This is a genomic window from Paraburkholderia sp. J63 (assembly GCF_905220245.1).
Lineage (GTDB): Bacteria > Pseudomonadota > Gammaproteobacteria > Burkholderiales > Burkholderiaceae > Paraburkholderia.
This window is the reverse complement of sequence record NZ_CAJMZF010000010.1, coordinates 1-56,465: the sequence shown is the minus strand read 5'-3', so window position 1 is coordinate 56,465 and position 56,465 is coordinate 1. Positions and strand designations below refer to the sequence as shown.

Below are 56,465 nucleotides of genomic sequence, written 5' to 3'. Positions count from 1 at the left end.
TGCGACGCTGCCGCGCGATCTCCTCGCGCGCCTGCAAGCCCTGATCGCCGAACCGGCCACGGTGCATCACGACGCCGCCGCCGAGCCCGCCATCGAGTCCGCCATCGAGTCCGCAACCGCACCCGCCGTCGGCGAAGCCACCCGCTCCACCGCGCCCGACGCATTGCCCAACGAGTTCTCGCTGGGCCTGCTCACGGCGCTGCACAACCTGACCTGCCAGATCAGCTCGACGGGCCTCTCGCCGACGGTACGCAGCCGCCTTTCCAGCGAGGACGCGCGCGTGGCCGTCGAGAAGCTGTCGTTCTTCCGCCTCACGCGCGCGATGCTCGCCGTGGAGAACGCGCGCGACGCAGGCGAGCCCGCGCGCCTCCTGCACGAAGTGACCTGGCTGCGCCTCCTGCTCGATGACTGCCGCAAGGCCACCGACGACGTCTTCGCGCATCTCTACCGTCACGGCGTGCGCGTGGACACCGTATTCCAGGTCGAGCGCATGCGCATGCGCATCGTGCGCGCCGAGCGCCTGCTCGACGCGTGGATGGCCGCCGACGATCCCTCGACGCAGGCGCGCCTCGTCGCCGATCTCATCAAGGCGAACCAGAAGAGCCAGAGCGTGACGCACCTCATGCGCAGCAATTTCGCGCTGCTCTCGCGCAAGGTGGTGGAGCTTTCCGCCGACACGGGCGAGCACTACATCGCCCGCGACCGCGCCGAATACCTCACGATGCTGCGCATGGCGGCGGGCGGCGGCCTCGTCACGGCGGTGACCGTCTACGTGAAATTCGGCATCACGGGCGCGCACCTGCCCTCGATGATCGAAGGGCTTTTCGCGGGCATCAACTACGCGCTGAGCTTCCTCGTCATGCACTTCTGCCACTTCTCGCTCGCGACCAAGCAGCCCGCGATGACGGCCCCCACGCTCGCGCGCGAGCTCGACGGCGCCAACGAGCCTGCGGGGCGCGCGCGCTTCGTGTCGTCGGTGGTGGCGCTGATCCGCACCCAGGCCGCCGCCGTGCTCGGCAACGTGCTGCTCGTGTTTCCGGCCTGTCTCGCGATCCAGCTCGTCTGCGGCTGGCTCTTCCATGCGAACCTGATCACGCCGGCCAAAGCGCATGCCACGCTCCAGTCGTTCTCGCTCATCGGCCCGACGCCGTTCTATGCCGCGCTGACGGGCGTGCTGCTGTGGGCGTCGAGCCTGTTCGCGGGCTGGGCCGACAACTGGTTCGTACTCCATCGCGTCGAGGACGCGCTCGCGTGGAACCGGCGCCTGCGCCTGACGCTGGGCGCCTCGGGCGCCGCGCGTCTGGCGCACTTCTGCCGCACCAACGTGGCGGGCGTGTGGGGCAACCTCGTGCTCGGCATGATGCTCGGCCTCGTGCCGGCGATCGTCTCGGCCGTCGCGTTCCACTTCGAGGTGCGGCACGTGACGCTCTCATCGGGCTCGATCGGCGTGGCGCTCGGCGTGCTCGGCCCCGATACGCTCAAGACCCGCGAGCTCTGGTGGGCCGTGGCCGGCGTGGCGAGCATGGCCGTGCTCAACGTGACAGTGAGTTTCGCGTTCGCGCTGCAGATGGCGCTGCGCTCGCGCGACCTCGGGCGCCAGGACGTGCGCCCGCTCATGCGCGCGTTCTGGCGGCGCGTGACCCGGCATCCGGTCGATCTCGTGTGGCCGATCCGGCGCAGTCGGACCGGCGATCAGGAAGGGTGAAAGTCAGGCCGCCCACCTGGCTATCTATCGCCGATCCGGCGAACGAAGTTGCGTGAAGACAACGATTGAGCGGCGGTTTTTATCGGCCGTTTGGCCAGCGATGCGGGGTTTGCTGACGCTGGCTGGGTGGCACTGCAAGCCTTGATGCGACGCTGAGGAACGCTCGCGCTCCGCGGTTCGACGGAGCGTTCCTCAACCCCTTCTGCATCGCGGCATGCCATCGCAGGCAGTTGCAGCGTGTAGTCACATAGGCTACAGTCCGCATGATCAAAACCTTTCGGCACAAAGTTGAAGACGGGGACGCAATCCTCCTCGATTATCAGGACTACCACTAAATGACACGCATGAGCAGCAGAGTGTACAACCCGGCACACCCCGGCGAAGTATTGCGCGAATGGATTCCGCAGGACATGACTGTGACGGAGGCAGCGAATGCGCTCCAGATCAACCGCGTGACGCTGTCGAATCTGCTCAACGGCAAGGCCAGTGTGACGGCCAATATCGCGCTGCGCCTGTCTGCGTGGCTTGGGACGTCGGCTGACCAATGGCTCGGCATGCAGAATCAATGGGATCTGTGGCAAGCCAGCCGCCAGCCCAGGCCGAAGATCAAGCCGCTCGCACGGCCGGCGGCTTGAGGGCGGCGGCGGATATCCGTCGCCCCACCACACGGGCCTGCCCCACAACCCGCGTACAATGACGCCTTCCCCCGCAGCGTCATCACTTTCCTCATGTCTTTCGATTTCTTTGCTCCCTGCCCACGCGGCCTCGAAGCCCCGCTCGCCGCCGAACTGGCCGATATCGCGGAGCGGCGCCTGCCGCCCGGCGCGCTCGAGGCCGGCGCCGAAGTGCCCGGCGGCGTGCATTTTCGCGGCAACTGGGCCGGCGGCATGGCCGCAAACCTGCATTCGCGCATCGCGAGCCGCGTGCTCCTGAAGATCGCCCAGCGGCCCTATCGCGGCGAGCAGGACATCTATGCGCTCGCGCGCGAGCAGCAGTGGGAAAAGTGGTTCTCGCCGAACGAGACGATCCGCATCGACATCACCGCGATCAAATCGCCGCTGCGCAGCCTCGAATTCGCCACGCTGCGCGTGAAGGACGCGATCTGCGACCGCATGCGCGACAAGGCCGGCGCGCGTCCGAGTGTCGATACCGCGTATCCCGACGTGCGCGTGTTCGCCTTCCTCACCGCGAACGACTGCACGCTCTATCTCGATACCTCGGGCGAGCCGCTCTTCAAGCGCGGCTGGCGTCTGGACAAGGGCGCCGCGCCGCTGCGCGAGAATCTCGCCGCCGGCATTCTGCGCCTCACGGGCTGGACGCCCGAGATGCCGCTCTACGATCCGATGTGCGGCAGCGGCACGTTTCTCGCCGAAGCCACGCAGGTCGCGCTCGACATCGCGCCGGGCCTCACGCGCAGCTTCGGCTTCGAGCGGCTGAAGCAGGCCGACAGCGCCGCCTGGCGCCATCTGAAGAGCGAGGCGAACACCACGCGCAACACGGCCATGAGCCGCGCAAAGGAACTGCGCATCTTCGGCAGCGACATTTCCGATGTCATGCTCGAAAAGGCGCGCGCCAATTTCGCGCGCGCGGGTCTTGGCAACGTGCCGCTCAAGCAGCTCGACGCGCGCAACATGACGCCGCCCGCCGAGGGCAACGGCATCCTCGTGGCGAATCCGCCGTATGGCGAGCGTATCGAAGTGCGCGGACGCAATGCGCGCGGCGAGGCGCGCGCGCCCCGCGAGATGCGCGAGGACTACGAGGCGCAGGAAGCCTTCCGCCGCGTCCACACCGACGCGCCGGACGCCGAGTTCTTCCAGGCGCTCGGCGACGCGCTCAAGCAGCGTTTCACCGGCTGGCGCGCATTCTTCCTCACCTCGGATCGCAAGCTGCCGGGCCAGTTGCGCCTGCGCGAAGCGGCCAAGACGCCGCTCTTCAATGGCGCGCTCGAATGCCGCCTGTTCCGCTTCGACCTGATCGCGGGCAGCGTGCGCCAGCGTCCGGCGGGCGCCAACCCCGATGCCGCGGCCGGCAAGGGCGCGAGCGACGCCGACAATAACGACTGAAACGGCTGATCGCCATCGAGCCCATGCGCCGCAGCGCGCGTGGGCCGCGCGTGGTGGTGCGCGCCCTGGCTTCGGGCACGCATCCTGGCTTCAGACGCGCGCAGGCCCGACAACCGCGCCTCCCGGCTCGACGGGCAGCGGATACCCTTCGTACTCCGGAAAGAGCCTCGGCAGCAGGAACACCGGCAGCGAATGGCGCGAAAAGCAGCGCGAAGTCGAAGCCGGATGGATCAGATGCAGGCAGCTCGCCTGCGTATCCTCGGCGGCCAGCACTTTCCGCCCCGCCTCCACCACGCGGCGGATAAAGCTCTCGTCTTCGCACAGGTCGACGTCGTCGAAGCGCGCGATCTCGAACAGCGCCTTGCGGTACACGTAGGCAAAGCCGTAGAAAAGAATGAAATCGGCGCCTATCTGCATCTTCTCGTGGAAGGTCACCGTGCCCACTTCCTTGCCCTTGAGCACGTAGTGCAGGCCGACGCGCGCGTTCAGGTCCATATAGCCCAGAAACTGCGTGTGCGGCGCGTACATCCAGAACGTCGAGAGCTTCATGAGTTGCGCATCGCTCTCGCGCAGCAGCCGCACCATGCCCGAGAGATAGTGCGCGGCGTAATGATCGTCGTCGTCGAAATGGGCGATCAGTTCGCCGCGCGACTCGCCCACGAGGAAATTGCGCTTCGCGCCAATCGACATGCGCGTCTTCGACCAGTAATAGCGCACGCGCGGGTCGGTTTCGGCGAGCTGGCGCATGAAGGCGCTGGGCTGCGGGCTGTCGTCGAGCACGAGCCACTCCCAGTCGACTTGCTGACGCGCCACGCAGCGCGCGATCGCCGGCAGGAAGGCCTCGCGGTTGGCCGTGGGCGTGATGATGGAGATGTTTGGAGACATGAAGCGAAGGGCTGGCGCTCGGGTGACGGGTCGAAAGGATAAACCCGCCGATTACAGCAGATTTGCGCGCGCCTCTCTCTCGAAAACGACCGAAAGATCCTGACGCAGGCCAACACTCCATCGCCCAGCCCCCGCGCGGCGAGCGTCCTGCCAAGGCTACTGACAGCACGCTGTCAGCAGCACCCCCGCACACTGTCTCTACGCCAACCCGCGCGGCGCGAAACGCGCAACGGACGGCGCCACGGCATCCCGCCAGCAACCGCCATTTCACTGCATCCGCCATCGATCCTTTGGCATCCGAGGAGCGCATCATGTCGACCGAAGTTTCCCGTGTCATTTCGTGGTTCGAAATCCCCGCGCACGATCTGGACCGTGCCGCGACCTTTTACGAAACCGCTTTCGATACGTCGCTGCAGCGCGAAGTCGTCGGCGGGGTGCCGATGGCGCTGTTCGCCCACACGGACGGCGAAACCGGCGGCTGCATCGTGTTCAATCCGCATGACGCCAAGCCGGACCCCAAAGGCGTGCTCGTGTATCTGAACGCGCAGCCGTCGGTCACGGCCGTGCTCGACCGTGTGGAAAAAGCCGGCGGCAAGAAACAGGGCCCGGCGCTCGAGCTGCCCAGCAATTTCGGCTATATCGGCTTCTTCATCGATACCGAAGGCAACCGCGTCGGCCTGCACGCGGCCAAGCTGGGCTGAAGCGCAGCGGTGCGCGCCGGCGTGCGCGGCGCGCGAGCAGCGCTATCATCTGCGCTACCGCGCCAGCCTGGGCTCAGCCCTCGGCGCGGTCCACGCCGCAGTCCGCACCCAGTCCACCGTTCTGGCCCGCCCAACCATGACCCGCCGAGCCGATCGCCTTTTCCGCATCGCCGAACTGCTGCGCGGCCGCCGCCTCACCACGGCGCAGCAGCTCGCGCAGTGGCTCGAAGTGTCGCCGCGCACCGTCTATCGCGACGTGCGCGACCTGCAACTTTCGGGCGTGCCGATCGAAGGCGAAGCGGGCATCGGCTACCGGCTCGCGCGCACGGCAAGCCTGCCGCCGCTCACCTTCACCGCCGACGAACTCACCGCGCTCGCCGTGGGCGCGCGCATGGCCGAGTCCTGGGGCGGCGCCGTGCTCGCGGGCGGGGCGCGCGGCGCGCTCGCGAAGATCGCCGCAGCGATGCCCGCCGAGAAGCGCGCCGTGCTCGAACGCATCGCCGTGTTCGCGCCTTCTTATCACGTCGATCCGGCCTATTCGGAGAAAGTGGACGCGCTGCATCGCGCCGTCGACTCGCGGCTCGTGGTGCGCTTCGCGTATTGCGATCGCATCGGCGCGCATACGCAGCGGCGCATCTGGCCGCTCGGGCTCGTGTACTGGGGCGCGCAGTGGACGGTCGGCGCGTGGTGCGAAATGCGTGGGGATTTCCGCAACTTCAACATCGCGCGGATGAACGGCGTGGAAGTGCTCGAGCCGTTTCCCGACGTGAGCGGGCGGCGTCTCGCCGATTATCTGCGGCGCGTGGAAGCGCCATCGAAGTAGCGCCGCGTACGGGCGCAATACGGGCGAAAAAAAGCGCGCATCGCTGCGCGCTTTCTCGTGGCCCGGAAGCTTCGGCGATGAGGGGCTTATTCCACCGCCTTCACCATCTCCTCGATCACCTTCTTCGCATCGCCGAACACCATCATGGTTTTGTCCATGTAGAAGAGTTCGTTGTCGAGCCCCGCGTAACCGGCCGCCATCGAGCGCTTGTTCACGATGATCGTGCGCGCCTTGTAGGCCTCGATGATCGGCATGCCCGCGATCGGCGACTTCGGGTCGTTCTTCGCGGCCGGATTCACCACGTCGTTCGCGCCGAGCACCAGCACCACGTCGGTCTGCCCGAACTCGTTGTTGATGTCCTCCATCTCGAACACCATGTCGTAGGGCACTTCGGCCTCGGCGAGCAGCACGTTCATGTGGCCCGGCATGCGGCCCGCCACCGGGTGAATCGCGTAGCGTACGTCCACGCCCTTTTCCACGAGCTTGTCCGTGAGTTCCTTGAGCGCATGCTGCGCGCGCGCCACGGCGAGACCATAGCCCGGCACGATCACCACGCTCTCCGCATTGCCGAGCATGAACGCGGCGTCGTCGGCCGAGCCCGACTTCACCGGGCGCTGCTCCTGCGCGCCGCCTGCCGACGCCCCGCCGGCTTCCGCGCCGAAACCGCCCAGCAGCACGTTGAAGAACGAGCGGTTCATCGCGTGGCACATGATGTACGAGAGGATCGCGCCCGACGAGCCCACCAGCGAGCCCGCGATGATCAGCATCGCGTTGTTCAGCGAGAAGCCGATGCCGGCCGCCGCCCAGCCCGAGTACGAGTTCAGCATCGAGACGACGACGGGCATGTCCGCCCCGCCGATCGGGATGATGATGAGCACACCGAGCGCGAACGCGATCGCCGTCATGATGATGAACGGCAGCCACGACTGCGTGAGAAAGAACAGGATGCCGAAGCCGATCATGCCGAGCGCGAGCATCAGGTTGATCAGATGCTGGCCCGCATAGACCACCGGCGCGCCCTGGAACAGGCGGAACTTGTACTTGCCCGAGAGCTTGCCGAAGGCGATCACGGAACCGCTAAACGTGATCGCGCCCACGAACGTGCCGATGAACAGCTCGATGCGGTTGCCGTACGGCAGGAAGCCCGGATACGGCGCATCCTCGGCCACGAGCCCGAATGCGGCCGGTTCCGACACCACCGCATACGCGATGCACACCGCCGCAAGACCGATCAGCGAGTGCATGGCCGCGACGAGCTCGGGCATCTTGGTCATCTCGACGCGCGCGGCCACGAACGCACCGAGCCCGCCGCCGACCACGAGCGCCCCGAACAGCAGCCCGAGACCGAGCCCGAGATTCGAGCCGAATTGTGCGGATTGCTTCGCAATCAGCGCAACGGTGGTGAGAATGGCGATGGCCATGCCCACCATGCCGAACATATTGCCGGCGCGCGCGCTGCGCGGGTTCGACAAGCCCTTGAGCGCCTGGATGAAGCAGACCGACGCCACCAGGTAGAGCAGCGTAACGACGTTCATGCTCATTTATGCGCCCTCCTTACTACCGGACGCGGCCAGCTTCTTCGGTTCCTTCTTGCGGAACATCTCCAGCATGCGCCTCGTCACGAGGAACCCGCCGAACACGTTGACGGCCGCGAGCAGCACGGCAAACGTGCCGAAGAACTTGCCCGCGCCGCCCACCGTGAGACCGGTGGCGAGCATCGCGCCGACGATCACGATCGCCGAAATCGCATTGGTCACGGCCATGAGCGGCGTATGCAGCGCCGGCGTGACGTTCCACACCACGTGATAGCCCACGTACACGGCCAGCACGAAGATGATCAGGTTGATGACGGTATGGTTGATCAGTTCCATTGCCGGGTCTCCTCTCAGGTCTTGCGCGTGACGGCGCCGTCGCGGGCCAGCAGCGTGGCCGCGACGATGTCGTCCGCGAGATCGATGTTCAGTGCGCCTTCCTTCGTCACGATCAGCTTCAGGAAGTCGAGCAGGTTGCGCGCGTAGAGCGACGAGGCATCGGCGGCCACCATCGACGCGAGGTTCGTGTAGCCGCAGATCTGCACGCCGTGGTGCGTGACCACCTTGTCCGCCTCGGTGAGCGGACAGTTGCCGCCGCGTCTTCCGCTCGCCGGATCGGCGATCGGACCGCGTCCCGCGGCTAAGTCGATCACCACGGAGCCCGGCTTCATCGCCTGCACGGTTTCCGAGGGCAGCAGCGTGGGCGCGTCGCGGCCCGGGATCAGCGCGGTGGAGATCACGATGTCGGCCTGCCTCGCGCGCTCGTGCACCAGCGCCGACTGGCGCGCGAGCCACGAGGGCGGCATGGGCCGCGCGTAGCCGCCCACGCCCTGCGCGGCTTCGCGCTCCTCATCGGTTTCGTAGGGCACGTCGAGAAACTTCGCGCCCAGCGACTCGATCTGCTCCTTCACGGCCGGACGCACGTCCGAGGCCTCGATCACGGCACCCAGGCGCTTCGCTGTCGCGATGGCCTGCAGGCCCGCCACGCCCGCGCCCAGGATCAGCACGCGCGCGGCTTTCACTGTGCCGGCGGCGGTCATGAGCATCGGCATGAAGCGCGGATAGAGGTTGGACGCCACGAGCACCGCCTTGTAGCCGGCGATGTTGGCCTGCGAAGACAGCACGTCGAGGCTCTGCGCGCGCGTGGTCCGCGGCGCGGCTTCGAGCGCGAAGGCGGTCAACCCCGCTTCCGCGAGCTTCTGCGCATTCTCCGCATTAAAGGGATCGAGCATGCCGACCAGCACTGCGCCGCGTTTCATGAACGCGAGTTCGCTGACCGAGGGCGACTGGACCTTGAGCACGAGCTCGGCGCCGAACGCGGCCGCCGCATCGGCGATCTGCGCGCCCGCCGCCGTATAGGCTTCGTCGGGAAAGCTCGCGCCGGTGCCGGCGCCCGCCTGGATCGTGACCGTGTGGCCCTGCGCGACGTACTTCTTCACTGTCTCCGGCGTCGCGGCTACACGGGTTTCATTCGCCCGGGTTTCCGTGGGCACTCCGATATGCATCGTTGTTTCCTCCTCGACCTGCTTTTCTTTCTAATCTGGCTCTAATCGAGCGGAGTGAGGCCGACGAGGCTCGCCGGCTTTCATTTCTGGTGCAACGGCAAACGACGCACCACTTTAACCGAAACCAGCGGCGCGGTTGAAGCCGGATTCGCCCGTTTTTGTGCACTGCACACAACACCTTGAAACGTCCGACCGGACGGTCGGCGATGCCCTGCGCGGCGCCGTCGTTGCGTTCCGCATAACATCTGAATCGCGCTGCCGGGCCTGCGATCCGGCCCCCGGCAGCGTCAGGCGCGTGCCGGTAAAATAGCGGCCCATGAATGATGAAACCTGGACACCCCACGTCACGGTGGCGGCGATCGTCGAGCGCGACGGGCGTTTTCTGCTCGTCGAGGAGCACACGCCGGCTGGCTTGCGCCTGAACCAGCCCGCCGGGCATCTGGAAGCGGGCGAGACGCTCCATGAGGCCATCGTGCGCGAGACGCTGGAAGAAACCGCGTATGCGTTCTCCCCCGAAGCGCTGGTCGGCATGTACATGACGCATTTCGGCAAGCCCGGGGAAAGCGGCACGACGTATCTGCGCTTCACTTATTGCGGCAGCGTCGCGAGCGAGCCGGAACCGCGCGCGCTCGATCCCGACATCGTCCGCACGCTGTGGATGAGCGCCGACGAATTGCGCGCCGCGAGCGAGCGTCATCGCACGCCGCTCGTCATGCAGTGCGTCGACGATTACCTCGCGGGCAAACGCGTGCCGCTCGACTTCGTGCGCACGCACGCGGTCGGCCCCAAAGGCGGCGTGCAAAGGCAGGACCCAGGGCAGAACCTGAAGCAGGACCCAAAGGTTGAAAGCAGCAACAAGGCAGCAGACAAATGAGCAAACGTAAGGTCGTGGTGGGCATGTCGGGCGGCGTCGATTCGTCGGTTACCGCATGGCTGCTCAAGGAGCAGGGGTTCGACGTCGTCGGTCTCTTCATGAAGAACTGGGAAGACGACGACGACGGCGAGTACTGCTCGACGCGCCAGGACTGGATCGACGTGGTGTCGGTCGCGGACCTGATCGGCATCGACGTCGAGGCGGTCAACTTCGCCGCCGAGTACAAGGACCGCGTGTTCGCGGAGTTCCTGCGCGAATATTCGGCGGGCCGCACGCCGAACCCCGACGTGCTCTGCAACGCCGAAATCAAGTTCAAGGCCTTCCTCGACCACGCGATGTCGCTGGGCGCGGAAACGATCGCCACGGGCCACTACGCGCGCGTGCGCGAAAGTAATGGACGTTTCGAACTGCTGAAGGCCCTCGATCACACGAAAGATCAGTCGTACTTCCTGCATCGCCTGAACCAGGCGCAGCTTTCGAAGACGATGTTCCCGCTCGGCGAAATTCCGAAGACCAAAGTGCGCGAGATCGCCGAGCAGATCGGCTTGCCGAACGCGAAGAAGAAAGATTCGACCGGCATCTGTTTCATCGGCGAGCGGCCGTTCCGCGACTTCCTGAACCGCTATCTGCCGACCAGGCCCGGCCCGATGATGACGCCCGAAGGCAAGGTCGTGGGCGAGCATATCGGCCTCGCGTTCTACACGTTCGGGCAACGCAAGGGCATAGGACTTGGCGGCAGCAAGGACGGCAGCGGCGACCCGTGGTTCGTCGCGGGCAAGGATATGGGCACGAATACGCTCTACGTCGTGCAGGGCCACGATCATCCGTGGCTGCTCGCGCACGAATTGCGCGCGGGCAACGTGAGCTGGGTCGCGGGCGAGCCGCCCGCCGACGGTCACGCGTGCGGCGCGAAAACGCGCTATCGCCAGGCCGACGCGCCCTGCTCGTTCAAGGCCGCAGGCGCCGGGGGCGATATCGATGCGGGCCAGTTCGCGCTGCATTTCCCCACGGCGCAATGGGCCGTGACGCCGGGCCAGTCGGCGGTGCTCTACGACGGCGACGTGTGCCTCGGCGGCGGCATCATCGAAACCGTGACGACGCTCGAACCGCACGTACCCGCGGTCCTGCCGCCCGTCGCGCCGAAGAAAAAGCGCGCGCCGCGCAAGAAGTCCGCGCAATTCGCCGCGTCGGCGGCCACCGAAGGCCAGGCGTAAGCTCGCACGCGCGGCGCGTCCTGCGCCGCTCATCGTTTGTCCTGCCGGTGCGCGCGTGCCCAGGCATGCGAGCCTCGGCTGCCCAATCCTCATCTCTCATACCGCGCCGCCTCCCCTGGCTTTCTCGCCGCCGGGCCCGCCTGCTCCCCCTCCAGTTTCTTGCCGATTTGCCGGCCAGTTTCACAAACTTGCGGCATCATTCGGGCACGCTGGCGCCTTACCCGGGCGCGGCCGGCGCGTGCGGCCCTGCCCTGGCGGCCCCGACCGGGCGCCCACACCGAGCCGCGCGCAGCGAATCAAGCAATCGAGGAGTTCCCCATGTTTTCCCGACGTTACCTCGCCATGTGGTGCGCAGTGCTGCTGCTCGCAGCCTGCGTGATCGCCGCGGCGTTCCATCATCTGTCGTGGCTGTGCGCCATCGTGCCCGCGCTCATCGTCGCGCTCGGCATCTGGGACATGACCCAGCAGCGCCACGCGATCCTGCGCAACTATCCGCTCTGGGGCCATCTGCGCTTCCTGTTCGAATTCGTGCGCCCCGAGATCCGCCAGTATTTCGTCGAAGACGACACCGACGAAAAGCCCTTCTCGCTCGTGCAGCGCAGCGTGGTTTATCAGCGCTCGAAGAACGTCGTCGACAGCCGCCCGTACGGCACCGAGCTCGACGTGAAGGCGGTCGGCCACGAATGGATCAGCCATTCGCTCGCGCCGACGAAGCTCGCGGGCAGCGACTTCCGCGTGCTGGTGGGTGCGGATCGCGAGCAGCCCTATTCGATGTCGATCTTCAATGTCTCGGCGATGAGCTTCGGCGCGCTGTCCGCGAACGCGATCCGCGCGCTCAACCTGGGCGCGAAGAAAGGCGGCTTCGCGCACGACACCGGCGAAGGCTCGCTCTCGAAGTATCACCGCGAAAACGGCGGCGACATCATCTGGGAAATCGCCTCGGGCTACTTCGGCTGCCGCAACGACGACGGCACGTTCAGCGCCGACAAGTTCCAGCGCCTCGCCGCCGAGCCGCAAGTGAAGATGATCGAGGTGAAGCTCTCGCAGGGCGCGAAGCCGGGCCACGGCGGCATGCTGCTCGCGGCGAAGGTCACGCCGGAAATCGCCGAGACGCGCGGCATTCCGATGGGCCAGGACTGCGTCTCGCCCGCGCGCCACTCGGAGTTCTCCACGCCGCGCGGCCTGCTCGAATTCGTCGATCGGCTGCGCAAGCTCTCGGGCGGCAAGCCTACCGGCTTCAAGCTCTGTATCGGCCATCCGTGGGAATTCTTCGGCATCGCCAAGGCCATGCTCGAAACCGGCATCCTGCCCGACTTCATCGTCGTGGACGGCGCCGAAGGCGGCACGGGCGCGGCGCCCATCGAGTTCACCGATCACATCGGCACGCCGCTCCAGGAAGGCCTGCTGCTCGTGCACAACACGCTCGTGGGCACGGGCCTGCGCGACAAGATCAAGATCGGCGCGAGCGGCAAGATCATCACCGCGTTCGATATCGCCAAGACGCTCGCGATCGGCGCCGATTGGGTCAACTCGGCGCGCGGCTTCATGTTCGCGGTGGGCTGCATCCAGGCACAGAAGTGCCATTCGGACCGCTGCCCGACGGGCGTCGCCACCCAGGACCCGGTGCGCCAGCGCGCGCTGAACGTGCCCGACAAGGGCGAGCGCGTCTACAACTTCCATCGCAACACGCTGCATGCGCTGCAGGAGCTGATCCAGGCCGCCGGGCTCGACAGTCCCGCCGATCTGCGCGCGCATCACATCGTGCGCCGCGTCTCGTCGTATGAAGTGAAGCTGATGTCGGAGCTGCTCAAGTACCTGAAGCCTGGCGATCTGCTCGAAGCGCGCTATCGCTATCAGCTCTATGAGAAGTGGTGGCCGGTCGCGCGCAGCGATTCGTTCGCGCCCGATGCGCAGAAGATCGTCTGATGGTTTGATGGCGATGCGCGCGATGCTTTTGTGTCGCGCGCCGCTTGCCGCCGCTGAGCCTGAAACCGGGCCGACGCCTGGCGGCGGCGCAAAAAAAGCGCGCAAATCGTTGCGCGCTTTTTTACGTGCTCATGCGGGCGATAGTGCCGCCCGCGGCCGTGGTCGTTAATTACGCCTGCGGAACCGTATCCGCGAACGACGGCCGCTGCACGAGCTTCTCGAAGTGCCTCGCGAGATTGGGATGCGGCTCGCGCCAGTCGAGCTCCGGCATGCGGAAGTCGAGATAGCCGAGCGCGCAGCCCACCGCGATGTCGGCGAGCGTGTAGCGGTTGCCCGCGCACCACGCATTGCCCGCGAGGCCCTTGGCCATCGCGTTCAGCCCTTCGCGAATCTTGCGCTCCTGACGCGCGACCCACGCCTCGCAGCGCTGCTCGGGCTCGCGCTGCGTGCCTTCCACGCGGATCAGCACGGCGGCGTCGAGCATGCCGTCGGCGAGCGCCTCCCAGCACCGCACCTCCACGCGCTCGCGCCCGCCCTGCGGAATCAGCTTGCCGACCGGCGAGAGCATGTCCACGTATTCGCAGATCACGCGCGAGTCGAACACGGCTTCGCCGTCCTCCATCACGAGACACGGCACCTTGCCGAGCGGGTTGAAATCGTGGATTGCCGTCTCGGCGCCCCACACGTTTTCAAGCACCAGCTTGTAGTCGATTTTCTTTTCGGCGAGCATGATCCGCGCCTTGCGGACATACGGGCTGCCGAGCGAACCGATAAGTTTCATCGCACCTGCCTTTTCTGGAATCCGGCGGAAGTATACGTTGGAATGAGCAAATTCTGACGGGTCGCCCGCCCTGGTAGCCGATTTGTCCGATCCGCGATGTCGGCTCGATGCAACAGCCGCGCCGCCCCGATGGCCCCGATGGACCTGAAACCGGGTTGCGCCAGCCACGCGCGACGCCTTGCGCGAGCAGGGTTGCGCCGCGCACACGGAAGTTGCGCGGCCGATGCGGGTTCTACACAGGCGCTACAATCGCACGATGGACACGACCCTCACGGAAAGCGCCTCGGCCGCCTCGCGCGCCGCAGCCGATGCGCCGCGCGGCCCCGACGGCGGCGCCGCGCTGTACCGCGCGCGCCGCGAACGCGTGCTGGCCGCCTTGCGCGCGAAAGGCGGCGGCGTGGCGCTGGTGCCCACCGCGCCCGAGGCGCTGCGCAACCGCGACGCCGAATATCCGTATCGGCACGACAGCTACTTCTACTATCTCACCGGCTTCACCGAGCCCGAGGCGCTGCTCGTGCTCGACGCGAGCGCGGGCGAGAACCAGCCCGCCGCGATCCTGTTCTGCCGCGCGAAGAACGTCGAACGCGAAACGTGGGAAGGCTTCCGTTTCGGGCCCGACAGCTCGCGCGAGGCATTCGGCTTCGACGCCGCGTTTCCCGTCGACGAGATCGACAGCCAGCTGCCGCGCCTCATCACCGACCGGCCGGCGCTGCACTACGCGCTAGCGGCCAACGAGCGTTTCGACGCGCAAGTGAAGCGCTGGATCGACGCCGTGCGCGCGCAATCGCGCAGCGGCGTCGCCGCGCCGAGCGCCGCGTACGACCTCGTGCCGCTGCTCGACGACATGCGCATCGTCAAGGACGCTCACGAGCTCGACACCATGCGCCACGCCGCGAAGATCTCGGCGCTCGCGCACGTGCGCGCCATGCAGGCGTGCCGCCCCGGCATGCGCGAGTACGAGATCGAAGCCGAGCTGCTCTACACGTTCCGCAAGCACGGCGCCCAGGCGCCCGCTTACGGCTCGATCGTCGCGACGGGCGCGAACGCCTGCGTGCTGCACTACCCGGCCGGCAACGCGGTGGTGCGCGAAGGCGACCTGATCCTGATCGACGCCGCGTGCGAGCTGAACGGCTATGCCTCCGATATCACGCGCACCTTTCCCGCGAGCGGCCGCTACACGAGCGCGCAGCGCGAGCTTTACGAGATCGTGCTCGCGGCGCAGCAGGCCGCCATCGACGCCACGCGCGCGGGCGTGAACTTCGAGGCGCCGCACGAGGCCGCGGTGCGCGTGCTGGCGCAAGGGCTGCTCGACACGGGCATCGTGGACAGGCAGCGCTTCGCGAGCGTCGACGATGTGATCGCCGAGCGCGCCTATGCGCGCTTTTACATGCACCGCACCGGGCATTGGCTCGGCATGGACGTGCACGACGCGGGCGATTATCGCGAGCGCGGTGCACAAGCCAGCGGCGCCCTCCAGGGCGCGAGCCCGGTGAACGCGGCGAAGGCATCGGGCGCCGCTGCGTCGGGCGCCATCGCCGCGCCGCCGTGGCGCACGCTGCGGCCCGGCATGACGCTCACGATCGAGCCGGGCCTCTACGTGCGCGCCGCCGAAGACGTGCCCGAGCGCTACTGGGACATCGGCATCCGTATCGAAGACGACGCCATCGTCACCGACACGGGCTGCGAGCTGATCACGCGCGACGTGCCCGTGGCCGCCGACGAAATCGAGGCGCTGATGCAGGACGCGCGCCAGGGCGCGTGAGCGATGCGGGCGACGCGCGTGAGGTACGCGGCACGCGCCCGCTACGCGCACAGACGCGCAGCAAAAAGCCAACGATCTGAACTGAACGCAGCGACATGAATGCAGTGAACCCAGCAAGCCGGACCGGCCACGCGCCCAACGAATATGACGTCATCATCGTCGGGGCGGGACCGGTCGGGCTCGCGCTCGCGGGCTGGCTCGCGCGGCGCAGCGCGACGGCGTCGCTCTCGGTCGCGCTCGTCGACGCGCGCGAGCCCGAGGACAACGCCGGCGACCCGCGCGCCATCGCCGTCTCACAGGGCAGCCGCACGCTGCTGCAAGCGCTCGCGTGGCCGCAGGACGCGACGCCCATCGAGCGCATCCACGTCTCGCAGCGCGGCCACTTCGGCCGCACGCTCATCGACCGGCACGACTACGACCTGCCCGCGCTCGGCTATGTCGCGCGCTATGGCGCGATCGTGCAGTCGCTCGCGCACGCGGTGCGCGGCACGCGCGTGCACTGGCTGCATCACACGCACGCGCACGAGCCCGTGGTCGAGCACGACGGCGTCACGCTGCCCGTGCAAAGCGCCGGCGTCGCGCGCACGCTGCGCGCGCGCATTCTCGTGAACGCGGAAGGCGGGCTCTATCGGGCGCAGACCGGGCACGGGGCGCCGCGCCAGGACGAAAATCACGACGCAGCCGAGGACGAAAACCGGGACGAAGCCGCGGCGGATGCAGGCGAGCGTGCGGACGGAGCGAGCCGCGGCGCACCCGTCGAGGCTTCGAGCGAAGCCGACGCGGCAAGCACGGCAACAGGCACGCGCAAGAGCGCGACATCGCATCAAACCCCCAAGCGCACCCGCGACTACGGCCAGACCGCGCTCGTCGGCGTGGTGACGGTCTCGGCGCCGCAACCGCACGTGGCCTGGGAGCGCTTCACGGAAGAAGGCCCGATCGCCCTGTTGCCGATGGGCGGCGTGCGCGGCGCCGACTACGCGCTCGTCTGGTGCTCGGCGCCGGTCGAGGCCGAACGCCGCGCCCAGCTTTCCGACGCCGATTTCCTCGCCGAGCTCGGCGCGGCCTTCGGCGCCCGGATGGGCCGCTTCACGCAGATTCACGGCCGCGCGGCATTTCCGCTCGGCCTGAACGCACTCGACACGCTGGTCTCGGGCCATAGCCGCATCGCGGCCGTGGGCAACGCGGCGCAAACGCTGCATCCGGTTGCGGGCCAAGGGCTGAACCTCGGGCTGCGCGACGCGCATGCGCTCGCCGACGCCCTCGCGCAGCACGGCGCCACGCCGATCGCGCTCGCCGACTTCGCGGGCCGCCGCGCCCTCGACCGCCGCATGACGATCGGCGCGACCGACACGCTCGCGCGCCTGTTCACCATCGACTTCGCGCCGCTCGCGACGCTGCGCGGGCTCGCGCTCACGGCGCTGGAATTCGCGCCGCCGCTCAAGTCGGCGCTCGCGCGGCAGATGATGTTCGGGCAGCGCAATTGATTGATCCAGTTCGTACCAGCATTTCGCCAGTCGTCCCGCACTTTCGTAATCCGCGCTAAAATATCTATTCTTTGTAGATACATTTAGGAGGTGCCGATGGATATTGCCAAGATCTTCAAACACGGTGGCTCCCAAGCAGTCCGGCTTCCGAAAGAATTCCGCTTCGATTCCGACGAAGTCCGGATTCGCCGGCATGGCACCGCCGTAATTCTTGAGCCCGTGCCGCAGAACTGGGCTTGGCTGACGCCGCTGATCGGTCCGGTCGATGCCGACTTCGAGACCGCCGCCACGACTCAGCCCGCCGAACAGGCCCGACCCGGACTGGATCTGTTCGAATGAAATACCTGCTGGACACAAACGCCGTGATTGCCGTCCTCAAGGGCGACTCGTCGGTGCTCGCGCGACTGCGCGAGCACCTGCCGACCGACTTCGGTTTGCCATCGATCGTCGCGCATGAACTCTATTACGGCGCGTACAAAAGCCAGCGCCCAGCAGAAAATTTGGCGCGCCTTGCGGCCCTGCAGTTCGAAGTCGTTACATTCGACGCAGAAGACGCGCAACACGCAGGCGAGATCCGTGCACAGCTTGCGGCCGTCGGTACGCCAATCGGCCCATACGATGCTCTGATCGCAGGGCAGGCACGTGCCCGGCAACTGGTGCTGGTAACGCACAACGTTCGTGAATTCGCACGCGTGGATGAATTGCGGGTCGAGGACTGGCAAACTCATAGTTAGTAAGCCGCCTTTGCAGTGAGTTCGCATCGACGCCGATTACAGGCACAAAAAAGGGGCGCGACTATATTTGGGGACACGACGCGTGTGCACCCCCGAAATATTTATGGAAAGCACACCAGGGTCCGCAAGCCGAGACCCCTCATCTCGCTTAAGCTAAAATATGCGTTTCCCCTTTTCGAGCCGCAGCCGCGCCAACGCCTTCGATGCCCGTCGAAGCTAGCCGGGCGCGGCGCCGCTTTCGTCCGCGCATCATGTTCACAATTGGCCGTCACACCCTGCGCAATAACCTGTTCGTCGCCCCCATGGCGGGCGTCACGGACCGGCCGTTCCGCCAGTTGTGCAAGCGCCTCGGCGCGGGCTACGCGGTTTCGGAGATGGTCGCGTCCAACGCGCAGCTCTGGAAAAGCGAAAAGACCCTACGCCGCGCCAACCACGCGGGCGAGGTCGAGCCGATCGCCGTGCAGATCGCCGGCGCCGACCCCGAGATGATGGCCGAAGCAGCGCGCTATAACGTCGCGAACGGCGCGCAGATCATCGACATCAACATGGGCTGCCCGGCCAAGAAGGTCTGCAACGTGGCGGCCGGCTCCGCGCTGCTGCAAAACGAGCCGCTCGTCGCGCGCATCGTGAAGGCCGTGGTGGACGCCGTGGGCGTCGGCCCCGACGCCGTGCCCGTCACGCTCAAGATCCGCACGGGCTGGGACCGCGAGCACCGCAACGCGCTCACCATCGCGCGCATCGCCGAAGACAGCGGCATTGCCATGCTCACCATGCACGGACGCACGCGCGCCGACCTCTATCACGGCGAAGCGGAGTACGAAACGATTGCCGCGGTGAAAGCCGCCGCGCGCATTCCGGTGGTCGCGAACGGCGACATCACGAAGCCGCAGAAGGCGCGCGACGTGCTCGCGTTCACGGGCGCCGACGCCATCATGATCGGCCGCGCGGCGCAGGGCCGTCCGTGGCTCTTTCGCGAGATCGCGCATTTCCTCGCCACGGGCGAGCTGCTGCCGCCTCCGCGCGTCGACGAAATCCAGACGATCATGAACGAGCATCTGGAGGACCACTACGCGTTTTATGGCGAGTTTACGGGCGTGCGTACTGCGCGCAAGCATATCGGCTGGTACACTCGCGGCCTTTGTGGCGCCAACGCGTTCCGGCATCGCATGAACACGCTGGACACCACACGCGAACAGCTCGCCGCCGTCAACCAGTTCTTCGACGAGCAGAAGGCCGTTTCCGAGCGCCTCGTCTACGTCGATGAGGACAACGGTGCAGACGGCGAGCGCGAACCCACCGATCGACTGGCAGCATGAGCAAGCACAACATCGAACAATCCGTCCGAGAGAGTCTGGGCAATTATTTCCAGGATCTCGACGGCAGCAATCCGCACGACGTCTATGAAATGGTGATGGCGTGCGTCGAAAAACCGATGCTCGAGGTGGTGCTCGAGCAGGCAGGCGGCAATCAGTCGCTGGCCGCCGAGTATCTCGGCATCAACCGCAACACGCTGCGCAAGAAGCTCCAGCAGCACGGCCTGCTGTAACGGCCCGCTGTAACGACCGTCGGTGCACGTCCCGGCGGTACTGGACTTCAGGCGCGGACTCCTCGATCCCTCGGCAACTTCTCCCCCATCATGATCAAGCAAGCGCTCATCTCCGTTTCCGACAAGGCCGGTATCGTCGATTTCGCGAAATCGCTGTCGGACCTCGGCGTCAAGATCCTGTCGACCGGCGGCACCGCGAAACTGCTCGCGGACGCGGGCCTTCCCGTCACCGAAGTGGCCGACTACACCGGCTTCCCGGAAATGCTCGATGGGCGCGTGAAGACGCTGCACCCGAAGGTCCACGGCGGCATCCTCGCGCGCCGCGACCTGCCCGAGCACATGGCCGCGCTCGACAAGCACGGCATCCCGACGATCGACCTGCTGGTCGTGAACCTCTACCCGTTCGTGCAGACGATCTCGAAGGAAGAGTGCTCGCTCGAAGACGCGATCGAGAACATCGACATCGGCGGCCCGACCATGCTGCGCTCGGCGGCGAAAAACCATCGCGACGTGACCGTCGTGGTCGATCCCGCCGACTACGCGAAGGTGCTGGAAGAGATGCGCGCGAACGGCAACACCGTGAGCTACGCCACCAACTTTCGCCTCGCGACCAAGGTGTTCTCACACACGGCGCAGTACGACGGCGCGATCACGAACTACCTCACGAGCCTCACCGAAGCGCTCGAGCACAAGTCGCGCAACACCTATCCGGCCGTGCTGAACCTCGCGTTCGACAAGGTCCAGGACCTGCGCTACGGCGAGAACCCGCACCAGAGCGCCGCGTTCTACCGCGACCTCACGACGCCCGCCGGCGCGCTCGCGAACTACACGCAGATCCAGGGCAAGGAGCTCTCGTACAACAACATCGCCGACTCCGATGCGGCATGGGAATGCGTGAAGACCTTCGACGCGCCGGCCTGCGTGATCATCAAGCACGCGAATCCGTGTGGCGTGGCAGTCGGCGCGAATGCGCACGAAGCCTACTCGAAGGCGTTCCAGACCGATCCGACCTCGGCGTTCGGCGGCATCATCGCGTTCAACCGCGAAGTGGACGAAGCGGCGGCGCAAGCCGTCTCGAAGCAGTTCGTCGAAGTGCTGATCGCGCCGTCGTTCTCGGAAGCTGCCAAGACCGTGTTCGCAGCGAAGCAGAACGTGCGTCTGCTCGAAATCGCCCTGGGCGACGGCCATAACGCGTTCGATCTGAAGCGTGTGGGCGGCGGCCTGCTCGTGCAGTCGCTCGACGCGAAGAACGTGCAGCCGCACGAGCTGCGCGTGGTCACGAAGCGCCACCCGACGCCGAAGGAAATGGACGACCTGCTGTTCGCCTGGCGCGTCGCGAAGTTCGTGAAGTCCAACGCGATCGTGTTCTGCGCGAACGGCATGACGATGGGCGTGGGCGCGGGCCAGATGAGCCGCGTGGACTCGGCGCGCATCGCCAGCATCAAGGCCGAAAACGCGGGCCTCAAGCTCGCGGGCACGGCTGTGGCGTCGGATGCGTTCTTCCCGTTCCGTGACGGCCTCGACGTGGTGGTCAACGCGGGTGCGACCTGCGTGATCCAGCCGGGCGGCTCGATGCGCGACGACGAAGTGATCGCCGCCGCCGACGAGCACAACATCGCCATGGTGATGACGGGCATCCGCCACTTCCGTCACTGATCGGCCCGGCGCGTGCTGCGCGCCGACACTGCCAGAAACCCGCCAGACCTCGCGTCTTGCGGGTTTTTTCTTTGTGCTGCGTGGCGCTCCCGCATGCCGTCAAGGCTCGCGGCATCCATGCCGTTCGTTGTACCATCCCACGCACACCCCGCTTTCCCCGCATTTCATGAGAATTCTCGGCATCGACCCCGGCTTGCGCGTCACCGGCTTCGGCGTGATCGAGCGTCACGGCCATCAGCTCACGTATGTCGCGAGCGGCGTCATCCGCACCGCCGATGCCGATCTGCCCACGCGCCTCGGCACCATCTTCGAAGGCGTCTCCACGCTGATCCGCCAGCACGCGCCCGATCAGGCCGCGATCGAAAAGGTCTTCGTCAACGTCAATCCGCAGTCGACGCTGCTGCTCGGCCAGGCGCGCGGCGCAGCAATCTGCGGGCTCGTCTCGGGCGGCGTGCCGGTGGCCGAATACACGGCGCTGCAACTGAAGCAGGCCGTGGTGGGCTATGGCCGCGCGACCAAGGAGCAGATGCAGCAGATGGTCGTGCGCCTTCTCGCCCTCACGGGCACGCCGGGCACCGATGCCGCCGACGCGCTCGGCATGGCGATCTGCCATGCGCACAGCGGCGACACGCTCGCGACGCTCGGCGGCATCGCGCCCGCGCTCGCGAAGAAGGGCATGCGCGTGCGGCGCGGACGCTTGATCGGCTGATTATTGCTCGCTGCACGTTGCACGACCCGGCGCGGCCTGCTTCACCGCTGACTTCGCGGCGGCGACCCTCGGCGGATTATCTGAGCCGCCGACGCCCCTGGCCAAAAAGCCAACACGCCCGGCAAGCACGCCACGGCCCCGCGCGCTCCGCTACACTCTGCCCTTTCCCTCACCACTGAACCCGCCATGATCGGTCGCATTGCCGGCGTATTGCTGGAAAAGAACCCGCCGCACCTGCTCATCGACTGCAACGGCGTCGGCTACGAAGTCGACGTGCCGATGAGCACGTTCTACAACCTGCCCGGCACCGGCGAAAAAGTCGTGCTGCTCACGCAGATGATCGTGCGCGAAGACGCGCATCTGCTGTTCGGCTTCGGCACCCTCGAGGAGCGCGCGACGTTTCGCGAACTGCTCAAGATCACTGGCATCGGCGCGCGCATGGCGCTGGCGATTCTGTCGGGCATGAGCGTGTCCGATCTCTCGAAGGCCATTACGCTGCAGGATTCGGCGCGCCTCACGCGCGTGCCCGGCATCGGCAAGAAGACCGCCGAGCGTCTGCTGCTCGAACTCAAGGGCAAGCTCGGCGCCGATCTCGGCGCGATGGCCGCGGCAGCCTCGCCTTCGGACCACGCGAACGACATTCTCAACGCGCTGCTCGCGCTCGGCTATTCGGAGAAGGAAGCGCTCGCCGCGATCAAGAGCGTGCCGGCCGGCACGGGCGTCTCCGAAGGCATCAAGCTCGCGCTGAAGACGTTGTCGAAGGCCTAAGCGACGACATAAGGCGACGAGCCGTGCCATGTCCCGGCTGTTAGTTGCACGGCTGGGACGCCACGGAGAACCGCCCCGCCTGCGCACATATCGCGCGGTACAATCGCTCCATGATCGAAACCGACAAACTCGCCGCTGAGCGCGCCAGCACGAATCGCGTGATCGCCGCCACGCCGGCCTCGTCCAACGAGGAAGCGTTCGAGCGCGCCCTGCGCCCGCGCCAGCTCGACGAATACGTCGGCCAGGAAAAGATCCGCGGCCAGCTCGAAATCTTCATCGAGGCCGCCAGGCGCCGCTCGGAACCGCTCGACCACGTGCTGCTGTTCGGGCCGCCCGGCCTTGGCAAGACCACGCTCGCGCACATCATCGCGCGCGAAATGGGGGTCAATCTGCGGCAGACCTCGGGCCCCGTGCTCGAACGCGCGGGCGATCTCGCGGCGCTGCTCACCAATCTCGAAGCCAACGACGTGCTGTTCATCGACGAAATTCACCGGCTCTCGCCGGTCGTCGAGGAAATCCTGTATCCGGCGCTCGAGGACTATCAGATCGACATCATGATCGGCGAAGGGCCGGCCGCGCGCAGCGTGAAGCTCGACCTGCAGCCGTTCACGCTCGTCGGCGCGACCACGCGCGCGGGCATGCTCACGAATCCGCTGCGCGACCGCTTCGGCATCGTCTCGCGGCTCGAGTTCTACAACGCGAGCGAGCTCTCGCGCATCGTGCAGCGCTCGGCGGCGCTGCTCGGCGCGCATATTCACCCTGACGGCGCCCTCGAAATCGCGCGCCGCTCGCGCGGCACGCCGCGTATCGCCAACCGCCTGCTGCGCCGCGTGCGCGACTACGCCGAAGTGAAGGCCGACGGCTCGATCACCGCGCAAGTCGCCGACGCCGCGCTCAAGATGCTCGACGTCGACCCCGTGGGCTTCGACCTGATGGACCGCAAGCTGCTCGAAGCGATCCTGCACAAGTTCGACGGCGGCCCGGTGGGCGTGGACAACCTCGCGGCAGCCATCGGCGAAGAGCGCGACACGATCGAAGACGTGCTGGAGCCGTATCTGATCCAGCAAGGCTTCCTGCAGCGCACGCCGCGCGGACGCGTGGCCACGCAAATGACTTACCGCCACTTCGGCCTCACCGTGCCCGACGACGCCTCGGCCGGCGGCGACTGGGACCCGAACGCGTCGTAAGGCGCGGCAAGGCACGACGAGAGCGAGAGAGCACGATGTCCGATCACGCCGGCCGTCCGCCCAACGCTCCCGAGCCGACTGGCCTCGTCGGCCAGATCGCGCAGCGCCTGCGCATGACGCTCGCCGAAAACGTCACGCATCTCACCACGGGCAGCGGCCCGCGGCTCGACTACTCGTCGCCGCCGGGCGACCCCGGCCTGTTCGGCCCCGACGCCATCTGCTGGAAAGTGCATGCCGATTTCGCCGGGATGATGGCGGGCGGCATCAGCGCGCTGCTCCTGCAAGCCTTGCACCCGCTCGCGCTCGCGGGCGTGTGGGACCACTCGACGTTTCGCATCGACATTCTCGGCCGCCTGCGCCGCACCGCGACTTTCATCGCCGGCACGACCTACGGCAGCCGCGCCGACGCGCTCGCGCTCATCGAGCGCGTGAAGACCATCCACCTCGCGGTGACGGGCACCGCGCCCGATGGCCGCGCCTATCGCGCGAGCGATCCCGCGCTGCTCACGTGGGTGCACGTGGCCGAGGTATCGAGCTTTCTCGCCGCCTATCTGCGCTACGTGAATCCCGCGCTGCCCGGCGAAGCGCAGGACCAGTACTACGCCGAAGTCGCACGCATCGCGCAGTTGCTGGGCGCAACCGAGGTGCCGTGCTCGCGCGCCGAAGTCGCCGCGTATCTGGAAGCGATGCAGCCCGAGCTCGTCGCGAGCGAGCGCACGCGCGAGGTCGTGCGCGTGCTGATGGACGCGCCCGTGCCCCGCCCGGCGATGCGCCCCGCGGGCGCACTGATGCGCCACGCGGGCATCGATCTGCTGCCGCCGTTCGCCCAGCGGATGCTCGGCTTCGAGCGCTTCGCGCTCGCGCGCCGCGCGGTGGTGCAGGCGGGCATGCGCGCGGTCGCGCCCGTGCTGCGCTGGGCGCTCGTCAACGGCGTCTCGAAGCGCGCGCGCCGGCGCGCGGCGGCCCCGCCCGCGCCCTGAGACGGCCCTTCCCCGCGGCAATAAAAAACGGCCAGGCTGCTTGCGCAGACTGGCCGCTCATCAGAAACGCGAGATAGCGCTTCTTACATCTTCACCACGTCGAGCAGCGTCTTCTTGGCCGCCTTGTAGTCGTAGAGCGAGATCACGCCATGCTTCAGATCGCCCTTCGAATCGAACACGGTCTCGCCGATCACCCCCTTGTAATCGGTGCCCGGGATCTGCGCGAGGACCTTCGCGTGGTCGGTCGAGTTTGCGCGCTTCATCGCATCGACGACGATGTACACCGCGTCGTAGGTGAACGGCGCATCGAATTCGACCGGATGGCCAAAGCGCTTCTGATACTTCGCCGAGAACGCCGCGCCGCCGTCCATGCGCTCGAGCGCCATGCCAGCCTGCGAGCAGACGATGTTGTCGGCCGCCGTGCCCGCGAGCTGCGCGAGGCTTTCCGTGCACACGCCGTCGCCGGCCAGCACCTTCGCGCGCAGGCCGAGCTGACGCGCCTGCTTGGCGAACGGGCCGCCGGTGGCGTCCATGCCGCCGTACATGATCGCGTCCGGGTTTTCGCCCTTGATCTTGGTGAGGATCGCGCGGAAGTCCACGGCCTTGTCATTGGTCGCATCGTGCGAGACGACCTTCATGCCGAGCGACTTCGCGGTCTTCTCGAACTCGTTCGCGAGACCCTGGCCGTAGGCGGTCGAATCGTCGACCACGGCAACGGTCTTCACGTTGAGGCTTTTCGAGGCGTAGTTGGCGAGCGCGGGGCCTTGCTGCGCGTCGGTCGCCACCACGCGATAGGTGGTTTTGAAGCCCTGCTGCGTATAGGCCGGGTTCGTCGACGAAGGCGAGATCTGCACGATGCCCGCGTCGCTATAGATCTTCGAGGCGGGAATCGACGCACCCGAGTTCAAATGGCCGATCACGGCCACGACCTTGTCGTCGACGAGCTTTTGCGCGACCTGGGTGGCCTGGCGCGGGTCGGCCGCGTCGTCCTGGGCGTCGAGCGCGAGCGTGACCTTCTGGCCGTCGATCGTGAGGCCCTTCGCGTTGATCTCTTCGATGGCGAGGCGCGCGCCGTTTTCGTTGTCCTTGCCGAGGTGGGCCGAGCCGCCCGTGAGCGGACCCACGTGACCGATCTTGACGACCTGGTCGGCGCAAGCATTGGCTGACACAGTGGCCAAACCCGCAGCGAACGCCACGACAGCGGCGCTCACCGGCAACAGCTTGTGAAGCTTGAACGTCATTGAGAATCTCCTGCGGTTTGTTCTGGTACTGCCGTTCTGGAAACTGCCCTTCGCTTTTCGCATGCAACCCCGGCCTCGCCGATACCAGGCGCGGCAAAGCGCAAAGGTCGGACAAATGGTATCAGGCGCCCCCGTTTTACGGTTGGCCTTTGGAAAGCTATTGAAAGTAGCAGGTAAGAGACTTGACGTTCACGCCTTACCCTGCATGCGGGAATCGCGCCGCTCGCGTGACGAACGGCGCCGCGGACCGCGCGGCGCTCAGCGGCTGGCTTCGGGCGTGCGCTTGAGGCTGTCGTCGGCGCTTGCGTTCGGCAGATGCGCGATGTCGCCCCACGCGAGCACGCGCGCCTGCGTCGCCGCGCCGTCGCGCTCGAAGTCGACGACGTTCACGCTCGTATTGAGAAGCGGCCAGGCGCGCGGCGCGTCGAGCGCGAGACCGTTCGCGAAACGATAGATGCAATCGAGCACACCGCCATGCGCGACGCAGGCGATGCGCCCGTCGGGATGCTTCGCGAGGATCGGCTCCAGCGCGTGCAGCACGCGGTGGTAGAACGCGCGCTGCGACTCGCCCTCTGGCGGGGCGAAGCCGGGGTCGCGCGTTTGCCAGTGCGCGTATTCGTCGGGAAAGCGATCGGCAATCTCGTCGCTGTCGTGGCCCTGGAAAGCGCCGTAGTTACGCTCGCGCAGGCCTTCCGTGAGTTGAGGCGACAGCCCGAGCGCTTCCGCAATGGGCTGCGCGGTTTGTTGCGCGCGCATCAGGTCGCTCGACCAGATCGCGTCGAGGCGCGCACCCGCTTGCCGCTCGTGCGCAAAACGCGCGCCGAGCAATTGGGCCTGCTCGATACCGCTCCCGGCGAGCGGAATGTCGATGTGCCCCTGGATGCGCTTGATGCGGTTCCAGGCGGTTTCGCCGTGGCGGATGAAGAGAATCTGCGTCATGGATTAGTTGCGCACCTGCAGCCAGAACGTGACCGGTCCGTCGTTGACGAGCGAGACCTGCATGTCGGCGCCGAACTCGCCGGTCTCGACCGTCGGGTGCTTTTCGCGTGCGGCGGCGACGAAGTAGTCGAACAGGCGCCGGCCCTCGTCGGGCGGCGCCGCGGGCGTGAAGCTCGGGCGCAGGCCGCTGTTGGTGTCGGCGGCGAGGGTGAACTGCGAGACCAGCAGGAGGCCACCGGCCGTGCCGTTGCCGTCGATGTTCTGCACGGGCAGATTCATCTTGCCCGCCGCGTCGCTGAACACGCGGTAGCCCAGCAGCCTGGCGAGCAATTTGTCGGCGTTCGCCTCGTTGTCGCCGCGCTCCGCGCAAACGAGCGCGAGCAGCCCCTGGCCGATCGCGCCGGTCACACGCTCAGTTTGACCATCGGCGACGCGCACTTCCGCGCGGCGCACGCGTTGAATCAGCGCGATCATCGCGTGCGCTCCTTCAATGCGCACCCATGCCCCGCGCCGAGGCCTGCAAAAACGCGCATCGCCATCACGCGGTGAGCGTCACGCGCGCGAAGCGGCGCTTGCCGACCTGCACGACGAACTCGCCCGGCTCGACCTTCAGGCCCTTGTCGGACACGGTCGCGCCGTCGATCTTCACGCCCCCCTGCTCGATATTGCGCAGCGCCTCGCTCGTGGACGGCACGAGCCCCGCCTGCTTGAGCAACTGGCCGATGGCGAGCGGCGCGCCCGCGAGCGTAACCGACGGAATGTCGTCGGGCACGCCGCCCTTCGCGCGATGATTGAAGTCTTCGAGTGCGCGCTCGGCGTCGCCCTGCGAATGAAAGCGCGCGACGATTTCCTGCGCGAGCAGCACCTTGAAGTCGCGCGGGTTGCGGCCCGCTTCGATTTCGCGCTTGAAACCCTCGATTTCGTCCATCGGACGGAACGAGAGCAGCGTGAAATAACGCCACATCAGCGTGTCCGAAATGCTCATGAGCTTGCCGAACATGTCGTTGGGTTTCTCGCTGATGCCGATGTAGTTGTTCTTCGACTTCGACATCTTCTCGACGCCGTCGAGGCCTTCGAGCAGCGGCATCGTGAGAATGCACTGCTGCTCCTGGCCGTACTGCTTCTGCAGCTCGCGGCCCACGAGCAGATTGAACTTCTGGTCCGTGCCGCCGAGCTCCAGGTCCGCGTTGAGCGCGACCGAATCGTAGCCCTGCATCAGCGGGTAGAGGAATTCGTGGATCGAGATCGGCACGCCGCCCTGGAAGCGCTTGGTGAAGTCCTCGCGCTCCAGAATGCGCGCGACCGTGTAGCGCGACGCGAGCTTGATCATGCCGTCGGCACCGAGCGGCATCGACCATTCGCTGTTGTAGCGGATCTCAGTCTTCTCGCGGTCGAGCACGAGCGCGGCCTGCTCGAAATAGGTCTTGGCGTTCGACTCGATCTGCTCGCGCGTGAGCGGCGGACGCGTGGCGTTGCGGCCCGACGGGTCGCCGATCAGCGAGGTGAAGTCGCCGATCAGGAAGATCACGGTGTGGCCGAGATCCTGGAGCTGGCGCATCTTGTTGAGCACGACCGTGTGGCCGATGTGGATGTCGGGCGCGGTCGGATCGAGGCCAAGCTTGATGCGCAGCGGCTTGCCAGTGGCGGCGCTGCGGGCGAGCTTCTGCTCGAATTCTTCTTCGATCAGCAGTTCGTCGACGCCGCGCTTCGTGACGGCGAGCGCGTGACGGACTTCGTCGGTGACCGGAAAAGCGTCTTTGGCGCCGCTGTTGGCGCCGTTGCTTGAGGTGGACTCGGTGCTCATGCTTCGATCGGTTCGTTGGGTCTAGACCGCGATTTTACGTGATTCGACTCGTGAGGCCGAAGTTTGCGGGTGAACAGGGATCGTTCGCTGCGGCCTCGTGCGGCCGCGGTCCGTATCGGGCTTCGGCTCCGAACAAGCCTGGTGGTGCTGCAAAGAGACAAAAAAGATGAAAGAGACGAGCCGGCGCCGCTCACGAGCGGGCGATCGCGCGCTCGACGCGCGGTGCGCCCTTCGAGCGAACCTGCCAGAGGTCGTAGGCCGCCTGCAGTGCGAGCCAGAGATCGGCACGTCCGCCGTTTTCCACGCCGAGCCATTGTTCGAGGCGCAGCGCCATTTCCGGCGAAATGCCGGCCCGGGCGTTGAGCACGCGCGAGAGCGCGGCGCGCGTAACACCGAGCTGCGCGGCGGCCTCGGTCACGGTCAGGCCCAGTTCCGGGAGTATGTCCTCGCGTAGTGTCTCGCCAGGATGCGGCGGATTGTGCATGCGGATGGTGTCCTTCATCTTGCGCGTACCTCAGTGATAGTCACGGTAATCGACGAGCACGGCGTCGCAGTCCTCGAACGTGAAGGTCAGCCGCCAGTGCCCGTTGACGCTGACAGCATGGTGGCCGCCGAGACTGCCTGCCAATGCGTGGCAGCGCCAACCCGCAACGTTCATGTCTTGCGGCGACTGGGCCGCATCGAGCCGCGCCAGTTGGCGCCGCAGACGCGGCACGTGATCGGGGCGGATGCCCGCCTTGTTGCCATTGAGGAAGAAATCCCGCAGGCCTTTGTGCTTCCACGACTTGATCATGGTTCCCCAGACAAAGCGAATCGACGATGAACTGCCTTGCAACCAGGAGAACGCGGGATGTCTTTCCGTATAGCGTATAGTTTCACTATACAAACGAATGCAGTCACGGTCAACCGGCTCCAGCGCTTCGATTGATCTCGCTCACATCCCGCGCCGCCTGGCCGCAAGCCGCAAGTAACCGCTCAAGCGTCCCATTTCAGGAGATACGCCACAACTAGCCCAACGGCTTACGCTGAATGGCCATTGCCCCGATAATCACCGTCAGAAACCATCTCCGCACTCATGAAAGGAGCACCACCGTGGCGCCACGCGACGCACGCAAAGACAGCGCACACCCGGCCGACGGCGTGTATTTCGGCCTGATGTCGGGCACCAGCATGGACGGCGTGGACGGCATCGCCGTTCGCTTCGAGCACGGCAAGCGGCCGGTGGTGCTGGCCGAGGCCTTCGTGGGCTTCGCGCAGGGCCTGCGCGAAGCGCTCTTTTCGCTCCAGCAGCCCGGCGAGAACGAAATCGAGCGCGCGTCGCTCGCGGGCAACGCGCTCACGGCGCGCTATGCGGTCTGCTGCCACGAGCTGCTGCGCGCCGGCAATCTCTCCGCCGCCGAAGTGCGCGCCATCGGCGCTCACGGCCAGACCATCCGCCATCGGCCCGAAAAGGGCTTCACGGTGCAGATCCAGAATCCCGCGCTGCTGGCGGAGCTGGCGCACATCGACGTGATCGCCGATTTCCGCAGCCGCGACGTCGCCTCGGGCGGCCAGGGCGCGCCGCTCGTGCCGGCGTTTCACGCGACGCTATTCGGCTCGCACGAGGAAACGCGCGTCGTCTGCAATCTCGGCGGCATCAGCAACATCACGATCCTCTCGGCGACGGGCGCGGTGCGCGGCTTCGATTGCGGCCCGGCCAACGCCCTGCTCGACTTGTGGGCCGAGCGGCATCTGGGCAAGCCTTACGACGAGAACGGCCAGTTCGCGGCGAGCGGCAATCTGCATCAGCCACTGCTGAACGTACTGCTCGACGAACCGTTTTTCGAGCAGCAGCCGCCCAAGAGCACGGGGCGCGACCTCTTCCACGCGCAATGGCTCGACGAAAAGCTCAAGGGCTTCGAAGCGCTCACGCCCGCCGACGTGCAGGCCACGCTCGTCGCGCTCACGGCGGTGAGCGTCGCGCGCGAAATCGAGCGTCATGCGGGGGACTGCCGTGCGGTTTATGTGTGCGGCGGCGGCGCGCGCAACAAGGCGTTAATGGGGGCGCTGCAAAAGGCGCTGGAGACGGGCGGCGTGGCGGGCGTGCCGGTCACGACGACCGAGGCGCTGGGCGTGCCACCGCAGCAGGTGGAGCCGCTCGCCTTCGCGTGGCTAGCGATGCGCTGCACGGCGCGCGAGCCGGGCAACCTGCCGACCGTGACGGGCGCGGCGGGCGAGCGCGTGCTGGGCGCGATTTATCCGCGATAAAAAATCGGGCGTGGAAATAAAAACGGGGCGTGATGCCCCGTTTTTCAATGCCTGTCGTATTCGCTCAAACCGAGAACGACGAGCCGCAACCGCAAGTGGTCGTGGCGTTCGGGTTCTTGATGACGAATTGCGCGCCGTTCAGATCGTCCTTGTAGTCGATCTCGGCGCCGACGAGGTACTGATAGCTCATCGAGTCGATCAGCAGATCGACGCCGTGCTTGGTCATCACGGTGTCGTCTTCGTTGACGGTCTCGTCGAACGTGAATCCGTACTGGAAGCCCGAGCAGCCGCCGCCCTGCACGAACACACGCAGCTTCAGCTCCGGATTGCCTTCCTCGTCGATCAGTTGCTTGACCTTGTCAGCCGCTGCGTCGGTGAAGACGAAGGGACCGGGCATTTCAGTCACGGGGGTCTCAGTGACAGCGCTCATTCGAACTCTCCAAAAAAGCTTCTAGCCGCTATTGTAGGGCTCTTCCGCAGATCGTGCTTAAGCCCAGAAAATCAAGGGTTTCTCGCCACTTTCTTGCGATTGATACATCAAACGAAAAAGCCGCCCGGCGCAATGAGCGCGGACGGCTTTTGCAGCGGTATCGTGCCCATTCCGGCGAAGGAAGGGGCACGATCCAAAGCGCCAATATGAAATTAACGCTTCGAGAACTGCTTGCGGCGACGTGCCTTGTGGAAACCGACCTTCTTACGTTCCACTTCACGTGCATCGCGGGTCACGAAGCCAGCTTGCGACAGGGCCGGCTTGAGCGTTGCGTCGTAGTCCATCAGCGCGCGCGTGATGCCGTGGCGAACTGCGCCGGCCTGGCCGGTTTCGCCGCCGCCGTTCACGTTCACCTTGATGTCGAACGTCGTGGCGTGGTTCGTGAGTTCCAGCGGCTGACGCACGATCATGAGCGACGTTTCGCGCGAGAAGTAGTCGGCGATGGGCTTGCCGTTGACGACGATCTCGCCCTTGCCCGACTTGATGAAGACACGAGCGACTGCGCTCTTGCGGCGGCCCGTACCGTAATTCCAGTTACCGATCATGTGGGCTCCCCTTAGATCTCGAGCGCCTTCGGCTGTTGTGCCGAGTGCGGATGCGTTGCGTCTGCGTAGACCTTCAGCTTCTTGATCATCGCGTAGCCGAGCGGGCCCTTCGGCAGCATGCCCTTCACAGCCTTCTCAAGCGCGCGGCCCGGGAAGCGTTCTTGCATCTTGCCAAACGTCGTTTCGTAGATACCGCCCGGGTAGCCCGAGTGACGGTAGTACTTCTTGTCGGTGGTCTTGTTGCCCGTGACCTTCAACTTGCCGGCGTTGATGATGATGATGAAATCACCCGTATCGACGTGCGGGGTGAACTCAGGCTTGTGCTTGCCGCGAAGACGGCGTGCCACTTCGCTGGCGACACGGCCGAGAACCTTATCCGTCGCGTCAATCACGTACCATTCGCGCTGCACTTCATGTGCCTTGGCGGAAAAAGTCTTCATGATCGATCCAAAAAATAACTTGTGCCCTGTGCTTGTGCACTTCGGTCCTGCTTGTGTGGTGACGCTCGTTGACGTCGGCGCAGGCTCTCCCTGTTTTTCTCCCGCGGGCATGGATGCGGGAAACCTAAGATTATAAAAGGAAATTTGGCGAGCCGTCAAAAATTTACGTTCGCCGGTGCAAGATGGGGGCTGGAGACGAAAAAAAGCCCGAACGCGTTTGTTCGGGCTTAATCCACCTTTTGGAGGAGGGTGGAGGAGACATGCTGAGGTGTCGTGAAGCACGACAACCAATGAGATGAATTATACGGATCGACCTTGTGCGACGCAAGAGGATTTGCATTATGAAAACTGAAACCACAATACGAAATACCAAAACTGCGCGCCCAAGAATGGTTTTCCCATAAAAATCAATAATCTACCGAACAGGCCAAAACAGGCGATGCCCATTGACTAGAGCAGAACCCCTAATTGCGTGAGGGAAATCGGGCTTGCGTGCAGGATGTCGCAGCGCAACATTCAAGCAGGACGCATGATACGCAGGTGCTCCTGTCCTCCCGGACATACCTGTAGGGCCCGGGCTACAATGCCTGCTGAATCGAGAAATTTGCGAGAGAGACAAACGCATGGAATGCAAAGTGAGCTGGATGGGTCAGGACGGCATGGCGTTCGCAGCCGAAACGGGTAGCGGCCATCTCGTCAACATGGACGGCGCGCCGGAAGGCGGCGGCCACAACCTCGCGCCGCGCCCCATGGAAATGGTGCTGCTCGGCACGGGTGGCTGCACGGCCTACGATGTGGTCCTGATCCTGAAGAAGAGCCGTCAGGAAGTGAGCGGCTGCAACGTGACGCTCAAGGCCGAACGTGCGAGCGAAGACCCCAAGGTCTTCACGAAGATCCATTTCCACTTCACCGTGACCGGCAAGAATCTGAACCCGGCCACCGTCGAGCGCGCGATCAATCTCTCGCACGACAAGTACTGCTCGGCGTCGATCATGATCGGCAAGACGGCCGAGATCACGCACTCGTTCGAGATCGTCGCGGCTTAAGTCGCGCTCGCGGTATCGGCGTAAAAAAGCCGGCGCGCTCCGATGGAACGCGCCGGCTTTTTGCCGTCGTTTCGATGAAAAACGCGGCGGGAATGAGGCGGCAAAGCAGGCCGATAAGCCGGATTCTGTGCACGCGCCGCGTCCGAAGACGCGCCGCGCGTGGCAGCCATTCCTCTAGGCGCGCCATTGCTGACGCGCTCAAGCTTCCTACCCGCAGACGAAATGGGGGCCCCATCCTGCATCCCGAAGATGCGCGCCTGCCTACTTGGAATTGCTCCGGGTGGAGGTTACCGTGCCGTCTACGTCACCGCAGACGCGGTGCGCTCTTACCGCACCGTTTCACCCTTACCTGATCCCGACCGAAATCGGGCCATCGGCGGTCTGTTCTCTGTTGCCCTGTTCCGCGTGTCGCCACGGATGGCCGTTAGCCATCACCCTGCCCTGTGGAGTCCGGACTTTCCTCGCCTCTTTGGTCGAAACCTCGGAGCCGCGACTGCCTAGCCTGCTTTGCGAGGCGCGATATTAGCACGGGTAGCGGCATCGCGCCCGATGCGCTGGACCTTGGACCCGACGCGCTCTTCCGCCGCTCTGCGCGGCGCACTCAGCGCGCGCGCCGTCCCGCACGAAAGACGCTGGCGTCGTCGTAGAACGACGGGTCTTCGTTTGCGGCCCACCAGCCCGGAATGCCCAGCACCGGCAGCGGCGAGAAGCTGCGCCCGGTCAGGTTCGCGTCGGCGGCGAGCGTTGCGCTCACCGTTTCGTCCAGATACGCGTTTCGCTGCGCGCGCGGCCATGTGAAGTACGCCGGCGGCACGTCCACCACCCAGGCGTGCGCCGTGCACGCCGCATAGGGCACGATCAGCTTTTCCAGTAGCGCATGGCCGAATACGTGGACTTCGCAGCGCGCCAGTGCGGGCGTTTCGGCGATCGCCGGCGTGGCCATCTCCCATGCCGCGCGTCCCGCGACGAACAGCGCGCGCCAGTCGAAGCCGCGCAGCGCCTGCGTGAGCGCGGGATCGGCGCTCGCGAACAGCACCGCGTTCTCGTCGAACAACGTAAGCGCGTCGCGCACGCCGCCGCGCGTGGGCCCGACGCCCAACACGTCGATGGCCGCGGCCTGGCGCGCGTTGAGCGTCGCCTTGATGCGCGGGAACGCAAACCAGGCGAGTGCATTGAAGAAGTCGTGGAGGTTGTGGCGCGTCGGCACGCAGCCTGTCGCGGCGATGTGCGCCTCGTAAGCCGCGCCCTCGGGCAGATCGTCCTGCGCGATGAAGCCGAGCGTTCGGCCACGGCCCGTGCGCTGTTGCGCGGCGCGGGCGTCGGCGTTCAGTTCGTCGAGGTAGCGCGCGTAGCCCGCCAACGCGGCCGCTTGCCAGCGCCGGCCGCGCGCCTCGTGCTGGGCGAACCAGGGACGCGCCCAGTCGATGTCGGCGAAACTGCCCTCAGGCAAGGTCCGGCGCCGGCCGCTCAGGGGCGGCGCGACGTCGGGCGTTGCGGCGCCGGACGTCGCTGCGCCAGGCACCGCCCCGCCCGGCGTCCCAACGCTCAAACCAGCTTCCAGCCGATCGTCTCGCCGCCGCGCAGCGGCACGACGGGCGCGTCGCCGGCCATTACTTCCGCCGGGAGCGTCCACTGCTCGCGACGCAGCGTGACCGTCTCGGCGCTGCGCGGCAGGCCGTAGAAGTCGGCGCCGAAAAAGCTCGCAAAGCCCTCGAGCTTGTCGAGCGCGCCGGCGTTGTCGAACGCCTCGGCATAGAGTTCGAGCGCGTGCAGCGCCGTGTAGCAGCCCGCGCAGCCGCACGCGTGCTCCTTCAGCCCCTTCGGGTGCGGCGCGCTATCGGTGCCGAGGAAGAAACGCGCATCGCCCGAGGTCGCCGCCTCGACGAGCGCCACGCGATGCGTCTCGCGCTTGAGCACCGGCAGGCAGTAGTAGTGCGGACGGATACCGCCCTGAAAGATTGCGTTGCGGTTGTACAGCAGGTGATGCGCCGTGATCGTCGCGCCCAGCAGGCCAGGAGCCGCGTGATCGGCGCGAATGTATTCGACGGCGTCCTTCGTCGTGATGTGCTCGAACACCACCTTCAGCGCCGGGAAATCGCGGCGCAGCGGCGTCATCACGCGGTCGATGAAGACCTTCTCGCGATCGAACAGGTCGATGTCGGCGTTCGTCACTTCGCCGTGCACGAGCAGCGGCATGCCCGTTTCCTGCATCGCTTCGAGCGTCTTCGCGCACTTGCGGATGTCGGTCACGCCCGCGTCCGAGTTGGTGGTCGCGCCCGCCGGATAAAGCTTCACGCCATGGACGAAGCCGCTCGCCTTCGCGCGGCGGATTTCCTCGGGCGGCGTGTTGTCGGTGAGATAGAGCGTCATCAGCGGCTCGAACTTCGCGCCGGCGGGCAGCGCCGCGAGAATGCGCTCGCGGTAGGCCGCGGCCTGCCCGGTCGTCGTGACCGGCGGCTTCAGGTTCGGCATGATGATCGCGCGGCCGAACTGGCGTGCCGTATGCGGCAGCACCGCCGCGAGCATCGCGCCGTCGCGCACATGCAGGTGCCAGTCATCGGGACGGGCGAGCGTGAGAGTCGTGGGAGTGGAAGCGTTCATGGCTGGCTGGTATGAGGCGCGATGCGCGGCTGATGATCGGACGGCGAAATTAGGCTGCGGAGCGGGCTTTAAAGTACGGGCATGCGCGGACACCCAGGCACGGACTGCAAAACCACGACGCGTCGCGCGCGCACGACAGTCCGCACGGCAATCTCAAGCGCGAATGTCCCGCTGGCACGCTTTCGCACCCGCCGGGAATGCATCCGACAAAATTCGTATTGGCGCGCCGCAGCCCGGTGATATGCTTGGAAAATCATCATTGTACCGGCTCAGGCAGCACCCGCCGCACCCGGCATCTGCGTTACGTACTATAAGCACCATGTGCCAACTTCTCGGAATGAACTGCGCCGCGCCCACGGACGTCACGTTCTCCTTCACAGGATTCGCGGCGCGCGGCGGCGCCACCGACCACCACGCCGACGGCTGGGGCATCGCATTCTTCGAGGACAAGGCCTGCCGCCTCTTCATCGACCACGAGGCCTCGGCGCGCTCGCCCATCGCCGAGATGGTCAAGCGCTACCCGATCAAGTCGCGCAACACCATCGCGCATATCCGCAAGGCCACCCAGGGCCACACGTCGCTAGAGAACTCGCACCCGTTCCAGCGCGAGCTTTGGGGCCGCCACTGGATCTTCGCGCACAACGGCGATCTGCAGGACTTCAATCCGGTCATGTCGGGCGTCTACCAGCCGGTCGGCACGACCGATAGCGAGCGCGCGTTCTGCACGCTGCTGGAAGGTCTGCGCAAGGCGTTTCCCGGATGCCAGCCACCGCTCGACGAACTGTTCGCGACACTGGAATCGCTCACGCGCGAGATCACGCAGTTCGGCGTGTTCAACTTCCTGCTGTCGAACGGCCAGGCGCTGTTCGCGCATTGCTCGACGCATCTCTACTACCTCGTGCGCAGTTGGCCGTTTTCCACGGCGCATCTGGTCGATGCCGACGTCTCGATCGATTTCGCGAAATACACCACGCCCGAAGATCGCGTTTCCGTGATCGCCACCGCGCCGCTCACCGACAACGAAGTCTGGACGCGCTTCGCGCCCGGCGATCTGCTGATGTTCCAGCACGGCGACGTCGTTGCGCGCACGAGCGTGCCGGTGCCGCAAAAGGTGCTCGACAAGCTCAGGAATCCATCGACCGATGCGTCGGCGAGCGCATCGCGCGTGGCCCAGCCGGGCGAGGTGGACGAGCAGGCCGCCGCCGCCTTGCAGACCTGGGGCGAATGACGCGGCGCTGACGCGCGCGAAGTCCCCTCACCGCTCAAACGAAAAAACCGCGAGAGGCCCGAAGGCCCGCGCGGTTTTTTTTCATGCCGGCGCCTCGCACGAAGCGAGACGCAAACGAGACGCTCAGTGCAGGATCTTCGCGAGAAAGTCCTTCGCGCGATCCGACTTCGGGCTCGCAAAGAACGCTTCCTTCTGGTCGTCCTCGACGATGAAGCCCTTGTCCATGAAGATCACGCGGTGCGCGACCTTCTTCGCAAAGCCCATTTCGTGCGTCACGCACATCATGGTCATGCCTTCCTGCGCGAGCTCCACCATCACGTCGAGCACCTCGTTGATCATCTCGGGGTCGAGCGCGGAGGTGGGCTCGTCGAACAGCATCGCGATGGGGTCCATCGAAAGCGCGCGCGCGATCGCCACGCGCTGCTGCTGACCGCCCGAGAGCTGGCCGGGGAATTTATCGGCGTGCGCGCGCAGGCCCACGCGATCGAGCAGCTTGAGGCCCTTCTGCGTGGCTTCGTCCTTGCCGCGGCCGAGCACCTTGATCTGCGCGAGCGTGAGATTCTCGGTGATCGACAGATGCGGGAACAGCTCGAAGTGCTGGAACACCATGCCCACTTTCGCGCGCAGCTTCGAGAGATTGGTGCGCTTGTCGCCCACCGACTGGCCGTTCACGAGGATCTCGCCCTGCTGGAACGGCTCGAGCCCGTTGACGGTCTTGATGAGCGTGGACTTGCCCGAGCCCGACGGCCCGCACACCACCACCACCTCGCCCTTCTTCACTTCCGTCGTGCAGTCGGTCAGCACCTGGAACTGGCCGTACCACTTCGAAACGTTCTTGATTGAAATCATCTTGCGACCTTTTTCTGAAGACCTTTCACAAGGCTCGACGCGATCACGCAGACCACGAAATAGCATGCGCCCGCGAACAGTACCATCTCGACCATCGTCCCGTCACGATCGCCAATATTGGTGGCCGTGCGGAAGAAGTCGGCGAGGCTGATCACGTAGACGAGCGAGGTGTCCTGAAAGAGCACGATGGCCTGCGTGAGCAAGAGCGGCACCATCGCGCGAAACGCCTGCGGCAGCACCACGTAGTGCATCGCCTGGCCGTAGCGCATGCCGAGCGCGAACGACGCATTGACCTGCCCGCGCGGCACCGCCTGAATGCCCGCGCGAATGATCTCCGAATAATACGCGGCCTCGAACAGCGAGAACGCGATCATCGCCGAAGCAAGGCGGATGTCGATGTCGGGCGAGAGACCCAGCAGGCTCTGCAGCAGTTGCGGGACGATCAGGAAGAACCACAGCAGGACCATCACCAGCGGGATCGAGCGGAACACCGTGACGTAGCCCTGCGCGAACCAGGCGAGTGGCTTCACACCCGACAGGCGCATGAGCGCGAGCAGCGTGCCCCACAGAATGCCCACGACGATCGCACAGAGCGTGATCTTGAACGTGACGATGGCGCCCGTCCACAAGGTCGGCAGCGCGCCCGGAATGCCGCTCCAGTCGAAATGATGCATCACTTGCCTCCGATATAGCCCGGCAGCCGGGATTTCGCTTCGACCCAGCGCATCAGCGTCATGACGATCAGGTTGATCAGCACATAGGCGAGCGTGACCGAGATGAACGACTCATAGCTTTGCGCCGTGTAGTCGACGAGCTGGCGCGCCTGCGCGGACAGATCGAGCAGGCCGATCGTCGATGCGACCGCCGAGTTCTTGAAGATGTTGAGGAACTCGGAGGTGAGCGGCGGCACGATGATGCGATAAGCGACCGGCAGCAGTACGTAACGATAGGTCTGCCATTGCGTGAAGCCCATCGCGAGACCGGCGGCGCGCTGACCGCGCGGCAGCGCGTTGATGCCCGAGCGCACCTGCTCGCACACGCGCGCGGCCGTGAAGAGCCCGAGACAGATCACCGACGCCGAGAAGAACTGCACGCCGGGCGGCAGTTGCTTGAACGCGTTGCCAAGCATTGGCGGCACGATTTCCGGCAGCACGAAGTACCAGATGAAGAACTGCGCGATGAGCGGGATGTTGCGAAAGATCGCGACATAGACCGTGCCCGCGCCGGCGGCGTACTTGTTCGGCAGCGTGCGCAGCACGCCGAAGAACGAGCCGACGATGAGCGCGATCACCCATGCGCAAAGCGACACCGAGACCGTCACCCAGAGGCCCGAAATGAGCCAGCCGAGATAGGTGGTGGGTTCGCCCGTCGAGACCGGGCTGAGCAAAATGCCCCAGTTCCAGTGGTAGGACATGAAGAGCCTCCAACAAAAAGAACGGAAGAAGCGCGGCTTCTTCCGTTCCGTTTTACACGCCGATCAGGCTTCTCGCCCCGATCAGTCGATCGCCTTGTCGTTCGGGCTCTTGAAGAGCGCCTTCATGTCTTCGCTTTCCGGGAAGTTCAGGTTGAGGCCCTTCGGCGGAATCGGCGACTCGAACCACTTCTTGTAGATCTTGTCGGCTTCCCCCGAGGTCTCGACCTTCGCGATGGCCTCGTCGGCGACCTTCTTGAACTCGGGGTCGTTCTTGCGCAGCATGCAGCCGTAGGCCTCACGCGATTGCGGCGTGCCGACGATCACGAAATCGCCCGGATTGTTCGACTTCGCGCGCTCGCCCGCGAGCAGCGCGTCGTCCATCATGAACGCCACCGCGCGGCCCGTGGAGAGCGTCATGAACGACTCGCCATGGTCCTTCGCGCTGATGATGTTCATGCCCATGCTCTTGTCCTGGTTCATCTTGCGCAAGAGGCGCTCGGACGTCGTGCCCGCCGTCGTCACGACGGTCTTGCCCTTCAAGTCGGCAAAGTCCTTGATGCCCGAATCCTTCTTCGTCATGAGGCGCGTGCCGATCACGAAGATCGTGTCCGTGAAGGCGGCCTGCTGCTGACGCTCGGCATTGTTGGTCGTGGAGCCGCACTCGATGTCGATCGTGCCGTTCTGCACGAGCGGAATGCGGTTCTGCGAGGTGATGGGCACCATCTTGACCTTGAGGTTCGGCATGTTGAGCTTCTGCTTCACCGCCTCGACGATCTTCATCGCGAAGTCTTGCGAGTAGCCGACCACGTTCTGCTTGTCGTCGTAGTACGAAAACGGAATCGACGATTCGCGGTGACCGAGCGCGATCACGCCCGTGTCCTTGATTTTCTTGAGCGTCCCCGCGTCCTGCGCGTGCGCACTCGCAGCAACGAAACCGAGGGTGGCGAGAACGAGCGCGGCCTTTTTGATTTTCATCCTTGATCTCCTTGGCAAGAATCGCCGCCAGTGTAGCAAAGTAATTTTATTGAAAGAATCAAGGTGGACCCTGGCGTTGTTTGTGCGCACGACGCGTCGCGCGAGGCGGCGTAAAACCCTTTAAGCATGCCGGTTCGCACGTTTCCGGCACGGTTTTAGCGCGTGCTTACAAGTCTCTGAATGCGTGCGTCGGCGCGCGCGCTTACGCGCCTCCCAATGCAAAAAGCGGGCGGCCCCTTTTGGGGGCCGCCCGCCTTCTTTCAGCAGCGATCTAAAGCGCGTAACTTTTACCGCTGCCGGATGCCTGGCTCGTCGCGCTCGCGCTTCGATCAGGGGTACAGACCGCGCATTTCGCGCGCCATCAGAATGCGCTTGCACGCAACGATAAACGCAGCGGTACGCATCGAGACGCCCTGCTCGCTCGCGACTTGCCAGACCGCCGTGAACGCTTCGCGCATCACGCGCTCGAGACGCTCGTTGATCTCGCCCTCGGTCCAGAAGAAGCTCGAGAAGTCCTGCACCCATTCGAAGTACGAAACGGTCACGCCACCCGCGTTCGCCACCACGTCCGGAATGATGAGAACGCCCTTGTCGTGCAGGATGTCATCGGCGGCCGTCGTGGTCGGGCCGTTCGCGCCTTCCACGATGATCTTCGTGCGGATCTTGCCCGCGTTGTGCTCGGTGATCTGGTTTTCCAGTGCGGCCGGAATCAGGATATCGGTTTCGATGGTCCAGAATTCTTCGTTGCTGAGCATGTCGGCGCCGGCGAAGCCCGCCACGCCGCCGGTCTTGCCCACGTGCTCGAGCAGTGCGGACGCGTCCATGCCGGTCGACTTGTAGAGCGAGCCGGTGTGATCCTGCACCGCCACGATCTTCGCGCCCGCTTCCTGGAACAGACGCGCGGCGATGCCACCCACGTTACCGAAGCCCTGCACGGCGATGCGTGCGCCTTCGATCGACAGGCCCTTGCGGCGCGCCGCTTCGCAGCCCACGACGAACACGCCGCGGCCCGTGGCCTCGCGACGGCCGAGCGAGCCGCCGAGCGAGATGGGCTTGCCCGTCACGACGCCCGTGGCCGTCTGGCCCTGGTTCATCGAGTACGTGTCCATCATCCACGCCATGATCTGCTCGTTCGTGTTCACGTCCGGCGCGGGAATGTCGGTGTTCGGTCCGATGATGATGCCGATTTCGCTGGTGTAGCGGCGCGTCACGCGCTCGAGCTCGCCACGCGAAAGCGTGCGCGGGTCGACGCGGATGCCGCCCTTCGCACCGCCGTACGGCACGTTCACTGCTGCGTTCTTCACCGACATCCACGCGGACAGCGCCATTACTTCGGAGAGCGTAACGTCCTGGTGGTAACGCACGCCGCCCTTGCCGGGACCGCGCGAAACGTTGTGCTGCACGCGATAGCCTTCGAAGTGCGCAACGGTGCCGTTATCGAGTTCGATCGGGCAATCGACGATCAGGATGCGCTTGGGACGCTTGAGCGTTTCGAGCCAGCGCGAGAGCGAGCCGAGATACGGCGCCACGCGGTCGACCTGACGAAGATAGTTGCCCCACGGACCGAGATCGTCCGCGTGAAGATAAGACGGAACCGAAGACACTACAGACTGCGATTGGGAAGACATGAACGCTCCAGCGATCGATGAAGTGGTGCCATTGTCAGAAAACGCCCTCGCGAAATCCAATGCCGTTTGGTCATCCCGTTATGCTTTTCTTGCATAACGATCCCGAAATCGAAAGAATGTGTCGCGGGCAACGCTATGGATGGGCGCCGGTCCGCGCGTGTGCTAACCGCGCGCGACCTCGTCGCTCACGACGTCCCACAGCGCGCGCACGAGCGTCTCGCGTGCGTCGTCGCCCTGCGAGGCGAGCTTGTCGCGGTAGAGGCGAATCTCCATGTCGAGCGTGAACTGCCCTTCGGGCACGCCGCGCGTGCCGCGGTCGAGCCGGAGCAACTGGCCTTGCGCGACGGCGTCCTCCACCGCGCTATGCGGCAGGAACGCGATGCCGTGCCCCGCGAGCGCCATCGCCTTGAGGCCCTCGGCCATGTCGGTCTCGTAGACGCGGTCGAGGTACAGCCGCGTCGGCGCATTGGCGACGATCACCTCGGTCATGCGGCCCAGATAGGCGTTGGGCGTATAGGAGAGATACGGCGTGGGCGCCTCGGCCGTGCCGGGCAGCGTATAGCGCGCGCGGCCCGCGCGCTGCGGCGCCGAGTACGGGCTGATCGGCTCGATGCCGAGCGTGAGCGTGTCGTAGCGCGCGGGATCGAGCGTCACCGGGTGGCTCGGATGGTGATAGCCCATCACGAGATCGCAGCCGCCCTCTACGAGCGAGAGCACCGCGTCGTGCACGTTCAGCGCGCGCAAGCGCGTGTGAATGCGGCCGAGCTTCGCCTCGATGCGCTGGAGCCAGCGCGGGAAATACGTGAGCGAGAGCGTGTGCGGCACCGCGAATTCGATCGTCGCGGCGGGCGTGGCCGTGTGGCCGCGCAACAGCGTGCGGGCCTCGTGGAACTGCGAAAGCATCGCGAGCGCCTGCTCGTAAAACACCTGGCCCGCCGAGGTCAGCCGCGTGGGATAGACCGAACGATCGATCAGTTCGGTGCCGAGCCACGCTTCGAGCGCCTGAATGCGGCGTGAGAACGCCGGCTGCGTCACGTGCCGCAGCTCGGCGGAGCGGCTGAAACTATGCGTTTCCGCTAGCGAAACGAAGTCTTCGAGCCATTTGAGTTCCATGCGGAGACAGAGTGCGGATGAGAAGTCCGCATTCTAGGCCCGTTCGGTCGCCAGCGCGGCCTCCAGTTCGCTCACCACATTGCTCCAGTCGCCGAGCGCGGATTGCCTGAACACGTGCGCCGACGGGTACCAGGCCGAATCGGCGCGCCCCATGCCCCAGCGCCAGTCGGGTTGCGCCGCGAGCAGCACCCACACGGGCTTGCCGAGCGCGCCCGCGAGATGCGCGACCGAAGTATCGACGGTAATCACGAGATCGAGGCTCTCGATGAGCGCGGCGGTGCTCGCGAAATCGTGGAGATCGTCGCCGAGCGCGTGCAGGGGCCAGCGGCCGGTCACGTCGGAGAGTTGCGCGGCGCCCGGCCCCTTCTGGATCGCGAACCACGCATTGCCCTCGAGCGCGGCGAGCGGCAACAGGGTCTTGAGCGGCACCGAGCGGAACGCATCGAAGTGATGGCCGGGATTGCCGGCCCAGACGAGCCCGATGCGCCGTTGTGCACGCCCCGCCAGGGCGTCCACGCGCGAGCGCCAGGCGGCGGCCCGCGAGGCGTCGGCGTGCATGTAGCGAATGGGTGCATGGAGCGGCTGGCCGGGAAACTTCAGCGGCAGGCTCATCACGTCGCACCAGTAATCGTAGTGCGCAGAAAGGGTCTCGTCGCTGGGCGCAGCGTCGAGCACGCGCGCGACGCCCGGCACCGTCGCGGCGAGCGCGGCCAGTTCCGGCGCGACCCACGCGTCGACCTGCGCGCCCATCGCCGCAAGCAGCCCCGCATAGCGCACGAACTGGATCTGGTCGCCCACGCCCTGCTCGCGCGCAATCAGAAAGCGCTTGCCCGCAAGCGGCTCGCCCTGCCATTCGGCGCACGGCAATTTGCGGTAGTTGGGCTTGCCGATCGTCGTGGTCTTGCGGTTCTCGAAGAGCGGCCAGCCCTCGTCATATTCGCCGCGCCGCAGTAGCAGCATGCCAAGCTGGAACAACGATTCCGGCAAGCCGGGGCTCAGTTCGAGCGCGCGGCGATAGTGCGTTTCCGCTTCGTCGTAGCGCGCGAGCGCCGTAAGGGCGAACGCGAGATTGTTCACGGCGCCCGCCGCGTCGGGCTTGAGCGCCATGGCGCGCTGATAGTGAGGAATCGCTTCCTCGTAGCGGTGCATGGCGTCGTAGACGTAGCCCAGCTCGAAGTGCGCTTTGGGATTCTCCGGCTCATGCACGACGATGCGCTCGAAGCAGGCCGCGGCCTGCGCGTGCTCTCGGGCCGCGCACAGGAGCTTGCCGAGATGCATGAGCGTTTGCGTATCGTCCGGCGCGAGGGCGCGCGCATCCTGATACTGCGCGATCGCCTCGGGCGCGCGGCCGGCCTTTTCGAGCGCGCGGCCCAGATTGAACGCGAAATGCGCCGAGCGCGGATCGAGCGCGCGTGCGCGCCGGTAGTGCTGCTCCGCGCACGCGAAATCGCCGAGTTCCATCAGCGCGTTGCCGAGATTGTTGTGTGCGTTCGCGAAGTCGGGGACGATCTCGAGCGCCCTGCGCTGCAGCGCGGCGGCGGCGGCATGGTCGCCGAGCCGCGCAGCCACGACGCCGCGGTTGCCCAGCAATTCGGCGTCGTTGGGCGCCTGCGCCAGCGCGCTGTCCATCAGTTGCGCCGCGTGCGCGCAGTCGCCACGATTGAGCGCGAGAACGCCGGAGTAATGCAGCGCAGTAGGATGCTCGGGCTGCAGTTCGAGAATGCGCCGATAGAACGCCTGCGCGTCGTCGAGCCTTCCCGCGCGGTGATGCGCGAGACCGGATTCGAGGAGCGCGGCGGTCTCATTGCCCGGCGCGCCGGGCGAAGCGAAAACGGATTCGTGGTTCATGCTGATCGGGGAAAGCGCAACGCGGCGGACGCCGCCGACTCGCTACGATATCTCCGTCTCATATCGAAAGTCCGTCGGACGAGTTCGAAAGCGCGCGAATGCAAGCCATCGCTTACCGCACAGCGACCGCGGCCCGGCGAGCGCCGATGGCCCGTGCACGCGGCTTTCCCGCCCGGCCCCTGTCAGGCTGGTGATAAAATACGCGGTTCCCCCCGGTTCCTTTCTGATCGTAACGTCGCCCGTTACGTCCCCATCATGTCCGACACTCGTCCCGATACCCTCTTCGCGCTCAACGCGCTCTCTCCGCTCGACGGCCGCTACGCCTCGAAAACCGAAGCCCTGCGCGACTGGCTCTCGGAAGCCGCCTTCATGCGCAATCGCGTGACCGTCGAAATCCACTGGCTGATCGCGCTCTCGCAAGCCGGCTTCGCGGAAGTGCCGCGCTTCCCGGAAGCCTCCGAGCAGTTCCTGCTCAAGCTCGCCGAGAACTTCACGGCGCACGACGCCGCGCGCATCAAGGACATCGAGCGCGTGACGAACCACGACGTGAAGGCCGTCGAATACTGGCTCAAGGAATCGGTGAAGGGCCAGCCGGAACTCGAGCGCGCAAGCGAATTCATCCACTTCGCCTGCACCTCGGAAGACATCAACAACACCTCGCACGGCCTGATGCTCGCGGGCGCGCGCGAGCACGTGATCCTGCCGGCGCTGCGCTCGGTGTACGAGCGCCTCGTGAAGCTCGCGCACGCGCACGCCGACCAGCCGATGCTCTCGCGCACGCACGGCCAGCCCGCGAGCCCGACCACGCTCGGCAAGGAAATCGCCAACGTCGCGGCGCGTCTCGCGCGCGCGATCCAGCGCATCGAGAAGGTCGAACTGCTCGGCAAGATGAACGGCGCGGTCGGCAACTTCAACGCGCATCTCTCGGCGTATCCTGAATTCGACTGGGAAGCGTTCTCGAAGGAAGTCGTCGAACAGCGTCTCAAGCTCGTGTTCAACCCGTACACGATCCAGATCGAGCCGCACGACTACATGGCCGAACTGTTCGACGCCGTCGCGCGCGCCAACACGATCCTGCTCGACCTCGACCGCGACGTCTGGGGCTACATCTCGCTCGGCTACTTCAAGCAGAAGACGAAGGCCGGCGAAATCGGCTCGTCGACGATGCCGCACAAGGTCAATCCGATCGACTTCGAGAACTCGGAAGGCAACCTCGGCCTCGCGAACGCCACGCTGCGCCATCTCGCCGACAAGCTCCCGGTCTCGCGCTGGCAGCGCGATCTGACCGACTCGACGGTCCTGCGCAACATCGGCGTCGCGTTCGGCTATTCGCTGCTCGCCTGGGACGCGCTGATCCGCGGCCTCGACAAGCTCGAAGTGAACCCGCAGCGCCTGAACGACGACCTCGACGCCACGTGGGAAGTGCTCGCCGAGCCGGTGCAAACGGTCATGCGCCGTTATGGCATCGAGAACCCGTACGAGCAGTTGAAGGAGCTCACGCGCGGCAAGGGCATCACGCGCGAAGCGCTGCAGACGTTCGTCGGTGGCCTCGCGATTCCCGAAGACGCGAAAAAGCGTCTGCTCGAGATGACGCCCGCTTCGTACGTCGGCAAGGCGGCGGAACTGGCCAAGCGCATTTCGTAAGCGCGTTGCGTTGCGCCGATACGGCTTTTGCCGTGGCGGCGCGCGTGGCCAGTGCGTAGCCAATAAAAAGGCGCTTCGTTCACCGCGAACGAAGCGCCTTTTTCACATCCGCGCCGGGTTGCGCGCCCGGCGATCAGCCTGCGTCGCGCGTTTGCAGTTGCCTCATCACTTCGTCGACGATCTGCTCGGGCGTGAGTTCGATGCTCACTTCGATCGCCTCGTCGGCGCCCGGTGCCTCGAGCGTATCGAGCTGGCTTTGCAGCAGCGACGGATCGAAGAAGTGGCCCGTGCGCGACGCGAGACGCTCGTGCAGCAGCTCGAAAGTGCCCTTCAGGTACACGAACAACACGTCGCGATCGCTGCCGCGCAGGATCGCGCGATACGAGCGCCTGAGCGACGAGCACGTGAACACAGCCGTCTCGTGCGCGCGCTGCTTTTCCTCGATGGCCGCGCGAATCGTGCGCAGCCACGGCCAGCGGTCGTCGTCGGTGAGCGGGATGCCGTCGTGCATCTTCTTCTTGTTGGCTTCGCTATGAAACGCGTCGCCGTCCGTGAAGCTGCACTGCAGGCGCTCGGCAAGCAACTCGCCAATGCGCGTCTTGCCCGCCCCTGACACACCCATTGCAATCAGGATCATTTACCGCTCCAGTGTTACAGCACGGCCGCGAGCGCGAACGTCAGCCCGAGCCCCATCAGCGAAATAATGGTCTCGCAGAGCGACCAGGTCTTGAAGGTCTGGCCGACGGTCATGCCGAAGTATTCCTTGATCAGCCAGAAGCCGCCGTCGTTGACGTGCGAAAAGATCAGCGAGCCCGAGCCCGTCGCGAGCACGAGCAGTTCGGGCCGCACGGCCGCGCCGCCCGCGGCGGCGACCGGCGCGACGATCCCGCAGGCCGTCGTCATGGCGACGGTGGCCGAACCGGTCGCAAGACGAATCAGCGCCGCGACGAACCAGCCGAACAGCAGCGGCGAAAGATGCGCCGACTGCGCCACCCCGACGATCTCCTTCGAAATGCCGCTATCCATCAGCACGCGGCCAAAGCCGCCGCCCGCGCCCACGATGAGCGTAATGCCCGCGATCGGCGCGAGACAGTCGCCGCAGAACTTCTGGATCTGCGCGCGATTGAAGCCGCGTTGCGCACCGAAGGTCCAGAAGCTGACCAGCACGGCGATCAGCAGCGCGACGTCGGAAGTGCCGACGAAGTGCAGCAGATTGTTCGGCAAGGTCTTGGGCGCGAACACGAGGTCGGCCCAGCTGCCGATCAGCATCAGGATCACCGGCAGCAGGATCGTGAAGAGCGTGATGCCGAAGCTCGGCAGCTCACTATCGGACTTGATCTTCATGTCGCCGATGAACTGCGCCGCGAGCGGGTTGTTCTCGGGCAGCTTGACCGTGCGGTGGATGAGCAGCGCGAAGAGCGGACCGGCGACGATCGCGGTCGGAATCCCGACGATCAGGCCGTAAGCGATGGTCCTGCCGATGTCGGCGTGATAGGCCTGCACGGCGAGCAACGCGGCCGGGTGCGGCGGGATCAGCCCGTGCACGACCGAAAGCCCCGCCACCATCGGCAAGCCGACGAGCAGCAGCGACTTGCCGGTGCGCTTGGCGACGTTGAACGCGATCGGAATCAGCAGCACAAAGCCGACTTCGAAGAACACCGGCAAGCCCACGATGATGGCGACGAACATCATCGCCCAGTGGATGTTCTTCTCGCCGAACCAGCGTATGAGCGTCGTGGCGACGCGCTCGGCGCCGCCCGATTCCGCCATCATCTTGCCGAGCATGGTGCCGAGACCCACCACGATGGCGATGTGGCCGAGCGTGTTGCCGTTGCCGGTTTCGAACGATTTGACGATCTGATCCATCGGCATGCCGGCAGCGAGGCCGAGCAGCAGCGAAACGATGATCAGGACGAGGAACGGATAGACCTTCCAGCGCGTAATCATGAAGATCAGCGCGGCGATTGCGACGAGCGCATAGATCAGCAGCATGCTGCCGTGGGCCACTCCCATGAGGCTCTTCTCCAGTGAGTTGTTCATTGTCCTTGCGCCGCCGCCACTGCGCGGGAACGTCGCGAGCGGTGCGGTCGGAAGGGTCGGCCGTCGCCGGGCCGGCATTGTAGAGGTTATAGCGACTTTCGGCGCCGTGTGCCTGAAAACCGGGCGGAAGACGAGCGAGCCGCGCAGGCCTTGCGCCCCAAAGGGCGCGGCCTGCGCGGCTCGTGGATGCGTCGGGGCTCAGGAGCGGCAAAGGCGTGCCGGCCGGTTCGTCGCGACGCGCCAGTCTTCGTCAAACGGTTGTCAGTTAGTTGCCTTTATTGCGGCTTCCCAAGCGCATTGAGCTCGCAAATGCGGCGTGCGGCATTCAGGGCGCGAACGCCGCGAATCCCACCCGCCGCAAGCGATCTCAGCGGACCGGGCGCGACAGCTCGCTCGCGGCACGCGCGAGCCGCGTCACTTCGGTCCAGTCCTGGGCGGCGAGCGCCGCCTTCGGCGTGAGCCATGAACCGCCCACGCAGACCACATTGGGCAGCGCGAGGAAGTTGATCGCGGATTCGGCCGTGATGCCGCCCGTGGGGCAGAACTTCAGCGTCGGAAACGGGCCGTGAAACGCCTGCAGCATGTTCAGGCCGCCCGCGGGCACGGCCGGGAAGAATTTGACGATCTCGTAGCCGAGTTCCATGGCCACGATGATGTCGGTCGGCGTCATGACACCGGGCAGCAGCGGCAGCCCAGCGTCGAGCGACGCCTGATGAATTTCGCGCGTGAGGCCCGGCGAGACGCCGAACTGCGCGCCGGCCTTCTTCGCGAGCGCACAGTGCTCGGGCTTCGTGATCGTGCCCACGCCGACGACGATATCGGGCGCGATCTGCGCGGCGCGCTCGATCGCCTCGAGACCGGCTGCGGTGCGCAGCGTGATCTCCAGCACCTTCACGCCGCCCGCGTGCAGCGCGCGCGAAACGTGTTCGCCCTGCTCGGGCGTATCGAATGCCAGCACCGGAATCACCGGGCCGAGGCGGACAATGTCGGCCACCGTGCTTGTTGCCATGATCAGGCTCCTTGATGATGAATTCAGTTTGTCGCTTGGTTTGGTCGCTTGGTTCGGTCGATTATCTGGCCGCTCAGTGCGTCGCTTGCGAGGCGGCCGCAGGCGCGGCGGCAGGCGCGGCGGCAGGCGTGCTCGCGTGCGCCGCGGCCGGCACTTCGCCGACGAGCGGACCGAACACCGATGCGCCCAGCTCCGCAGGCGCGGCCGCCGCACGGAATACGCCGAACAGTTCGCGGCCGAAGCCCACTTCATTGCTTTCCTGATGCGCGGGCTGCGCAACCGGACGCGCGTTCCATTCCGCCTCGTCCACGTCGACATCGAGCACGCCCGCGACCGCATCGATCACGATGATGTCGCCATCGCGCACCTTGCCGATCGGCCCGTGCAGCAGCGTTTCCGGCGAGACGTGGATCACGGCCGGCACCTTGCCCGATGCGCCCGACATGCGCCCATCGGTCACGAGCGCCACATGAAAGCCTTTGTCCTGAAGCACGCCGAGCAGCGGCGTGAGGCGGTGCAGCTCCGGCATGCCGTTGGCGCGCGCGCCCTGGAAGCGCACGACGGCCACGAAATCGCGCTCGAGCTCGCCGCGGTCGAACGCCTCCTGCACGGCTTCCTGCGAATCGAACACGACCGCCGGCGCACGCACCTGACGACGTTCGGGCGCCACAGCGGAAACCTTGATGACGCCGCGCCCCAGGCGGCCTTGCATCAGTCGCAGGCCGCCGTCGGGCTGGAACGGCTCGGGAAGCGGGCGCAGCACGGCCGTGTCGGCGCTCTTCTCGACCGCCGGCACCCACGTGAGCTTGCCGTCGAGCAGCTTCGGCTCTTCGGTGTAGTGGCGCAGGCCCTCGCCCGCCACCGTCTTCACGTCTTCGTGGAGCAGCCCGCCGTCGAGCAGCTCGCGCACGAGGAAGGCGATGCCGCCCGCCGCATGGAAATGATTCACGTCGGCCTTGCCGTTCGGATAGACGCGCGCGAGCAGCGGCACCGCGGCCGAGAGCTCGTCGAAATCGTTCCAGTCGATGAGGATGCCGGCCGCGCGCGCCATCGCCACGAGGTGCAGCGTGTGGTTGGTCGAGCCGCCCGTCGCCATCAGCGCGACGATGCCGTTGATCACCGCCTTCTCGTCGACCACATGGCCGATCGGCGTGTAGCTGCCGCGCTCGGCGGTGAGCTCGATCACGCGGCGCGCGGCCGCGGCGGTGAGCTCGTCGCGCAACGGCGTATGCGGATGGATGAACGCCGAGCCCGGCAGATGCAGGCCCATGATCTCCATCAGCATCTGATTGCTGTTGGCCGTACCGTAGAACGTGCAGGTGCCGTGGCCGTGGTAAGCCGCGGCCTCGGATTCGAGCAACTCCTCGCGGCCGCACTGGCCGGTCGCGAACTGCTGGCGCACCTTGGCCTTGTCGTCGTTCGAGATGCCGCTCGTCATCGGACCGGCGGGCACGAAAATCGTAGGCAAATGGCCGAATTGCAGCGCGCCGATCAAAAGCCCCGGCACAATCTTGTCGCACACGCCGAGGCACAGCGCCGCGTCGAACATGTTGTGCGTGAGCGCAACGGCCGTGCTCATCGCGATCACTTCGCGCGAGAACAGCGACAGTTCCATGCCGGCGTTGCCTTGCGTGACGCCGTCGCACATCGCGGGCACGCCGCCCGCGAACTGCGCCACGCCGCCGACTTCGCGGGCAGCCTTCTTGATGATGTCGGGGAAATCCTTGTAGGGCGCGTGCGCCGAAAGCATCTCGTTATAGGCCGAGACGATACCGATGTTGGGTTCGCGGATCGCCTTGATGGCGATCTTGTCGCGCCCCTCGAGACCGGCGAAGCCGTGGGCGAGATTCGCGCACGAGAGCGCGCCGCGCGCCGGGAAACGATCCTGCGCCGCCGCGATGCGCGCAAGATAGGCCTCGCGCGTGGGCTTGCTGCGCTCGATCACGCGCTGCGTGACCTTCATCAACTGCGAATGCGGGGAAACCATCGAATCTCCTTCCTTTTTATCTCGCGAGACGCTCGGGTACGCATCGCGCGATCCGGTCAGCGATGAGGCGATGTTAGTAGAAAAACTACAAGCTCGCAATCCCGGTTTTGCCCTTAGATCGAATCATGCGAGCGCTGAAAACACCCGAATTTACCGGATCCACCTCTGCTTCAGCAAATCCGCCTTGCATCTTCATCGCCGATCTTGTAGTTTTTGTACATATCCATCGATCCGCTATAGTCCACGGATCTTTCAGCATAGTGCGAGTTTCCCGATGCTGCTGTCCCAGGTGAAGGCCATGCGCGAGCAATTGCGCCCCTCCGAGCGCAAGCTCGCCGATTACATCGTCGAAGCGCCGCGCGAGGTGCTCGACCTTTCGATGACCGAGGTCGCCCAGCGCGCCGGCGTGAGCCAGCCGACCATCGCGCGCTTCTGCCACGCGCTCGGGTTCTCGGGCTTTCGCGAGTTCAAGATCCGCCTCGCGCAGGCCGTGGCCGCCGATCTGCCCACGGAAATGCCCGCCGTCTACCGCGACGTGCGCCCGGACGAGCCGGTGCCCGGCGTCGCCGCAAAAGTGCTCGATCGCACGATCGGGGCACTCGTGCAGGTGCGCAACAATCTGTCCACGGACGCGCTCGGCGCCGCCATCGACCTGCTCGCAAAGGCGTCGCGCATCGAGTTCTATGGCGCGGGCGGCTCGGGCATCGCGGCGCAGGACATGCAGCACAAGTTCTTCCGACTCGGCATGCCGAGCGTAGCCTACTCGGACCCGCACACGTTCCTGATGTCGGCGGCGCTGCTCGGACCCGGCGACGTGGTCGTCGCCATCTCGAATACGGGCCGCACGCGCGACGTGGTGGACGCGGCACAAACGGCGCTCGACCGCGGCGCGAAGGTCATCGCCATTACGCACGGCACCTCGCCGCTCGCGCGTCTTGCGAGCGTTGGGCTGCACGCGAATGTCGACGAAGACACCGACGTTTTCTCGCCGATGACTTCGCGCACCTCGCATCTCGCGATAGGCGACATTCTTGCGGTAGGCGTAGCGTTGCAGCGCGGCCCGGAACTCGCGGAGAAACTCGCCAGCGCGAAGGACATCATTGCGCGGCGCAGGCTGGACGCGAACGGCTGAAATCGCCGCGCAGCCGGCTGCGCTGCAAATCTCGCACCCAAATAAAAAAGCGGACTCCCGAAGGAGTCCGCTTTGCGTTTGGCCTGAAGTTTCGGCTTGAACTACGGGCCGGACAATGGCTTGAGCCCTGGCTCACCAGAAGCGGCCACGCCGCTCCTGGATTGCCATCAGGCGCTTACCACTGATACGACATACCGCCGCCGTAGGTTGCACCGCCACCCGAGGCGTAACCACCGCCCAGCTTCACCTTGAGGTTCTGGGTGATGCGAGCCGATGCGCCCAGCGCCACTGCCTGGTAACCCTGGAAGTTGGCTGTACCGACACCCACCGCGATGGTCTTGTTCTGATCGACGTCCGGGATCATCGTCAGAGCAGTTGCCGCTGCCACGCCGCCGTAGGCATTACGCGCCACGGAGTTCACATTGCCCTGGAGCGCATTCAAGCCGCTCTGGAGCTGACCCACGTTCGCCGCATCGGTCGGGTTGATACCGTTCGCGACGTTGGTGATACGGCGCTCGTTGCCCTGCGAGCCCACGGACACGGTGTTGTCCTCGTCCGCCACCGAGTTCGCACCCAGCGCAACCGAGTTGTTGCCCGTAGCCGAGGCCTTGTCGCCGATAGCCGTCGAGTTCGCCCCCGAAGCAATAGCGCCGCCGCCCGCCGCGATCGAGTTGGTGCCCGTGGCCGAAGCCGGGCCGCTCGTCGAGTTGGTCGACATGTATTCAGAACCGTTGATGTTGATGTTCTGAATCGCCTGGTTCAGGTTCGAGACTTCCACGTTCGTCGCGTACAACTGCGAGCCGTTCACCGCATCGGTGCTCGATGCGTTCAGCGCGCCATTCGCCACGTTGGTCAACGCAACGGCCGTCGACGCGTCCGTGCCGCCCAGCGTGATCTTGTCGTGTGCCGACGAGTCATACTGAACCGCATTGGCCACCGCGCCCGCGATGTTGGTCACCGTGTTCTCGATGTTCGTCACGCGGCCATCGAGGTTCGTCAACGCACCACCCACGTTGTTGTAGGTGTTGCCGCCGATCGCGTAGCTCGGCGCCGAGATCGAACCGTCGGCCTGGACCGTCGAACCACCGCCCAGCGAGCTGGCCGTGCTCGACGCGACGTTGTACAGCTGCGCGCCGTTGACCGCGTCGGTACTGCTTGCCGAAACGACACCGGCGCCGACGTTGTGCAGCATGACTGGCGCAGTCGCGCCGAGACCGCCGAACGTGACGGAGCTCTTTGTGGAGTCGTCGTACGCAACGAACGAATTCGTCACGTTGCCCGAGCTGTCGACGTTCGCGCCCATTGCCTGGAGCTGCGCGACGTTCACAGCGTCATTGGCGGTCACACCGTTCGCCACGTTATGCAGCGCAACCGGCGTGGTCGAGCCGATACCACCCAGCGTGATCGACGACTTCGAGGTGTCGTCGTAGGCCACGAAGGCGTTCAGCACGTTGCCCGAGGTGTCGACGTTCAGGCCTGCGGCCTTCAACTGCGCGACGTTGACGGCGTCCAGATCCTGCGCGCCGGCAGCAACGTTGTGCAGCACCACGCCCGAAGTCGAGCCCACGCCACCGAACGTCACCGAGCTCTTCGACGTGTTGTCGTAGGCCACGAACGCGTTCGTGATATTGCCCGAGGTGTCCGTCGTGGCGCCCAGTGCGTACAGTTGTGCGCCGTTCACCGCATCGGAGCTCGATGCACTCACCGTGCCGCTCGCGACGTTCGTGAGCAGGACTGGACCGACGGTGGAGTTTTGGCCGCCGAGCGTGATCTGGTTGTGCATCGACGTGTCGTACATCACCGCGTCAACCGAGCCGCCGCCTGCATAAGCCGTGACTGCAGCGATCGCCGAACCAACGTCGTAGTACGAACTACCCGCCACGACATAGGTCGGTGCAGTGATCGTACCGTTCGAGTTGACCGTCGTCTGGCCACCCAGCGCGGTGGCCGTGCTCGAAGCGAGGCCATAGAGCTGCGAGCCGTTCACCGCGTCGTTGCTCGCCTGGCTCACCACACCGTTTGCGACGTTGTGCAGGGCTACCGGCGCAGCACCCGTACCGCCGAACGTCACCGAGTCATGTACCGACGTGTCGTACAGCACCGCGTCTGCCACCTTGCCATACAGGTTCGTGACGTCGCCTGCGATGTTGGTCACCGCTCCCGACAGATCCGAAATGCTCTGGTTCGTCGCGAACAGTTGCTGGCCGTTCACCGCGTCCGTGCTCGCGGCATTCAGCGCGCCATTGGCCACGTTGGTCAGCGCCACCGGCGTGGTCGCGCCCGCGGCACCCAGCGTGATCCTGGTCTTCGACGTGTCGTCGTAGGCCACGAACGCATTCGTGATATTGCCCGAGGTGTCCGTCGTGGCGCCCAGTGCGTACAGCTGTGCGCCGTTCACCGCGTCGGAGCTCGAGGCGCTCACCGTGCCGCTCGCCACGTTCGTGAGCTTGACCTGAACGGTGGCATTCGTACCACCGAACGTCACCTGATCATGCGCCGACGTGTCGTACTTCACGCCGTCCACGGATCCCGTGCTCGCCTTCGCATCGAGTGCCTCCAGCGCCGATTCAACAGTGCTGTAGGTCGAACCCGAAAGACTATAGTTCGGCAGACTGATCGTGCCGTCCGGGTTGACCGTCGTCTTGCCGCCGAGCGCGCTGGCCGTGCTCGAAGCCAAGCCATAGAGCTGCGAGCCGTTCACTGCGTCGGTGCTCGATACGTTGACCGCACCATCCGCCACGTTACCCAGCTTGACTGGCATGGTGGAACCCACGCCGCCCAGCGTCACCGAACCCTTCGACGTGTCGTCGTATGCAACAAACGCATTGGTCACGTTGCCCGACGTATCGACGGTCGCACCCATCGCTTCAAGCTGCGCCAGGTTCACGGCGTCGTTGTTCAACGTCGCGTTCGCCACGTTGTGCAGCGCCACCGGCGTGGTCGAATCCGCGCCGCCCAGCGTCACCGAAGTCATCGACGAATCGTCGTAGTGCACCGCCAACGGATCGTTGCCGCCGCCACCGCCATCCCCCAGCGCAGCAATCGCATCGCCGACGTTGTGGTAGGTCTTGCCGTCGATGGTATAGCTCGGATTCACGATCGAGCCATCCGCACCAACCGTCGCATTGCCGCCAAATGCCGATACTGCGCTCGTCAACTGGCTGACGTTCACCGCGTCGGTGCTGGCCGTACCGGCCGCCACATAGACGACCTGGCGCTGATTGCTGGCCGAGCCCACCGAAACACTGTTCGCACGATCCGCGACCGAGGAAGCGCCCAGCGCAACCGAGCCGGGCGCAGCACTGGTGACCTTGGCCCCCTTGCCGAACGCAATCGAATTCGCCGCCTGTGCATCGACGTTTGCCGACTGACCCAACGCCATGGAATTCGTGGCGGAAGCGAAAGTGGAA

Annotated in this window: 52 protein-coding genes and 1 other RNA gene (1 of these 53 running past the window's edge); 24 read left to right on the top strand and 29 right to left on the bottom strand. The window is 65.7% G+C overall.

The window, feature by feature from the left end; genetic code table 11:
• The 3 genes from U5775_RS13310 to U5775_RS13300 all read left to right on the top strand — a co-directional run.
• A protein-coding gene (locus U5775_RS13310; RefSeq protein ID WP_322058598.1) for a site-specific recombinase crosses the window boundary here: on the top strand, positions 1-1,705 show its 3' portion. It extends 488 nt beyond the left edge of the window; only the last 1,705 of its 2,193 coding nucleotides appear in the window; the start codon falls outside the window, past its left edge; the stop codon is at positions 1,703-1,705.
• A 344-nt stretch (positions 1,706-2,049) separates the two neighbouring features.
• Complete coding sequence (locus U5775_RS13305) at positions 2,050-2,340, top strand: HigA family addiction module antitoxin (protein ID WP_322058597.1); 291 nt, start codon at positions 2,050-2,052, stop codon at positions 2,338-2,340.
• Between the two features lie 93 nt (positions 2,341-2,433).
• A complete protein-coding gene (locus U5775_RS13300) occupies positions 2,434-3,768 on the top strand; it encodes a class I SAM-dependent RNA methyltransferase (RefSeq protein ID WP_322058596.1) in 1,335 nt (444 codons plus the stop codon).
• Positions 3,769-3,858: 90 nt separating this feature from the next.
• Here U5775_RS13300 and U5775_RS13295 read toward each other — a convergent pair whose 3' ends face one another.
• The gene (locus U5775_RS13295) at positions 3,859-4,653 is read right to left on the bottom strand and encodes a glycosyltransferase family 2 protein (protein ID WP_322058595.1); all 795 of its coding nucleotides are present in this window, start codon (positions 4,651-4,653) and stop codon (positions 3,859-3,861) included.
• 311 nt (positions 4,654-4,964) lie between these two features.
• Between U5775_RS13295 and U5775_RS13290 the strand changes: the two genes are divergently transcribed.
• Positions 4,965-5,354, top strand: a complete 390-nt coding sequence (locus tag U5775_RS13290; RefSeq protein ID WP_322058594.1) for a VOC family protein — start codon at positions 4,965-4,967, stop codon at positions 5,352-5,354.
• A gap of 136 nt (positions 5,355-5,490) precedes the next feature.
• Positions 5,491-6,177 carry a YafY family protein gene (locus tag U5775_RS13285; protein ID WP_322058593.1) on the top strand — a complete coding sequence of 229 codons (687 nt, stop codon included), beginning with the start codon at positions 5,491-5,493 and terminating at the stop codon, positions 6,175-6,177.
• An 86-nt stretch (positions 6,178-6,263) separates the two neighbouring features.
• Here U5775_RS13285 and U5775_RS13280 read toward each other — a convergent pair whose 3' ends face one another.
• Genes U5775_RS13280 through U5775_RS13270 form a run of 3 tightly spaced genes read right to left on the bottom strand, consistent with a single transcriptional unit; the run spans position 6,264 to position 9,214 of the window.
• Positions 6,264-7,718: an NAD(P)(+) transhydrogenase (Re/Si-specific) subunit beta gene (locus U5775_RS13280; protein WP_322058592.1), complete on the bottom strand. Its 1,455-nt coding sequence runs from the start codon at positions 7,716-7,718 to the stop codon at positions 6,264-6,266.
• Entirely contained in the window at positions 7,719-8,048 is a 330-nt protein-coding gene (locus U5775_RS13275) for an NAD(P) transhydrogenase subunit alpha (RefSeq protein ID WP_322058591.1), read from the bottom strand.
• A gap of 14 nt (positions 8,049-8,062) precedes the next feature.
• A complete protein-coding gene (locus U5775_RS13270) occupies positions 8,063-9,214 on the bottom strand; it encodes a Re/Si-specific NAD(P)(+) transhydrogenase subunit alpha (protein WP_322058590.1) in 1,152 nt (383 codons plus the stop codon).
• A 316-nt stretch (positions 9,215-9,530) separates the two neighbouring features.
• On the opposite strand from U5775_RS13270, the gene U5775_RS13265 reads away from it, so the two are divergent.
• From U5775_RS13265 to U5775_RS13255, 3 genes are all read left to right on the top strand, one after another.
• A complete protein-coding gene (locus U5775_RS13265) occupies positions 9,531-10,088 on the top strand; it encodes an NUDIX hydrolase (RefSeq protein ID WP_322058589.1) in 558 nt (185 codons plus the stop codon).
• Entirely contained in the window at positions 10,085-11,302 is a 1,218-nt protein-coding gene (gene mnmA, locus U5775_RS13260) for a tRNA 2-thiouridine(34) synthase MnmA (protein ID WP_322058588.1), read from the top strand. Before U5775_RS13265 ends, mnmA begins: the two co-directional genes overlap by 4 nt.
• 318 nt (positions 11,303-11,620) lie before the next feature.
• The gene (locus tag U5775_RS13255) at positions 11,621-13,228 is read left to right on the top strand and encodes an FMN-binding glutamate synthase family protein (protein WP_322058587.1); all 1,608 of its coding nucleotides are present in this window, start codon (positions 11,621-11,623) and stop codon (positions 13,226-13,228) included.
• Positions 13,229-13,397: 169 nt separating this feature from the next.
• On the opposite strand, the gene U5775_RS13250 is transcribed toward U5775_RS13255, so the two are convergent.
• A complete protein-coding gene (locus U5775_RS13250; RefSeq protein WP_322058586.1) occupies positions 13,398-14,009 on the bottom strand; it encodes a glutathione S-transferase C-terminal domain-containing protein in 612 nt (203 codons plus the stop codon).
• A 223-nt stretch (positions 14,010-14,232) separates the two neighbouring features.
• Here U5775_RS13250 and U5775_RS13245 point away from each other — a divergent pair, with 223 nt between their 5' ends.
• The 11 genes from U5775_RS13245 (at position 14,233) to U5775_RS13195 (ending at position 24,835) form a co-directional block, all read left to right on the top strand.
• A complete protein-coding gene (locus tag U5775_RS13245) occupies positions 14,233-15,771 on the top strand; it encodes an aminopeptidase P N-terminal domain-containing protein (RefSeq protein WP_415913564.1) in 1,539 nt (512 codons plus the stop codon).
• A 95-nt stretch (positions 15,772-15,866) separates the two neighbouring features.
• A complete protein-coding gene (locus U5775_RS13240; protein ID WP_322058584.1) occupies positions 15,867-17,255 on the top strand; it encodes a UbiH/UbiF/VisC/COQ6 family ubiquinone biosynthesis hydroxylase in 1,389 nt (462 codons plus the stop codon).
• A gap of 96 nt (positions 17,256-17,351) precedes the next feature.
• The gene (locus U5775_RS13235) at positions 17,352-17,594 is read left to right on the top strand and encodes a type II toxin-antitoxin system VapB family antitoxin (RefSeq protein WP_322058583.1); all 243 of its coding nucleotides are present in this window, start codon (positions 17,352-17,354) and stop codon (positions 17,592-17,594) included.
• A complete protein-coding gene (locus U5775_RS13230) occupies positions 17,591-17,989 on the top strand; it encodes a type II toxin-antitoxin system VapC family toxin (RefSeq protein ID WP_322058582.1) in 399 nt (132 codons plus the stop codon). Before U5775_RS13235 ends, U5775_RS13230 begins: the two co-directional genes overlap by 4 nt.
• Before the next feature lie 251 nt (positions 17,990-18,240).
• Positions 18,241-19,305: a tRNA dihydrouridine synthase DusB gene (gene dusB, locus U5775_RS13225; RefSeq protein ID WP_322058581.1), complete on the top strand. Its 1,065-nt coding sequence runs from the start codon at positions 18,241-18,243 to the stop codon at positions 19,303-19,305.
• Complete coding sequence (locus tag U5775_RS13220; RefSeq protein WP_158948293.1) at positions 19,302-19,535, top strand: Fis family transcriptional regulator; 234 nt, start codon at positions 19,302-19,304, stop codon at positions 19,533-19,535. The genes dusB and U5775_RS13220 overlap by 4 nt, the downstream gene beginning before the upstream one ends.
• 90 nt (positions 19,536-19,625) lie before the next feature.
• The gene (gene purH, locus U5775_RS13215) at positions 19,626-21,191 is read left to right on the top strand and encodes a bifunctional phosphoribosylaminoimidazolecarboxamide formyltransferase/IMP cyclohydrolase (RefSeq protein WP_322058580.1); all 1,566 of its coding nucleotides are present in this window, start codon (positions 19,626-19,628) and stop codon (positions 21,189-21,191) included.
• 166 nt (positions 21,192-21,357) lie between these two features.
• Positions 21,358-21,900 (top strand): crossover junction endodeoxyribonuclease RuvC, encoded by a 543-nt coding sequence (ruvC, locus tag U5775_RS13210; protein WP_322058579.1) that lies wholly within the window; start codon positions 21,358-21,360, stop codon positions 21,898-21,900.
• Between the two features lie 186 nt (positions 21,901-22,086).
• The gene (ruvA, locus tag U5775_RS13205; protein ID WP_322058578.1) at positions 22,087-22,668 is read left to right on the top strand and encodes a Holliday junction branch migration protein RuvA; all 582 of its coding nucleotides are present in this window, start codon (positions 22,087-22,089) and stop codon (positions 22,666-22,668) included.
• Between the two features lie 110 nt (positions 22,669-22,778).
• Complete coding sequence (gene ruvB, locus U5775_RS13200; protein ID WP_322058577.1) at positions 22,779-23,855, top strand: Holliday junction branch migration DNA helicase RuvB; 1,077 nt, start codon at positions 22,779-22,781, stop codon at positions 23,853-23,855.
• Between the two features lie 35 nt (positions 23,856-23,890).
• Positions 23,891-24,835, top strand: a complete 945-nt coding sequence (locus U5775_RS13195) for an oxygenase MpaB family protein (RefSeq protein WP_415913563.1) — start codon at positions 23,891-23,893, stop codon at positions 24,833-24,835.
• An 83-nt stretch (positions 24,836-24,918) separates the two neighbouring features.
• Here the strand turns inward: U5775_RS13195 and U5775_RS13190 are convergent, their stop codons facing one another.
• From U5775_RS13190 to U5775_RS13165, 6 genes are all read right to left on the bottom strand, one after another.
• Positions 24,919-26,076: a branched-chain amino acid ABC transporter substrate-binding protein gene (locus U5775_RS13190; protein ID WP_322058576.1), complete on the bottom strand. Its 1,158-nt coding sequence runs from the start codon at positions 26,074-26,076 to the stop codon at positions 24,919-24,921.
• 258 nt (positions 26,077-26,334) lie between these two features.
• Complete coding sequence (locus tag U5775_RS13185) at positions 26,335-27,015, bottom strand: histidine phosphatase family protein (RefSeq protein WP_322058575.1); 681 nt, start codon at positions 27,013-27,015, stop codon at positions 26,335-26,337.
• A 3-nt stretch (positions 27,016-27,018) separates the two neighbouring features.
• Positions 27,019-27,489 (bottom strand): D-aminoacyl-tRNA deacylase, encoded by a 471-nt coding sequence (gene dtd / locus U5775_RS13180; protein WP_322058574.1) that lies wholly within the window; start codon positions 27,487-27,489, stop codon positions 27,019-27,021.
• A 64-nt stretch (positions 27,490-27,553) separates the two neighbouring features.
• Positions 27,554-28,819 (bottom strand): tyrosine--tRNA ligase, encoded by a 1,266-nt coding sequence (gene tyrS, locus U5775_RS13175; protein ID WP_322058573.1) that lies wholly within the window; start codon positions 28,817-28,819, stop codon positions 27,554-27,556.
• Between the two features lie 190 nt (positions 28,820-29,009).
• Positions 29,010-29,321, bottom strand: a complete 312-nt coding sequence (locus tag U5775_RS13170) for a HigA family addiction module antitoxin (protein ID WP_322058572.1) — start codon at positions 29,319-29,321, stop codon at positions 29,010-29,012.
• 12 nt (positions 29,322-29,333) lie between these two features.
• Complete coding sequence (locus U5775_RS13165; protein ID WP_322058571.1) at positions 29,334-29,612, bottom strand: type II toxin-antitoxin system RelE/ParE family toxin; 279 nt, start codon at positions 29,610-29,612, stop codon at positions 29,334-29,336.
• A 299-nt stretch (positions 29,613-29,911) separates the two neighbouring features.
• On the opposite strand from U5775_RS13165, the gene U5775_RS13160 reads away from it, so the two are divergent.
• Entirely contained in the window at positions 29,912-31,066 is a 1,155-nt protein-coding gene (locus U5775_RS13160; protein ID WP_322058570.1) for an anhydro-N-acetylmuramic acid kinase, read from the top strand.
• A 64-nt stretch (positions 31,067-31,130) separates the two neighbouring features.
• Here the strand turns inward: U5775_RS13160 and erpA are convergent, their stop codons facing one another.
• The 3 genes from erpA to rplM all read right to left on the bottom strand — a co-directional run bounded on the left by erpA (position 31,131) and on the right by rplM (position 32,541).
• Entirely contained in the window at positions 31,131-31,496 is a 366-nt protein-coding gene (erpA, locus tag U5775_RS13155) for an iron-sulfur cluster insertion protein ErpA (RefSeq protein WP_322058569.1), read from the bottom strand.
• 212 nt (positions 31,497-31,708) lie between these two features.
• The gene (gene rpsI, locus U5775_RS13150) at positions 31,709-32,101 is read right to left on the bottom strand and encodes a 30S ribosomal protein S9 (RefSeq protein ID WP_322058568.1); all 393 of its coding nucleotides are present in this window, start codon (positions 32,099-32,101) and stop codon (positions 31,709-31,711) included.
• An 11-nt stretch (positions 32,102-32,112) separates the two neighbouring features.
• Positions 32,113-32,541: a 50S ribosomal protein L13 gene (gene rplM, locus U5775_RS13145; protein ID WP_027795838.1), complete on the bottom strand. Its 429-nt coding sequence runs from the start codon at positions 32,539-32,541 to the stop codon at positions 32,113-32,115.
• Between the two features lie 623 nt (positions 32,542-33,164).
• Here rplM and U5775_RS13140 point away from each other — a divergent pair.
• On the top strand, positions 33,165-33,587 hold the full coding sequence (locus tag U5775_RS13140) for an OsmC family protein (RefSeq protein WP_238464317.1): 423 nt from the start codon (positions 33,165-33,167) through the stop codon (positions 33,585-33,587).
• 98 nt (positions 33,588-33,685) lie between these two features.
• Here the strand turns inward: U5775_RS13140 and rnpB are convergent.
• From rnpB to pyrC, 3 genes are all read right to left on the bottom strand, one after another.
• Positions 33,686-34,096, bottom strand: an RNA gene (gene rnpB / locus U5775_RS13135) — RNase P RNA component class A.
• Positions 34,097-34,188: 92 nt separating this feature from the next.
• On the bottom strand, positions 34,189-35,148 hold the full coding sequence (locus U5775_RS13130) for a DUF3025 domain-containing protein (protein WP_415913568.1): 960 nt from the start codon (positions 35,146-35,148) through the stop codon (positions 34,189-34,191).
• The gene (gene pyrC, locus U5775_RS13125) at positions 35,133-36,188 is read right to left on the bottom strand and encodes a dihydroorotase (RefSeq protein ID WP_322058567.1); all 1,056 of its coding nucleotides are present in this window, start codon (positions 36,186-36,188) and stop codon (positions 35,133-35,135) included. The genes U5775_RS13130 and pyrC overlap by 16 nt, the downstream gene beginning before the upstream one ends.
• A gap of 319 nt (positions 36,189-36,507) precedes the next feature.
• Between pyrC and U5775_RS13120 the strand changes: the two genes are divergently transcribed.
• Entirely contained in the window at positions 36,508-37,416 is a 909-nt protein-coding gene (locus tag U5775_RS13120; RefSeq protein ID WP_322058566.1) for a class II glutamine amidotransferase, read from the top strand.
• A 123-nt stretch (positions 37,417-37,539) separates the two neighbouring features.
• Here U5775_RS13120 and U5775_RS13115 read toward each other — a convergent pair whose 3' ends face one another.
• The 7 genes from U5775_RS13115 to U5775_RS13085 form a co-directional block, all read right to left on the bottom strand.
• Entirely contained in the window at positions 37,540-38,265 is a 726-nt protein-coding gene (locus U5775_RS13115; protein ID WP_322058565.1) for an amino acid ABC transporter ATP-binding protein, read from the bottom strand.
• The gene (gene gltK, locus U5775_RS13110) at positions 38,262-38,939 is read right to left on the bottom strand and encodes a glutamate/aspartate ABC transporter permease GltK (protein WP_322058564.1); all 678 of its coding nucleotides are present in this window, start codon (positions 38,937-38,939) and stop codon (positions 38,262-38,264) included. Before gltK ends, U5775_RS13115 begins: the two co-directional genes overlap by 4 nt.
• Positions 38,939-39,679, bottom strand: coding sequence for an amino acid ABC transporter permease (locus U5775_RS13105; RefSeq protein ID WP_322058563.1), 741 nt, complete (start codon positions 39,677-39,679; stop codon positions 38,939-38,941). The genes gltK and U5775_RS13105 overlap by 1 nt, the downstream gene beginning before the upstream one ends.
• 81 nt (positions 39,680-39,760) lie before the next feature.
• Positions 39,761-40,654 carry a glutamate/aspartate ABC transporter substrate-binding protein gene (locus U5775_RS13100; protein ID WP_322058562.1) on the bottom strand — a complete coding sequence of 298 codons (894 nt, stop codon included), beginning with the start codon at positions 40,652-40,654 and terminating at the stop codon, positions 39,761-39,763.
• 329 nt (positions 40,655-40,983) lie between these two features.
• Positions 40,984-42,282 carry a Glu/Leu/Phe/Val dehydrogenase gene (locus U5775_RS13095; RefSeq protein ID WP_322058561.1) on the bottom strand — a complete coding sequence of 433 codons (1,299 nt, stop codon included), beginning with the start codon at positions 42,280-42,282 and terminating at the stop codon, positions 40,984-40,986.
• Between the two features lie 162 nt (positions 42,283-42,444).
• A complete protein-coding gene (locus U5775_RS13090; RefSeq protein WP_322058560.1) occupies positions 42,445-43,395 on the bottom strand; it encodes a LysR family transcriptional regulator in 951 nt (316 codons plus the stop codon).
• A 33-nt stretch (positions 43,396-43,428) separates the two neighbouring features.
• Complete coding sequence (locus U5775_RS13085; RefSeq protein WP_322058559.1) at positions 43,429-45,243, bottom strand: tetratricopeptide repeat protein; 1,815 nt, start codon at positions 45,241-45,243, stop codon at positions 43,429-43,431.
• Between the two features lie 255 nt (positions 45,244-45,498).
• Between U5775_RS13085 and purB the strand changes: the two genes are divergently transcribed.
• Positions 45,499-46,887 (top strand): adenylosuccinate lyase, encoded by a 1,389-nt coding sequence (gene purB, locus U5775_RS13080; protein WP_322058558.1) that lies wholly within the window; start codon positions 45,499-45,501, stop codon positions 46,885-46,887.
• 133 nt (positions 46,888-47,020) lie between these two features.
• Here the strand turns inward: purB and U5775_RS13075 are convergent, their stop codons facing one another.
• From U5775_RS13075 to edd, 4 genes are all read right to left on the bottom strand, one after another.
• Positions 47,021-47,524, bottom strand: a complete 504-nt coding sequence (locus tag U5775_RS13075; protein ID WP_322058557.1) for a gluconokinase — start codon at positions 47,522-47,524, stop codon at positions 47,021-47,023.
• Between the two features lie 14 nt (positions 47,525-47,538).
• Positions 47,539-48,900, bottom strand: coding sequence for a GntP family permease (locus U5775_RS13070; protein ID WP_322058719.1), 1,362 nt, complete (start codon positions 48,898-48,900; stop codon positions 47,539-47,541).
• A gap of 394 nt (positions 48,901-49,294) precedes the next feature.
• Positions 49,295-49,936: a bifunctional 4-hydroxy-2-oxoglutarate aldolase/2-dehydro-3-deoxy-phosphogluconate aldolase gene (gene eda / locus U5775_RS13065; RefSeq protein ID WP_322058556.1), complete on the bottom strand. Its 642-nt coding sequence runs from the start codon at positions 49,934-49,936 to the stop codon at positions 49,295-49,297.
• A gap of 73 nt (positions 49,937-50,009) precedes the next feature.
• Complete coding sequence (gene edd / locus U5775_RS13060; RefSeq protein WP_322058555.1) at positions 50,010-51,923, bottom strand: phosphogluconate dehydratase; 1,914 nt, start codon at positions 51,921-51,923, stop codon at positions 50,010-50,012.
• Positions 51,924-52,197: 274 nt separating this feature from the next.
• On the opposite strand from edd, the gene U5775_RS13055 reads away from it, so the two are divergent.
• The gene (locus tag U5775_RS13055; RefSeq protein ID WP_322058554.1) at positions 52,198-53,055 is read left to right on the top strand and encodes a MurR/RpiR family transcriptional regulator; all 858 of its coding nucleotides are present in this window, start codon (positions 52,198-52,200) and stop codon (positions 53,053-53,055) included.
• A gap of 175 nt (positions 53,056-53,230) precedes the next feature.
• Here the strand turns inward: U5775_RS13055 and U5775_RS13050 are convergent.
• On the bottom strand, positions 53,231-56,465 hold a 3,235-nt coding region (locus U5775_RS13050), incomplete at its 5' end, for a YadA family autotransporter adhesin (protein WP_322058553.1).

Coding starts and splice junctions, on each gene's coding strand:
- U5775_RS13305 (WP_322058597.1), top strand. CDS start 2,050: ATGAGCAGCAGAGTGTACAACCCGGCACACCCCGGCGAAGTATTGCGC.
- U5775_RS13300 (WP_322058596.1), top strand. CDS start 2,434: ATGTCTTTCGATTTCTTTGCTCCCTGCCCACGCGGCCTCGAAGCCCCG.
- U5775_RS13295 (WP_322058595.1), bottom strand. CDS start 4,653: ATGTCTCCAAACATCTCCATCATCACGCCCACGGCCAACCGCGAGGCC.
- U5775_RS13290 (WP_322058594.1), top strand. CDS start 4,965: ATGTCGACCGAAGTTTCCCGTGTCATTTCGTGGTTCGAAATCCCCGCG.
- U5775_RS13285 (WP_322058593.1), top strand. CDS start 5,491: ATGACCCGCCGAGCCGATCGCCTTTTCCGCATCGCCGAACTGCTGCGC.
- U5775_RS13280 (WP_322058592.1), bottom strand. CDS start 7,718: ATGAGCATGAACGTCGTTACGCTGCTCTACCTGGTGGCGTCGGTCTGC.
- U5775_RS13275 (WP_322058591.1), bottom strand. CDS start 8,048: ATGGAACTGATCAACCATACCGTCATCAACCTGATCATCTTCGTGCTG.
- U5775_RS13270 (WP_322058590.1), bottom strand. CDS start 9,214: ATGCATATCGGAGTGCCCACGGAAACCCGGGCGAATGAAACCCGTGTA.
- U5775_RS13265 (WP_322058589.1), top strand. CDS start 9,531: ATGAATGATGAAACCTGGACACCCCACGTCACGGTGGCGGCGATCGTC.
- mnmA (WP_322058588.1), top strand. CDS start 10,085: ATGAGCAAACGTAAGGTCGTGGTGGGCATGTCGGGCGGCGTCGATTCG.
- U5775_RS13255 (WP_322058587.1), top strand. CDS start 11,621: ATGTTTTCCCGACGTTACCTCGCCATGTGGTGCGCAGTGCTGCTGCTC.
- U5775_RS13250 (WP_322058586.1), bottom strand. CDS start 14,009: ATGAAACTTATCGGTTCGCTCGGCAGCCCGTATGTCCGCAAGGCGCGG.
- U5775_RS13245 (WP_415913564.1), top strand. CDS start 14,233: ATGCGGGTTCTACACAGGCGCTACAATCGCACGATGGACACGACCCTC.
- U5775_RS13240 (WP_322058584.1), top strand. CDS start 15,867: ATGAATGCAGTGAACCCAGCAAGCCGGACCGGCCACGCGCCCAACGAA.
- U5775_RS13235 (WP_322058583.1), top strand. CDS start 17,352: ATGGATATTGCCAAGATCTTCAAACACGGTGGCTCCCAAGCAGTCCGG.
- U5775_RS13230 (WP_322058582.1), top strand. CDS start 17,591: ATGAAATACCTGCTGGACACAAACGCCGTGATTGCCGTCCTCAAGGGC.
- dusB (WP_322058581.1), top strand. CDS start 18,241: ATGTTCACAATTGGCCGTCACACCCTGCGCAATAACCTGTTCGTCGCC.
- U5775_RS13220 (WP_158948293.1), top strand. CDS start 19,302: ATGAGCAAGCACAACATCGAACAATCCGTCCGAGAGAGTCTGGGCAAT.
- purH (WP_322058580.1), top strand. CDS start 19,626: ATGATCAAGCAAGCGCTCATCTCCGTTTCCGACAAGGCCGGTATCGTC.
- ruvC (WP_322058579.1), top strand. CDS start 21,358: ATGAGAATTCTCGGCATCGACCCCGGCTTGCGCGTCACCGGCTTCGGC.
- ruvA (WP_322058578.1), top strand. CDS start 22,087: ATGATCGGTCGCATTGCCGGCGTATTGCTGGAAAAGAACCCGCCGCAC.
- ruvB (WP_322058577.1), top strand. CDS start 22,779: ATGATCGAAACCGACAAACTCGCCGCTGAGCGCGCCAGCACGAATCGC.
- U5775_RS13195 (WP_415913563.1), top strand. CDS start 23,891: ATGTCCGATCACGCCGGCCGTCCGCCCAACGCTCCCGAGCCGACTGGC.
- U5775_RS13190 (WP_322058576.1), bottom strand. CDS start 26,076: ATGACGTTCAAGCTTCACAAGCTGTTGCCGGTGAGCGCCGCTGTCGTG.
- U5775_RS13185 (WP_322058575.1), bottom strand. CDS start 27,015: ATGACGCAGATTCTCTTCATCCGCCACGGCGAAACCGCCTGGAACCGC.
- dtd (WP_322058574.1), bottom strand. CDS start 27,489: ATGATCGCGCTGATTCAACGCGTGCGCCGCGCGGAAGTGCGCGTCGCC.
- tyrS (WP_322058573.1), bottom strand. CDS start 28,819: ATGAGCACCGAGTCCACCTCAAGCAACGGCGCCAACAGCGGCGCCAAA.
- U5775_RS13170 (WP_322058572.1), bottom strand. CDS start 29,321: ATGAAGGACACCATCCGCATGCACAATCCGCCGCATCCTGGCGAGACA.
- U5775_RS13165 (WP_322058571.1), bottom strand. CDS start 29,612: ATGATCAAGTCGTGGAAGCACAAAGGCCTGCGGGATTTCTTCCTCAAT.
- erpA (WP_322058569.1), bottom strand. CDS start 31,496: ATGAGCGCTGTCACTGAGACCCCCGTGACTGAAATGCCCGGTCCCTTC.
- rpsI (WP_322058568.1), bottom strand. CDS start 32,101: ATGATCGGTAACTGGAATTACGGTACGGGCCGCCGCAAGAGCGCAGTC.
- rplM (WP_027795838.1), bottom strand. CDS start 32,541: ATGAAGACTTTTTCCGCCAAGGCACATGAAGTGCAGCGCGAATGGTAC.
- U5775_RS13140 (WP_238464317.1), top strand. CDS start 33,165: ATGGAATGCAAAGTGAGCTGGATGGGTCAGGACGGCATGGCGTTCGCA.
- pyrC (WP_322058567.1), bottom strand. CDS start 36,188: ATGAACGCTTCCACTCCCACGACTCTCACGCTCGCCCGTCCCGATGAC.
- U5775_RS13120 (WP_322058566.1), top strand. CDS start 36,508: ATGTGCCAACTTCTCGGAATGAACTGCGCCGCGCCCACGGACGTCACG.
- U5775_RS13115 (WP_322058565.1), bottom strand. CDS start 38,265: ATGATTTCAATCAAGAACGTTTCGAAGTGGTACGGCCAGTTCCAGGTG.
- gltK (WP_322058564.1), bottom strand. CDS start 38,939: ATGCATCATTTCGACTGGAGCGGCATTCCGGGCGCGCTGCCGACCTTG.
- U5775_RS13105 (WP_322058563.1), bottom strand. CDS start 39,679: ATGTCCTACCACTGGAACTGGGGCATTTTGCTCAGCCCGGTCTCGACG.
- U5775_RS13100 (WP_322058562.1), bottom strand. CDS start 40,654: ATGAAAATCAAAAAGGCCGCGCTCGTTCTCGCCACCCTCGGTTTCGTT.
- U5775_RS13095 (WP_322058561.1), bottom strand. CDS start 42,282: ATGTCTTCCCAATCGCAGTCTGTAGTGTCTTCGGTTCCGTCTTATCTT.
- U5775_RS13090 (WP_322058560.1), bottom strand. CDS start 43,395: ATGGAACTCAAATGGCTCGAAGACTTCGTTTCGCTAGCGGAAACGCAT.
- U5775_RS13085 (WP_322058559.1), bottom strand. CDS start 45,243: ATGAACCACGAATCCGTTTTCGCTTCGCCCGGCGCGCCGGGCAATGAG.
- purB (WP_322058558.1), top strand. CDS start 45,499: ATGTCCGACACTCGTCCCGATACCCTCTTCGCGCTCAACGCGCTCTCT.
- U5775_RS13075 (WP_322058557.1), bottom strand. CDS start 47,524: ATGATCCTGATTGCAATGGGTGTGTCAGGGGCGGGCAAGACGCGCATT.
- U5775_RS13070 (WP_322058719.1), bottom strand. CDS start 48,900: ATGGGAGTGGCCCACGGCAGCATGCTGCTGATCTATGCGCTCGTCGCA.
- eda (WP_322058556.1), bottom strand. CDS start 49,936: ATGGCAACAAGCACGGTGGCCGACATTGTCCGCCTCGGCCCGGTGATT.
- edd (WP_322058555.1), bottom strand. CDS start 51,923: ATGGTTTCCCCGCATTCGCAGTTGATGAAGGTCACGCAGCGCGTGATC.
- U5775_RS13055 (WP_322058554.1), top strand. CDS start 52,198: ATGCTGCTGTCCCAGGTGAAGGCCATGCGCGAGCAATTGCGCCCCTCC.